A 57,671-nucleotide genomic window follows, 5' to 3' on the forward strand; every position below is an offset into this window, starting at 1 on the left:
TTGCCAAAGCATCTGTTGATGCCATCGCTGTACCTCCGGTTGGAACATTATACCATTGTACTCCCGTTCCTGTTGCTACCAATTGTGATACTGTTGCACTGTTACAGAATGTTTGTGCTGCTGCTACAGGTTCTGCAGTTGTATTTACGGTTACCTGAGCAACAGTAGAATAGTTTGCCTGTCCGTTTGCCACACAGGTTACCGCTAAACGATAGTATGTTGTTTGCGTAATTGTTGCTGTAGTCAAATCAGCATAAGTTGCTGTTGCTGTTCCCACATTTACCGGTGTTGTAAATGCCATATCTGTAGCAGATTGCCACTGATATGATGTGGTTTCACCAGTAGAGTAACCTGCTGCCTGAATTGTTGACGTTCCGGAAGTACAAATTGTAGTTACCGTAGCGGTAGCGGTACCGCCAACTGCTGCTGTACAAACCGGAGACGTAAATTCATCGGCTCCCATATCCGGTGTTGTAACATTTCTTGTATCGCCATCAATATCGGTAGTAATACCTGCAATTGGTGTTCCAAGGTTGTCTAAATAAACATTACTTGCCGGTACTAAATGTAAGTCTGTTAAAGAGGTATACACCGGTAAAACATTTTTAGCGTTTGTGTTGCCTCCGAAACCTGTTTGTAACGCTGCAAGATCTGCTCTGTCTGATACAATATACCCCAGATTCGTTCCTGTTGTATAATAGTTGTTATAATCTATTGCTGCAAAAACCGTATTGGCTGCTTCCGAATAAATCGCATAGCGTGCTCCGGTTTGTGTTTGCGTATTGCTAAAGATATTGTTTCGCAAGTTAATGGCTCCGGCTGCTGTAACCGTTGCTGTAACATTGATCGCTGCCGGTCTTCCTCCAATAGTCTGGTTAGTATTCATTGCCACTGTATTGTGGTAAACATTATAACCAGCTCCCTGGTTGATGATGATTCCGTATCCGTTATCGGCTACGCCACCACCCGCTGAATAGCCATAACTTGCCACATCACTGATGAAGTTATTATATACCGTAATGTTTGCCGCAGCGTTGTTGGAATTCAAATAGATTCCGTTACATCCATAACCAGTGGTATTGGTATTTTTAATATCGGATATTTTGTTGTTAAACACGGTTCCGTTAATTGCGTTTCCGCCAACAAGTATACCCGATGCTGTACTGGTTGTAGTTGTTGTTACTCCAAAAATCTGGTTTCCGGAAATCACAAATCCCTGTGCGTTTTGCACCGCTACTCCTCTAAAACCAAGTTTATCAACAGCAGTTGCAGATCCTATAACATTACCCGTAATCACAAATCCCTGATCCGGAGTCGTTGCATTTCCGATAGCGAAAATAGCATTCTGCATTTTGTTGAAGGTGTTATTAATAGATGCAAAACCGGTATTGGATGCTTCTGCAGCACCTCCTAAAGCAGTACCACTCACCACAATCCCTGCCACGGTTGTTGCCGGTGTGTTTCCGATGATTTTAAGGTTTTTGAATGTCGCATTCAATGCTCCGTTTGTAGCATCGGCACTCGCTACCCAAAGTACAACCCCTGCTGCATTGGTATTGGTGATTGTTAAATCACGGGTAGTTGTTCCGTTATTACTTCCGTCGATAGTTACATAATCTGCTCCTGCTATTTTAAGAATAGCCGTTGCATTAGATCCTGAAAATGCTGCTGTAACACCAGTTGCCGGTTTAATGGTCAACGTGTTTGTTGCACTGGCATCTGGATTGGAATTAATCGTAATCGGATAGGTTTCTCCCGTATAGGTTGCATCTGTTAATGAGAAGGTAACCGGACCGGATAAACATTTTGAGTTATAGTCTGCTACAGCCGCTGTTAACGTTGCATAGTTTCCAGAAGCTCCAACAGTATAAACACCACTTAAAGGGCTGTAAATATTGTATGTAAACGGTGTGGTTGGCGGCGTTGCTGCTGCCGGCGGATTAATTGTAAATCCTGCTGCACCTGCTGCCGGTAATACGGCCACATTTGGAGTTCCAGCATTATCCTGAGCCACAATATAATAGAAAACGGCATCTCCTAATACTGCTCCAGCACCAATTGTAAATTCATATTGTCCAGATCCTAGACTGGTCGCTACAGCTGCCGTATAGGTTCCTGCATTGATTTTCCAGTAGGCAACCGGTAAACCGGCACCTGTTGTTGGCACTCCGCTTCCGTCTGTAATTGTTGCTGTAATTACTTTACTACCCGGTACGCAAGAACCTGCTACTACCGTATGTACTATTGCCGGAGCTGTTATATCTGTTGGGATACCGGCAAATTCATCTGCTCCGATATCCGGAGTTGTTACATTTCTTACATCTCCGTCAAAATCATCCGTGATACCCGCTACCGGTGTACCACCATTTTCGATTTGTGTCGGTATTGTAGTATCGATGTGTAAGAAAGTAGCATTTGCGCCTGTTACGGAAACCCAGTTCGGATTTTCTGTTACAGATGAAGCATCTCTTGGTGCCACTCTGGCTTTAAAAGCTGCCAGGGTTGCATCGGTATTTGTTCCGTCTGTAAAAATTGTCGTTCCAAAATACAGGTTATTATTGGATACGGCATCATACGTTGTTAACGTTGTTGAAGATCTTCTGTAGGCTGCTGCAAGTCCCGCTCCGGTTGTTGCAGACTGGTTTACAAAAATATTGTTTCTGAAAGCTACTGTAGGCGTTGTTGAAACAGATACAGCGCTTGATCCGAATAATGCTCCGGTACTTGTTCCGTTTAAACGAACGGTGTTGAAGTTAACATTTACCGTTGTTCCTCCTGTAATGTTGATCCCGATCAAAGGGTTGGCTGCATTTGCAATCGGAGTTCTCAAGTCGCCTACAATATTGTTGTATAGTGACGTTGTTGTTCCACCAGACACTAAGATACCATTTACGGTTCCGGAAGCATTGTTTGCCTCAATATTGAAGATCTTGTTTTTATAAAGATTCTGTATGGTTCCTCCCGTTATGGAAATAGCAGAAACGGTTGCCGCTCCTGTTGTTGTTAAACCGCTGATGGTATTGTTAAAAAAGTTCTGGTTACCGGCAGCAGAAGTGATTCCTACGATACTGCCCGCAGTAGTAACATTTGTAATTGTATTTCCAGACACATTGTTTGTACCGCCAACCAAGCTGTACCCCGCATTCAATACGGTTGAAGCACCAGTTCCGTTGGTAATATTGTTAAATGTGTTGTTCGTTATTGTTTTTGCCGGATATCCCGCAGTTCCTCCATCGGCCGATCTGAAACCGCCTAATGTTGTTGCTCCGGTTAATGTAACATTTGAGAAATTATTTCCGGTATTGGTTTCTGAACCACTTGTAGTACTTCCGAAAGAGTCATAGAAGTACACGGTTCCACCCGCTCCGGTTTTACTAAAACCAGTAACAATGGCATTGTTGTTTACGATGGTTACCGCATCTGTAGGGTGGGTTACATTATTACTGATAAACGTAAATCCAGCGGTTGTGTTTACCGATAAGTTCGTAAAAGTATTGTTGTTGATGTTTGTATTTAATGTAGTAGCGGCATTAATAATCAAAGTTATTGCTGCCGTTCCTGCTACTGTGTGTCCAAATGTATTGAAGTCGTTGTTATTGATATTCAATGTTGTGGTAGCACTTACCGTAGTTGCCTCATTGGATATCCCAAACATCGTTCCGCCGGCAGCAGCGCTGCGTAAGGATACTGTATTGTTATTGATTGTATTCACAATAACACCGGTTGGTGCGTTATTGAAAGCTGGTACAAAGATTCCTCTTAGGGTTCCTGCCGTAACGCCTCCGTTTGAACTGGCTACATTGTTATAAGAAATATTAAAATTCTTGGTATTTCTTACCAGGATACCGTTAACCGATCCGGAAACATTCGAATAACCGGAAAAGGTTCCCGTTGTTCCAAAGTTTGTTATCGTGTTCCCTGTTGCCAGTGCTGTTCCTCCAATATCCAATCCGGTATTGTGATCAGCCGCCGCTGTTGGTCCCACATATACGATTCCGATGTTTACATCAGTTATCGTATTGCCATAGATTTTCAGGTTGTGATTTCCTCCGTTAGCTCCCGTTGCTGTAGCTGCTGTTGTAACGGTAGTACCCGAGTGGACAGAGTTACTGTAAATACCGAAGGTATTTTGATAAGTACGGTTTAAATCGATAGTATTGTTCAGGATGGTGTTATTCTGCGCACCATTTGTAGTAGAGGCATACAGCAACGCAACACCCCATTCGGTCATGTTGTTCGTTCCTGCTGCCGCTGTTGAATTGGCTGCATTTTCCTGCATTGTAAAGCCCTGGATCGTAACCCAGTCTGCTCCTACTAATTTAAAAATAGCATCATTTAAAGCTCCCGACGTTTGAGGTGTTGGTGCTGTAATTGTGCTGGTACTTCCTACTATTGTAATTGTATTTACCGCTGTTCCTTCAGCTGTAATGACATAACCGCCCGCAGGTGCCGTTTCATTTCCGGAGAGTGTTATCACGACCGGTCCCGAAATAGTTGCTGCGTTCAATGCCGTAATAGCCGAAGCCAGGTTCGGATATGTGGCACTTAAACCCGATCCGCCGTTTGTAGCTACCTGTGCGTTGGCTACAAAGACCGATACAAATAAAAAGAACATTAAACATATATGTTTAATGTTCTTCGACCATGCAAATTGATGGGCATCGCTGTTTTTAAGCAACGCTTTACTTTCGCTGCCTAATGAATAGTAATTTTTATTCATATGAAATTATTTAGTCGGTTAAATTACTAAATTTTTCATCATACAATAAAAAAACTATAAAAATTTTAAAGATTTAACAATTTAATATTTTGGCGGTTAAAATATTCACAAATAAAAAAAGCCTCTCATAATGAGAGGCTTTTTATTAAGCTTGACCTGTTGGTCCGAAATTTAAAGGTATCGAAGGCAATTCTGCCTCTTTGATTTCACCATGAGCTGCTTCAAACCGTGTTATGTTTTCTGCTAAAGCTCCTAATAAACGTTTTGCATGCTGCGGAGTAAGTATAATTCTGGATTTTACTTTTGCTTTTGGCACTCCCGGCATAATGTTCACAAAATCAATTACGAATTCTGTGTTGGAATGATTGATGATTGCCAGATTGGAGTAAATCCCGTCGGCTACCTGCTCATCCAATTCAATATTGATTTGTCCTTGCTGTTTATTATCACTCATGATTCTTAGTAATTAAATTCTTCTTTTGCAGCCATTAATTCGTTGAATTCTTCTTTAGAACCTACAATAATATTATCGTAATCTCTCATACCTGTACCAGCAGGGATTCTGTGACCCACAATAACATTTTCTTTCAATCCTTCTAATCCGTCAACTTTACCAGCTACAGCTGCTTCATTCAATACTTTCGTTGTTTCCTGGAACGATGCTGCCGAGATAAACGATTTCGTTTGTAATGACGCTCTTGTAATACCCTGAAGAATCGGAGTAGCCGTTGCCGGAACCACATCTCTTGCAACTACAAGGTTTCTGTCATTTCTCTTCAGTAAAGAGTTTTCATCTCTTAATTCTCTTGGCGATATGATCTGACCTGCTTTCAGGTTATCAGAATCACCCGCATCTTCCACAACTTTCATTCCGTATAATTTATCATTTTCAACGATAAAGTCACTTGTATGAGCCAACTGATCTTCTAAGAATAGTGTATCACCCGGATCCTGGATTTGAACTTTACGCATCATCTGACGAATTACAACTTCAAAGTGCTTGTCATTAATTTTTACCCCTTGTAAACGGTACACTTCCTGAATTTCATTTACCAAGTACTGTTGTACAGCAGATGGTCCCTGGATTCTTAAGATATCATCCGGAGTAATTGCTCCGTCAGATAGTGGCATACCTGCTCTTACGTAGTCATTTTCCTGAACTAAGATCTGGTTTGAAAGTTTAACTAAGTATTTCTTAATCTCACCAAATTTAGATTCTACAACGATCTCACGGTTACCTCTTTTGATTTTTCCAAAAGATACTACACCGTCAATCTCAGATACTACAGCCGGGTTTGAAGGATTACGAGCTTCTAACAACTCGGTAATTCTTGGTAAACCTCCTGTAATATCCCCTGCTTTTGAAGAACGACGAGGGATTTTTACTAAAATCTTACCTGCTTTAATTTTCTCTCCGTCATCAACCATAAGGTGGGCACCCACCGGTAAGTTGTAAGAACGGATTAATTCTCCGTCTTTTCCGTAGATTAATAAAGTAGGAATTAATTTTTTATTTCTGGCTTCAGAGATTACTTTTTCCTGGAATCCGGTTTGCTCATCGATTTCAACCATGAACGATTGTCCCTGTTCGATATCTTCGTAAGCCACCTTACCTGTAAATTCTGAAATAATTACACCATTATACGGGTCCCATTTACAGATTGTAGTTCCTTTATCTACTACTTCACCATCTTTAACAAAGATGCTTGATCCGTAAGGGATATTATGTGTATTTAATACAATTCCTGTTGTTTCGTCTACTAATTTTAATTCTGTTGAACGGGAAATTACAATATCGATAGCATTACCTTCATTGTCTTCTCCTTTAACAGTTTTTAAATCTTCGATTTCAAGTCTTCCTTTGAATTTCGTAATGATACTTGATTCTTCAGAAATGTTACCTGCTGTACCCCCAACGTGGAATGTACGTAGTGTTAACTGTGTACCCGGCTCACCAATAGACTGTGCTGCAATAACTCCTACTGCTTCACCTCTCTGGGTCATTTTACCTGTTGCCAGGTTACGTCCGTAACATTTTGCACAGATACCTTTTCCAGCTTCACAAGTTAACGGAGAACGAACGTCTACTCTTTCAATTGGAGAAGCGTCAATAGCTTTAACGATAGCTTCTGTAATTTCATCACCTGCGTGAACTAAAATTTCGCTGGTTAAAGGATTGATTACATCTTGTAACGCAACACGTCCTAAGATTCTTTCTCCTAAAGTTTCAACAACTTCCTCATTCTTTTTCAATGCTGATACTTCAACACCTCTTAAAGTACCACAATCTACAGAGTTTACAATAACATCCTGAGAAACGTCATGTAATCTTCTGGTTAAGTACCCGGCATCTGCCGTTTTAAGAGCCGTATCCGCAAGACCTTTACGAGCACCGTGAGTAGAAATAAAGTATTCTAAAATTGAAAGTCCTTCTTTAAAGTTCGATAAAATCGGGTTTTCAATAATTTCACCACCACCAGCGGTTGATTTTTTAGGCTTAGCCATCAAACCACGCATACCGGTTAACTGACGAATCTGTTCTTTAGATCCCCTCGCTCCAGAGTCAAGCATCATATACACCGAGTTGAATCCTTGCTGGTCTTCTCTAATGTTTTTCATCGCTAATTCTGTAAGCAATGCATTGGTTGAAGTCCAAACGTCAATAACCTGGTTGTAACGCTCATTATTAGTAATAAGACCCATGTTATAGTTCATCGAAATCGCTTCAACCTGACCGTTTGCATCCGCAATAAGGTCTTGTTTCTGATCTGGAATTTTGATATCCCCTAAAGAGAAAGAAAGTCCTCCTCTGAAAGCGAAACGGTATCCCATATCTTTCATATTATCCAAGAAGGCAGCAGTAGTAGGTACATTGGTAACACTTAAAATTTTACCAATAATATCTCTTAAGGACTTCTTCGTTAATACTTCATTTATATAACCAGCTGCTTCCGGTACTACTTCGTTAAATAATACTCTACCTGCAGTAGTCTGGATAATTTTATATACTAATTCTCCGTTTTCATTAAAGTCTTTTGCTCTGATTTTAACACGGGCATTCAACTCTAATTTCCCTTCATTCAAAGCAATATTTACTTCTTCTGCCGAGTAAAAAGTCAGGCCTTCACCTAAAATTTTATGATCCGGAGTAGACAAACGTTCTTTGGTCATGTAATACAGACCCAAAACCATGTCCTGAGAAGGTACCGTGATTGGCGCACCATTTGCAGGGTTCAAGATATTGTGTGAAGCCAACATTAATAATTGTGCTTCCAAAATAGCTTCCGGTCCTAATGGTAAGTGAACCGCCATCTGGTCACCATCGAAATCGGCATTAAACGCCGTACACACTAACGGGTGTAACTGGATCGCTTTACCTTCAATCAATTTTGGCTGGAATGCCTGGATACCTAATCTGTGCAAAGTAGGAGCACGGTTTAGCAGTACCGGGTGTCCTTTAATTACGTTTTCAAGGATATCCCAAACTACCGGCTCTTTTTTGTCGATAATTTTCTTAGCCGACTTCACTGTTTTAACAATTCCTCTTTCGATTAATTTACGAATAACGAATGGTTTGTACAGTTCCGCAGCCATATCTTTAGGCAGACCACATTCGAACAATTTCATTTCCGGTCCAACAACAATTACCGAACGGGCAGAATAATCCACACGTTTACCTAATAAGTTCTGACGGAAACGACCTTGCTTACCTTTTAAGGAATCCGAAAGGGATTTTAATGGTCTGTTTGATTCTGTTTTAACAGCAGAAGCTTTTCTTGTGTTATCGAATAACGAGTCTACAGATTCCTGTAACATACGTTTTTCGTTTCTTAAGATTACTTCCGGAGCTTTAATTTCCATTAATCGTTTTAAACGGTTGTTACGGATGATTACTCTTCGGTACAAATCATTTAAATCCGATGTTGCGAAACGACCTCCATCAAGCGGCACTAACGGACGTAATTCCGGCGGAATAACCGGGATTACTTTTAAAATCATCCATTCCGGACGGTTTTCTCTGTTATTGTTTGCTTCACGGAACGATTCTACAACCTGAAGTCTTTTTAAAGCTTCTGTTTTACGTTGTTTTGATGTTTCATTATTAGCAGCGTGACGCAGGTCGTAAGACAAAGCATCTAAATCTGTACGTGCCAATAAATCCATAATACATTCCGCACCCATCTTAGCGATGAATTTATTCGGATCTGTATCATCTAAATATTGATTCTCCATCGGAAGGGTATCTAAAATATTCAAATACTCTTCTTCAGTTAAGAAGTCTAATCGGTTTAAAGTTTCTCCTTCTGGATTTTTAGCAATACCCGGTTGAATTACTACATATCTTTCGTAGTAAATAATCATGTCTAATTTCTTAGACGGCAAGCCTAGAATGTAACCAATTTTGTTTGGAAGGGAACGGAAATACCAGATATGAGCGATAGGCACCACCAAATTGATGTGTCCAACTCTGTCTCTACGTACTTTTTTCTCCGTAACTTCAACTCCACAACGGTCACAAACGATTCCTTTATAACGGATTCTTTTGTATTTACCACAAGCACATTCGAAATCTTTTACTGGACCGAAAATTCTTTCGCAGAAAAGACCGTCACGCTCTGGTTTGTGTGTACGATAGTTGATGGTTTCCGGTTTTAAAACCTCACCTCTTGATTCTGCCAGAATGGATTCCGGGGAAGCAAGTCCTATCGAAATTTTGTTAAATCTTTTAACGGTATTTTTATCTTTTAATCTCGTCATGATATGAATACTATCGATTTATTAAAAACGCTATAAAAGGGAGCAATCAAAGATTACTCCCGTGTGAATTTATTCTTCTAATCTGATGTCTAATCCAAGACCTTTCAATTCATGCATTAATACATTGAATGATTCCGGTAATCCTGGTTCCGGCATAGTTTCTCCCTTAACGATAGCTTCGTAAGTTTTCGCTCTACCAATAACGTCATCCGATTTAACAGTCAAGATTTCTCTTAGTGTACTTGATGCTCCATAAGCCTCAAGAGCCCAAACCTCCATCTCTCCAAAACGCTGACCACCGAATTGTGCTTTACCTCCTAATGGCTGTTGCGTAATTAATGAGTATGGACCGATAGAACGTGCGTGCATTTTATCATCAACCATGTGTCCTAATTTCAACATGTAGATGATACCTACAGTCGCCGGCTGGTGGAAACGGTCTCCTGTTCCTCCGTCATACAGGTAAGTATGACCGAATCTAGGAATACCTGCTTCGTCTGTTAAAGCATTGATTTGCTCTAAAGAAGCTCCATCAAAAATTGGCGTTGCAAATTTCTTACCTAGTTTCTGACCTGCCCATCCAAGAACAGTTTCATAAATCTGCCCGATGTTCATACGCGATGGTACACCAAGTGGATTCAATACGATATCTACAGGAGTTCCGTCTTCTAAGAAAGGCATGTCTTCGTGACGAACAATTTTCGCAACGATACCTTTATTTCCGTGACGTCCCGCCATTTTATCCCCAACTTTCAGTTTACGTTTCTTAGCGATATAAACTTTAGCCAGTTTTAAAATTCCTGATGGTAATTCATCTCCAACAGTGATTGTAAATTTCTCTCTTCTCAATGCTCCCTGAAGGTCATTCAACTTAATTTTATAGTTGTGGATCAGGTCGTTCACCATTGCATTGGTTTCATCGTCTGTAGTCCACTGTCCTTTTGTTAAGTGTGCGAAATCTTCAACAGCATACAACATTTTTTGAGAGTATTTTTTACCTTTTGGCAATACTTCTTCTCCCAAATCATTCATAACACCCTGAGATGTTTTTCCATTCACGATATCAAACAATTTCTCTACCAATCTGTCTTTCAATTCATTGAATTTCACTTCAAATTGTGTTTCTAAAACTGCTAAATCATCTTTATCTTTAGAACGTTTACGTTTATCTTTAACCGCTCTTGCGAATAATTTTTTATCTAAAACCACACCGTGTAATGAAGGAGACGCTTTTAATGAAGCATCTTTAACATCACCTGCTTTATCCCCGAAGATCGCTCTTAATAATTTCTCTTCCGGAGTAGGATCTGATTCTCCTTTTGGTGTAATTTTTCCGATTAGAATGTCGCCAGGTTTTACCTCTGCACCAATTCTAATCATACCGTTTTCATCTAAATCTTTAGTTGCCTCTTCACTTACGTTAGGGATATCATTCGTTAACTCTTCGTTACCTAATTTTGTATCTCTTACTTCCAGTGAATAGTCATCCACGTGAATGGATGTAAAGATGTCATCACGAACAACTTTTTCAGAAATTACAATCGCATCCTCGAAGTTATACCCTTTCCAAGGCATGAAGGCAACTTTAAGGTTTCTACCTAAAGCCAGCTCTCCGTTTTGCGTTGCATAACCTTCACAAAGTACCTGTCCTTTTGCAACTCTGTCTCCTCTTCTTACGATTGGTTTCAGGTTGATAGAAGTACTCTGGTTGGTTTTTCTGAATTTGATTAACTGGTATGTTTTTTCATCCGGATCGAAACTAACTGCTCTTTCCGCATCGGTTCTGTCGTATTTGATGGTAATCATGTTCGCATCAACATATTCAACAGTTCCGCTACCTTCAGCATTGATCAGTACTCTGGAATCAGACGCCACCTGACGCTCTAATCCTGTACCAACAATTGGTGCTTCCGGACGCAATAATGGAACTGCCTGACGCATCATGTTTGATCCCATCAATGCACGGTTCGCATCATCGTGCTCCAAGAACGGAATTAATGAAGCCGAAATGGATGCAATCTGGTTTGGCGCAACGTCTGTATAATCTACAACTCCTGGCTCAACCACAGGGAAATCTCCTTCTTCACGAGCAATAACTCTGTCAGCGGTGATGGTTCCGTTTTCATCCATATCAATGTTTGCCTGAGCAATCATTTTTCCTTCTTCTTCTTCTGCACTTAAATAGATCGGAGTAGAAACCAAATCCACTTTACCTTCCGTTACTTTACGGTAAGGAGTTTCAATGAATCCCATTCCATTCACTTTTGCATATACTCCAAGAGATGAAATCAAACCAATGTTTGGTCCCTCCGGTGTTTCAATAGGACATAAACGTCCGTAGTGTGTATAGTGAACGTCACGTACCTCGAATCCGGCTCTTTCTCTGGAAAGACCTCCTGGTCCAAGGGCAGACAATCTTCTTTTGTGTGTAATCTCGGCCAGTGGATTCGTTTGGTCCATGAACTGAGATAACTGGTTGGTTCCAAAGAAAGAGTTGATTACTGATGACAATGTTTTGGCATTGATCAAATCAATTGGTGTAAACACCTCGTTATCTCTAACGTTCATTCTTTCTCTGATTGTTCTTGCCATACGGGCAAGTCCTACACCAAATTGTGCCGACAATTGTTCTCCAACTGTTCTAACACGACGGTTTGATAAGTGATCGATATCATCAATCTCTGCTTTAGAGTTGATCAATTCGATTAAATATTTTACGATTGTAATGATATCCTCTTTGGTCAAAACCTGTTTTTCCATTGGGATATCCAAACCTAATTTTTTATTCATTCTGTAACGACCAACTTCACCTAAGTTGTAACGTTGATCGGAGAAGAATAATTTATCGATAATACCACGAGCCGTTTCCTCATCAGGCGGTTCTGCGTTACGCAACTGACGGTAAATGTGCTCTACAGCTTCTTTTTCTGAGTTTGTCGGGTCTTTTTGTAATGTATTGTGGATAATAGCGTAATCAGCCTGATTGTTATCTTCTTTGTGTAACAAAATAGCTTTAACGTTCGCATCAATAATTTCCTCTACATTGTCTTTATCTAAAATCGTATCACGATCCAAGATAATTTCATTACGTTCAATTGATACTACTTCTCCAGTATCCTCATCAACGAAATCTTCATGCCAGGTGTTCAGAACACGCGCAGCAAGTCTTCTTCCGATGTACTTTTTAAGACCTGTTTTAGAAACTTTGATTTCTTCTGCAAGGTCAAAAATCTCTAGAATATCTTTATCTCTTTCAAATCCGATAGCACGGAAAAGAGTTGTTACCGGTAATTTTTTCTTTCTATCGATATAAGCATACATAACGCTATTGATATCGGTAGCAAATTCAATCCAAGATCCTTTAAAAGGAATTACTCTGGCAGAGTATAATTTTGTACCATTCGCATGGAAAGATTGTCCGAAGAATACACCCGGTGAACGGTGTAACTGAGATACTACAACACGCTCGGCACCGTTGATAACGAAAGTACCGCTTGGTGTCATGTATGGTATTGTACCTAAATATACATCCTGAACAATTGTTTCAAAATCTTCATGTTCCGGGTCTGTACAATACAGTTTTAAACGTGCTTTTAAAGGCACACTGTACGTCAACCCTCTGTCAATACATTCTTCAATTGTATAACGTGGTGGATCAACAAAGTAATCAAGGAATTCCAATACAAACTGATTTCTTGTATCTGTAATTGGGAAGTTTTCCATGAAGGTATTATAAAGACCTTCGTTGCCTCTTTCGTCAGATTTAGTTTCCAATTGGAAGAAATCTTTAAAAGATTTTACCTGAATATCTAAAAAATCCGGGTAATCAGGGATGTTTTTCGTCGAGGCGAAATTTAATCTTTCAGTCTGATTTGTTAACATCAATGGACAAAATTTTGATTAAAAAAAAGTAATTTTGTGTAAATACACAGTCGAATTGTACTTTCTTTTTATAAGCGATACATCTCTGAAAATGAACAGAAAGTTATATTTCATTTTCTTTCTTCGTAGCGATTAAAAAGGGTCGTATTTCGAACTATTGCAGGTTTGAACATACAATAAATTCATTATACGCAAAATGGTTTAGGCCTTTGAGAGATCTTCTCAAGGCCTAAACCTAGCTTTTTATACTAAAGCTTAGCTTATTTAAGCTCAACTACAGCTCCAGCTTCTTCTAAAGATTTTTTAAGACCTTCAGCCTCATCTTTAGAAACACCTTCTTTAACGTTAGAAGGAGCACCGTCTACTAAGTCTTTAGCTTCTTTAAGACCTAAACCAGTTAATTCTTTAACAGCTTTAACTACAGCTAATTTAGAAGCACCAGCATCTTTCAATACTACTGTGAATTCAGTTTGCTCTTCAACAGCAGCAGCTTCTCCACCACCTGATATAACTACAGCAGCAGCTGCAGGCTCAATTCCGTAATCGTCTTTTAATATAGTTGCTAATTCGTTAACTTCTTTAACTGTTAAGTTAACTAATTGTTCTGCGAATTGTTTCAAATCTGCCATTTTTTCTATCTTTTAAAATGATTTGTAAAATTATAATTTATTATGTGCGTTCGTATTGAAATACTACTCCGCTCCTTCTTCGTCCTTAAATTGGTTTTGAAGAGCAGAGATAACTCTCTGTGCCGGAGACTGAAGTAATCCGATGATTTCTCCGATAACTTCTTCTTTAGATTTAAGAGATGCTAATGAATCAAGTAAGTTATCTCCAATGTAGATCTCTTCGTTGATATAAGCACCTTTTAATAAAGGCTTATCAGATTTTTTACGGAATTCTTTGATAATTTTTGCAGGTGCGTTAGCGATGTCTGCAATTAAAATAGAAGTGTTTCCTTTTAAAACTGTTGGTAATTCACCATAGTTGTTATCAGAAGCTTCCATAGCTTTTTCAAGCAAGGTGTTCTTAACAACTTCTAATTTAATACCAGCTTTAAAACAAGCTCTTCTTAAGTTTGAAGTAGTTTCTGCATTTAATCCAGAAATATCTGCTACATAAACAATATTAGTACCAGCTAACTGTGCAGTTAAATCTTCAATCGCGATTGATTTTTCTTCTCTAGTCATACTAAAAATTTTTAACTACCAATTATACTGCTTTAGGATCTAAAGCAATAGCAGGACTCATTGTAGATGAGATGTGGATACTCTTAATATAAGTACCTTTCGCTGCAGTTGGTTTTAATTTGATTAACGTTTGAATAATTTCGTGAGCATTCTCCGTAATTTTCTCAGCTTCGAAAGAAACTTTTCCAATTCCAGCGTGAACGATACCAGTTTTGTCAACTTTAAAGTCAATTTTACCAGCTTTCACTTCTTGAACAGCTTTAGCAACATCCATAGTTACAGTTCCTGTTTTAGGGTTTGGCATTAAACCTCTAGGTCCTAAAATACGACCTAACGGACCTAATTTACCCATAACAGCAGGCATCGTGATGATTACATCAACATCTGTCCAACCGTCTTTTATTTTTTGTAAATAGTCATCTAATCCTACGTGATCAGCACCAGCAGCTTTCGCTTCTGCTTCTTTATCCGGAGTAACTAATGCTAAAACTCGAACATCCTTACCTGTACCGTGTGGTAAAGTAACAACACCTCTTACCATTTGATTCGCTTTTCTTGGATCTACACCCAAACGAACTGCGATATCAACAGACTCATCAAATTTTGCAGAAGATACGGTTTTGATTAAAGCAGATGCTTCTTTCAAGCTGTACAATTTGTTCTTCTCAATTTTTGAAGCAGCCTCTTTTTGCTTTTTTGTTAATTTTGCCATGTCTTTTTCTTTTTACGATTAAAAAGGAGCATTCCCAGTTACAGTTATACCCATAGATCTAGCTGTTCCAGCTACCATACTCATTGCTTTTTCAATTGTAAAAGCATTAAGATCCGGCATTTTGTCTTCAGCAATAGTTCTAATTTGATCCCAAGTAACGTTTGCTACTTTCTTACGGTTAGGTTCACCTGAACCAGACTTTAATTTTGCTGCCTCTAATAATTGAATTGCAGCAGGTGGCGTTTTAACAACAAAGTCAAAAGACTTGTCTTTATACACAGTAATTTGTACTGGTAAAACTTTGCCAGGTTTATCTTGTGTTCTAGCATTGAACTGCTTACAGAACTCCATGATGTTAACCCCAGCAGCCCCCAAAGCAGGTCCAACCGGTGGCGACGGATTCGCAGCACCTCCCTTAACTTGTAGTTTAACTACTTTACTAATTTCTTTTGCCATTTTTAAAAAATTTAGCACATCTTCATTGGAAGCGAATGATGTGGTTTATGTATGTAACAAAAATTATACTTTTTCAACTTGCATAAAACTCAATTCCAAAGGTGTTTTTCTTCCGAAAATTTTCACCATTACTTCAAGTTTACGCTTTTCTTCATTTACCTTCTCAACAGTTCCATTGAAACCATTGAAAGGTCCGTCAATAACTTTAACCGTTTCACCAACTGCATACGGAATAGCTGCATTATCTGTTTTAACAGACAATTCATCTACTTTACCTAACATTCGGTTTACTTCCGATTGTCTTAACGGAACTGCGTCACCTCCTTTAGTTTCCCCTAAGAAACCAATAACACCGGTTATTGATTTAATGATATGAGGAATCTCTCCTGTAAGGTTTGCTTCAACCATTACATATCCAGGAAAGTACACACGATCTTTACTGATTTTTTTCCCGTCACGAACCTGTACCACCTTTTCAGTCGGAACAAGTACCTGCGAGATATAATCACCCATACCGAGACGATTGATCTCAGTCTCAATATAGTTTTTAACTTTATTTTCCTGACCGCTAACCGCTCTAACTACATACCACTTTTTGACACTATTATCAGTCATATCAAAAAAATTAAGCCTTTTTTAATAAATTAAAGAATCCACCAAGAATCTTAGCGAAGACTACATCAACTCCCCATGTTGCCAATGCGAATAAAATCGAAAAAATAGCAACAACAATAGTTAAACGTTGTACCTCAGACCATTGTGGCCAAGTCACATTTGATTTTAGTTCTTCAAATGCTTCTGATATGTAATTAACAACTTTTGTCATCATATTCTGTTTTTGCACGGGCGGAGGGATTCGAACCCCCATCAACGGTTTTGGAGACCGCTATTCTACCCTTGAACTACGCCCGTTTGTTTAAAAAACCAGCAGCAAAACTGCTGGTTTTTATATAGTTTTATAGAAATTAATCTAAAATTTCAGTTACCTGACCAGCACCTACTGTTCTACCACCTTCACGGATAGCGAAACGTAAACCTACGCTTAATGCGATTGGGCTTAATAATTGTACTTCAATAGTCAAGTTATCCCCAGGCATAACCATTTCTACACCAGCTGGTAAAGAGATAGTACCTGTTACGTCAGTTGTACGTACGTAGAACTGTGGACGGTAGTTATTGTGGAATGGAGTGTGACGTCCACCTTCTTCTTTTTTCAAGATATAAACCTCAGCTTTGAATTTAGCGTGTGGCTTAACAGATCCTGGCTTAACAATAACCATACCTCTACGGATATCAGCTTTATCAATACCTCTCAATAATAAACCTACGTTATCTCCAGCTTCACCTCTGTCAAGGATTTTACGGAACATCTCAACTCCTGTAATAGTAGAAGTTAATTTATCAGCACCCATACCGATGATTTCAACAGCATCTCCAGTATTAGCAACTCCAGTTTCGATACGACCTGTAGCAACAGTTCCACGTCCTGTAATTGTAAATACGTCCTCAACTGGCATCAAGAATGGTTTCTCAACGTCACGTACTGGTAATTCAATCCAGTTATCAACAGCTTCCATTAATTCTAAAACTGTAGCAACCCATTGTGGCTCACCGTTTAATGCACCAAGAGCAGATCCTTTAACAACAGGACCATTATCACCATCATACTGATAGAAAGATAATAAATCTCTGATTTCCATTTCAACAAGCTCTAATAATTCAGCATCATCAACCATATCCACTTTGTTCATGAAAACAACCATTCTAGGCACACCAACCTGACGACCTAAAAGGATGTGCTCACGAGTTTGTGGCATTGGACCATCAGTAGCAGCAACCACCAAGATAGCACCATCCATCTGAGCAGCACCAGTAACCATGTTTTTCACGTAATCCGCGTGACCTGGACAGTCAACGTGAGCATAGTGACGGTTAGCTGTAGCATACTCTACGTGTGAAGTATTAATAGTAATACCTCTTTCTTTTTCTTCAGGAGCGTTATCAATTTGATCAAATGATTTTGCTTCAGAATAACCTGCATCAGACAATACTTTAGTAATAGCTGCTGTCAATGTTGTTTTTCCGTGATCTACGTGTCCAATAGTACCAATATTCAAGTGGGGTTTGGAACGATCAAAAGTTTCCTTTGCCATGATTTAATAATTTAATCTTAGTTATATAATTAGTGTTCAAATTTTTCAAAACAATGAGCCAATGACGGGATTTGAACCCGTGACCTCTTCCTTACCAAGGAAGCACTCTACCCCTGAGCTACACCGGCTTTTGCGGAATCCGAAATTAAAATCCGGAAAACCGAATTCCTCTTTCCAAATTCTTCTTTTGTGGGGAGAGCAGGATTCGAACCTGCGAAGACTTAGTCAGCAGATTTACAGTCTGCCCTCGTTGGCCGCTTGAGTATCTCCCCTACTATTTTATTATCAGTTACTTACAACTTAGAGCCGATGGAGGGACTCGAACCCACGACCTGCTGATTACAAATCAGCTGCTCTAGCCAGCTGAGCTACACCGGCAACTGCAATAAAAAAGTCCGCTATTTCTAACGGACTGCAAATGTAGAGAATTTATTTTTTAATCAAAACATTTTTCATATTTTTTTTATAGCAATCATCATTTATACCAAATCTACCCTAAAAAGAGCATCATAAAGACAACTGTTTTCCAAAAATATTAAATATGCGTTCTGATTCTACCCTTTCTTTTTAGCAACAAGCGCTCCAAAGAGTCAACAGACAAGTCTAACGCCTCTTCAAATGTTTTACTTTGCTTTTTAACCACGAACTCATCCCCAGGAACACTGATCTTCACCTCCACTATCTTATTTTCTTTATCACTCGTATTTTCTACTTTCAAAAATACATTGGAAGAAACTACCCTGTCGTAGTATTTTTCCAGTTTCTCTAATCTCTCTTGAACAAAACCAACTAATTTCTTGTCAATATTAAAATTGACAGCCTGAACATTTACTTTCATAATTAAAACATTTATTGGGTTTAACTTTCAGAATCGTTTCGGTTTCTAGGATGTGCTTCCTGATAAACTTTTTTAAGTTCAGAAAGACTACTATGTGTGTAAATCTGGGTAGAAGACAAACTAGCGTGACCTAACAATTCCTTAACTGAATTTATATCGGCACCATTGTTCAGCAGATGCGTCGCAAAGGTATGCCTAAGAACGTGTGGACTCTTTTTTACCTTCTCAGAGACAGTACTAAAGTAATCATTTATTAATCTATAAACAAACGATTCACTGACTTTATTACCCTTTTTACTCAATATTAACAAATCATTAGGAAGCCCCTCATTTAACATTCCCCTTTCCTTAAGATAATCTTTCAGTAACCGATCCGTACAATCTAAAACGGGCAGTAAACGCTCCTTATTGCGTTTCCCCAAAACCTTTAACGTTTTGGCATGCGGATTATAATCCCGGACTTTTAAACCTATCAATTCCGAGCGGCGTATTCCCGAAGTATAAAACAACTCCACGATTAGCCTGTTCCGGATCCCTTCAAAGTCTTCCGCATAATCCACCGCTTCGGCAACCGCCTGCAATTCCTTTTCCGAAAAAGGAATCTGCACTTTCCGCGCCACTTTTAACGATTTATGCTTCAGAAGCGGATTTACCGCTATCTGCTTCGCTTTTAGCAGGAATTTATAAAATGATTTTAAAGATGATATTTTCCGGTTAACAGAAGTATTTGAAATTCCGGATTCAACTAACGAGACCAGCCAGGCTCTGACATGACCGTAATTGATCTTTTCGAGCGCCACGTCGAACTTACCTTCTTCAAGAAAAGTCTCAAAAGAGAGAACATCATTCAGATAAGCAGTTTGGGTGTGGCGAGAATAATTTTTCTCTTTTTGCAGATAATCCTGGTAGGCTTGCAAAGAAGTATGCATAAAAAAAACCGTTAGTAACAAAGTTATAAAAACTTTTATTACTAACGGCTATAATAAAATCCAAAACCGATTAATTCTCTAAAGAATCTCTCAATGTCTGAATATAAGCTGCTTTTTGAACCTGAGCTCTTCTTGTTACTGACGGTTTCGTGAATGCCTGACGACTTCTTAGCTGTCTTACAACTCCAGTTTTGTCAAACTTTCTTTTGTAACGTTTTAACGCTCTATCAATATTTTCTCCGTCTTTAATTGGTATAATCAACATAATATAACACCTCCTCTCGTTAATGGGTGCAAAATTAGACTATTATTTGGAATTCCAAAATAAAAAACAAGAAATAAATCTTCTTTCTATTTTACAATACCCAAATAGATGGCTTTTTTAATGAGTCCTGCTATGTTTTTTACCTGTAACTTAAAAAAGATATTTTTGCGATGGGTCTCAATGGTTCCCCTGCTCAGAAAGAGCTTGTCTGCTATTTCTTCAGAAGTGTATTCTTGCGCAATCAACCGGATAATTTCTTTTTCCCGGTGGGATAATATGGTTCTTTTGAACGCAAAAGCATCCAGAGTGTTTCCCGGTACTGTCAGGTATTTTTCATTTTTTAAAACAATAGCATGAATTGCTTTGACCAGCTCTTCCTTACTGGTTTCCTTCAACAAATATCCGTCAATATCCGCTATTGTTTCCATACTTTCAAACATACTCAAAACCAATATTTTCACATTGGGATAGGTTGCCTTTATGATTTTTATAAATTCAACACCGTTCATCTCCGGCATCGAAATATCCGATATGAGAATATCCGGCTGCATTTCTCTCATTTTTATCAATGCCGCCTGTGCTCTATTTTCGACAAACAAAATTTCAAAGTTACTCTGGCCGGACAAAACAGCTATCATACCGTCCAGAAACATTTGATGATCATCTACAACTGCAATAGTTATCATATTATATTGTATGTGCTAAATTGGAATATCAATAATTACCGTTGTACCTCTTCCCAACTGACTTTCTATAATCATACTGCCATTTATAGCCGAAAGTCTTTCTTCAACATTCTTTAAACCGATTCCTTTTGATATCGTATTATCAAATCCCCTACCATTATCCTCCACAATTATATTCAACAGGTCATTATGCCTTGTAACATTCAACATAACATCGGTAGCTGCGGCATGTTTCGAAATATTAGCAACCAGCTCCTGTACAATCCGATAGGTCTGATGTTTGACCGATTCAGAAAAGGAATTTAAAGCTCCCTCCGGATAAACAACTGCTTCTATCTGAAACTCCTCCCGGTATTGATACTCTTCTTTAAGCTCGTTTAACAATACTTCAAGATCCTTATCTTTTAAATAATTCAGGCTTAAATTATGAGAAATGCTTCTCAGGTTCCTGCAAACAAGTGTCATCTGCTCAATGATAATATCAATTCCTTTATTCTTCATTATAGTATTCGCCTGAGACAGCTGTAGCTTTACTCCGGCCAGTGTTCCGCCTATTCCGTCATGGATTTCTTTGGCAATCCTGTTTCTTTCCTGATCCTGCCCCTGTACAACACCGGTAATTCTTTTTAACTCTTTTTCCTGTTCCAGCCTCACAATTTCCTTTTTATGGATTTCACTTTCTTTTTCATTGATGATTTTTTGTGTCCTGATCCGATTTTTATAAACCCACAACGCGATCAGTAATGCAACCACCAGTATAAGCCCAACGATTAATATCAGCTCCTTCCGGTTTTGCTGAATGATCTTCTCTTTTGTCAGCAGCTGTATCCTTAAATTCTTTTTATCAACTTCATATTTTGTTTGTATCTCGTGAAATGCTTTATTTTTTTCAATCGTAAAAACACTATCCTTCAACCTATTACATGCCTCCTTATAAAAATAGGCCTGTTTAAAATTTCCCGATTCGCTATAAACCTGTTCGATGGCCTGTAACAAACTCCATTTTTGGTCCTGGGAAATTCCTTTTTCGGAAAATTGCAGTGCTGTATGGTAATTTTTAATTGCCTCATCATACGTTTTTAATGTCCGGTGATATCCCCCTAAATTAAAATACAAATAGAAAAGCAAGTTCTGATCTTTTAATTCTTCCGCGATTTTTTTCGCCTGCATCAGATACCGGAAACCGGTTTGCCTTCCGGCAACAGTAGCGGCATAACTGTCACTTAAATTGATCAGTATATTAAACTGTTCGTATTTATCATTTAATGCAACCGCTATCGCATAAGCTTTTTTATAATTATCGATTGCTTTTTTAGCATTCCTCTTTTTTTCAAGAATCGCGATGTTATTATATGTTGCCAACAGCTCAAACTTTAAGTTATTTCCGTAGGCAATTTGCTGACTTTCCGTATAGGCTTTTAATGCCTTAACAGTATCATTTTGCAAATCATACAGGTAACCTAAATTATTTAGGGCCACACTCTGGTTTCGCATCAACCCGTGCTTTTCGGCGATATCTAATGATTTTAGGAAATTTTGCAATGCGCTGCTATAATTGCCCTGATCCCTGTCTATTAATCCCAATTGATTATACCCAAGTGCGGTAATGGTATAGTTTCGGGCTTTCCCTGCATACGGAAAAGATTTACAGGTATATGCTTTTGATTTTTCCAGTTGTTTTTGAAGGTAATAGTAGTATCCCAGATTATAATAACACCTGGACAGTAAAAACGGATCGTTGTTTTTCTCACTTTCAGCAGTAGCCATTCTTATATAATAAAAGGCGGAATCCGGCTGGGACGAGAGTGTCCTTGCATAATTATCAATATGCTTTATCACCAATCTATCATCATGCTGACCACACAAAACACCAGAATTAAATACTGCCAGAAATGAGATGGTTAACAAAAATATTCTGCTCTTCATATATTTTTTCGTATAGCATATAAGAAAATTCAAACTGTTTGAAATATACAAAAAATACCCTTTTTATGGTATTTTTTGTATCCTAAATACCAAATAGATTTGAAATATAAACTTTAGCAATCATGAAAAAAAGCCTCTTGTTTTTACTCTCAGCACTTCTACATTTTACGATTGTGAACGGACAGGTAGCAGCCGAAAAAAAAAACAATATATACTTAACTATTTCTTCCGATTATGAAAATGCGAATGTCTATGAAATTTCGGCTTTAATAATTTCCAATACCCAAAACATTAAAATGAGCGGGGAATACGTTTCCGAAACAAGCGTCAACATCACCCCTATCCCAGACACCACCATTCACATTTGCCCAGTCACGGCATCAGCTCCAAAAAACCAGCATAACGGCGGTACTACGGTGATACGTACCAGTACCGGCGGTCCGGGAAAAACATATTATCCTGAAATCATTCTGTATCCCAACCCTGCCAGTGATTTTTTAACGGTAAAATCCCCTGCTTTTCCCATAACCAGTTACAGCATCTATGATACCAGCAGCATTCTCCATACCTCTAAGATAACAAAATCAGCACATGAAATCAATATGGATTTAACGAATTTACTTCCCGGCCATTACCTTTTAATTCTGGAAATGGAGTATGAAAAACCAGTATCTGTTCAATTTATTAAAAAATAAGCGGAACCCGAAAAGCTTACAGAGTAGGGAACATTAAATTACAATTAATCATGAAAAAAAACATTACTTTTTTAGCCGTAGTATTTAGTTTAGGTATTACATCCGGTGTTTATGCACAGGTAAATGACAATGGTACAAACGTTGGTATCGGTATTGCAGCCCCTCCGGTTGCCTTTGGAACGGATACCAATATAAAATTAGATATTGACGGTGGAGTCCGAAACGGGAATAAAGGCGATATCATTGCACAGCGATTCAGTTCCGGTTCCATTTACAGCACTACAAATTCACTGACTACCGGAATCATCGGTTACAACTCCAACTGGTCTGCTCAAAGTACAACTCTGGGAATAAGCTGCAACGTTGATGTAACCCAGGCAAGATCGCCATTTGGCACCTCACAAACACTTGGTGGAAAATTCACTACAAAAATAGATGGGATCTCCGGAAGTAATCCTTTTAATATCGGCGGTGTTTTCGGAAACTTAAAAGGTGCCTGGAACGGTACTTTAAGCAGTGGTTATGCCGGTGCTGTCATCGGTATCGATGAAATCAACGGTTCCTCAACCTATGGCGGATATTTTGAAGGCAAAGGGTATTTCAGTAATAAAACAGGAATAGGAACCAAAAATTTCCCGACAACCATAGGCGGCGCAAACATAAGCAGCTATAATTTATTTGTAAAAGGCGGTATTCTTACGGATGAAGTAAGAGTAAGAACCGGCTGGGCCGATTATGTATTTGCCGATGATTATACTCTAAAACCATTGGCCGAAGTAGCTGCCTTTATTGCTAAAAACAAACACCTTCCGAATGTTCCATCCGAAAAACAAGTAGCCGAAGAAGGACTTAGTCTTGGTGAAATCTCAAAAATACAACAGGAAAAAATTGAAGAGCTAGTATTGTATCTGATTAATCAGGAAAAACGAATTGAGGCTTTAGAAGCTAAAATCAACCAGAAGTAATTGTCATAGTTTAATCTTTAAAAATATTAAATTATGAAAAATATAAAATTAATACTCGGTATCCTGACACTCCTTATTTCCGGTGGAAGTTATGGGCAGTCAAACTATTTCTACTATTATAACGGTGAAAAGTTTTTTTTGGAATTAGATACGCAAAATATGGCAATCAACACAAAAGAAAACACTACCGCGTTTATAGAACCTTATTTAAGTGACAATGCTTCCTTAGGCACACTTACCGAAGACTATACCAGAGGAAGTGTTATTGCTGTTGATGAATTGGCAAAAATGAATCAAAACATCAAGACCTATTATTTTGAGATACAATACCCTCAAGGCCTTGAAACCAGCAATTATTTTGCCTTACTCAACAACTTTAACACGATCAATGCAATTGTAAAAGCCTCGCCAAGTTTCAAAACCAGCGATGGTAAAAAAATTGGCCTTTCCAATAACTTCTATGTCAAACTAAGAAGTGAGGCAGACGTCAATTTATTATATGATACTGCAAAAAATTACAATCTGGAAATTTTGGGTCATGATCAATATATGCCGCTTTGGTTTATTGTAAGCTGTGCCAGAACAAACGACAAAAATGCTTTGGAATTTGCTAACATTTTCCAGGAATCCGGTTTGTTTGAAAGTACGGAACCTGCCTTTATCTATCATAATTTAGAAGCTTCGGCAGATCCCTATTTCAACAATCAATGGGGGCTAAAAAACACCGGTCAATACGGCGCTGCTTATGCCGGAATAGACATTAAAGCAGAGCAGGCCTGGGGAATTGCGACCGGAACAGGCATAAAAACAGCCATCTATGATCATGGTTTTGAAATGAATCATCCGGATTTAGCAGCCAATGTTTTCGGTACCGGTTATGATGCAAAAACCGGAACATCACCTGCACAGGTAAGAGGTCCTCACGGAACGCCATGTGCCGGTATAACCGGAGCCGTGCAAAATAATAATTTAGGCATCAGCGGCGTTGCGCCGAACACCCAACTGGTCTCTATCAGTATCAACTTACTATCTTCCGACACTCCTATAGAGTTAGCACGTGGTTTTAACTGGGCAAGAACCAATGGTATTGATGTAATCAGTAATTCATGGGGAGGTTATGCTCCGTCAAACATTATAACAGATGCGATCAATAATGCCCTGACATTGGGACGTGGCGGAAAAGGATGTGTTGTTGTTTTTGCAGCGGGTAATGAAAACAATACCAATATTCGTTATCCCGGCAATTATTTCCCCAACATTCTTGTTGTTGGTGCCATGAGTCCGTGCGGGCAACGAAAAAGCCTTTCATCCTGTGACGGGGAAACCACCTGGGGCAGTTGTTATGGTTCCCAGTTGGACATTATGGCTCCCGGTGTGAAAATGCCGACTACCGATCGCCAGGGATCTGCCGGGTATGATGTTTCAAATTACATGCAGGCTTTTAACGGAACTTCTTCCGCATGTCCGGTTGTTGCCGGTGTAGCCGCTCTGATTTTATCCAAAAACCCGAACTTAACTGCCGTACAGGTAAATACTATTATCGAACAATCTGCTCAGAAAGTAAGACCAGACCTGTATAGCTATTCCACTATTGGAGGAAGACCTAATGGAACCTGGCATAGTGAAATGGGATACGGACTTGTAAATGCCTATCAGGCTTTATTGATAACGCCAAGTCCATGTGTTACGAATCTAACACTAACGACCAATGTAACTGCTCCTGCAACAGACACCAGACAAGCTTCTTCGTCCATTACTGTAAGCAATACAATTGGCAGTGGGGCTACCGGAATATACCATGCAGGAGAGACTGTAATACTTACTAATGGTTTTACCGCTGTTAACGGTGCTGTTTTCCGATCCTATATTGAGGGTTGCTCCGGCAATTATGTAGCCAAACAAGGAGATGAAACCGTAATCAGTTACGAGACTATTCATAATCTTCCTGAAAAGAAGGCCGTTTTATCTGACGACAAAATCCAGATTGTTCCCAATCCGAACAACGGTATTTTCTATATCAACATTAAAGATATGGCGGAAGGTACTATCCAAATTACCAATCTGATCGGGGCAACGGTATACAGCAACCGCTTTAAGAAAGAGTCCGAAGACCTGAAAATAGACATTCAGGATAAAGCTGACGGGATTTATATTGTCCGGATCGTTTCCGGAGAACAAACCCTTACAACAAAAATCATTAAAAATTAAAACCGGCTACCCATTATTGGATTTGCGGTAAATAAAAAAACCTGTTCAGCAAGCTGAACAGGTTTTTGATATTTAAAAGTAATTACTTTTTATCCTTTTAGTATATTTCTTGAAATTACTAATTTCTGAATTTCAGTAGTTCCTTCACCAATTGTACACAATTTAGAATCTCTGTAGAATTTCTCAACAGGGAAATCTTTTGTATATCCATAACCTCCGTGAATTTGTACCGCTTCATTGGCAACTTTCACACAAACTTCCGAACTATACATTTTTGCCATAGCACCAAGTGTCGTTACCGGTCTGTGATTGTTCTTTAAGAACGCTGCTTTGTGTAATAACAATTCTGAAGCTTCAATCTCTGTAGCCATATCTGCTAATTTGAAAGAAATTCCCTGGAAATCACTGATTGGTTTTCCAAACTGGTGACGTTCTTTTGAATATTTTAAAGCAGCTTCATAAGCACCTTTTGCAATTCCTAATGATAAAGCACCAATGGAAATACGTCCTCCGTCCAGAATTTTCATGGCCTGGATAAATCCTTCCCCTACTTCACCCAAACGGTTTGCATCGGAAATACGGCAATTGTCGAAAATTAATTCTGCTGTTTCACTTGCGCGCATTCCTAATTTATTTTCTTTTCTTCCGCTTGTAAAACCAGGTGTTCCGTGTTCTACAACAAAAGCTGTCATTCCTCTGGAATCTCCTTTTTCTCCGGTACGAACAATTACTACTGCAACGTTCCCCGATTTAGCATGTGTGATAAAATTTTTAGCACCATTCAGTACCCATTCCTCACCATCTTTAACCGCTGTGGTGTTCATTCCTCCGGCATCAGAACCGGTATTGTGCTCCGTTAGTCCCCATGCTCCGATCCACTCTGCAGTAGCTAATTTTGGAATCCATCTCTTTTTTTGCTCCTCATTTCCAAATGTCAGGATATGATTTGTACAAAGAGAATTATGAGCCGCTACCGAAAGCCCGATAGAAGGGTCTACTTTTGAAATTTCTTCAACAATCGTAATATATTCATGATATCCAAGACCTGAACCTCCTAATTCTTCAGGAACTAAAACTCCCATGAATCCCATTTCACCTAATTTCTTAAATAAATCAACAGGAAATGTTTGTGCTTCATCCCATTCCATAATATTAGGACGAATGTGTTGTTCTGCAAAGTCTCTGATTGATTGGGCAATCATCGCCTGCGTTTCATTATAATCAAAATTCATTTTGTTGTTTGTTTGTTTAAAAATCCAAATATAAGGCAATTATATCAACTTTTTCTACTGGAAAATCTTTAATTTTTGTTAAGTCTTCTTTTGATTTAATCCCGCCATTCATACTCCGGTAAGTAACAATCTCTTTGGCCAGCGCAAACCGGAAGTAGGGAAATTGTGCCAGATCTTTTAAAGAACTATTGTTGATGTCAATTTTTTGAAGCGGCGGTTGCTGCAAAACCGGAAAATGCACGATGAGCTGTTGTACAACTTCCGGAGACAATCCCCAGATGTATTGAAATTGTTGTGTACTGACAAAAGCACCCAGTTTTTCTTTTTCGGCCAGTATGCGTTCCGATAAGGCAGGACCGATACCGTAAACCTTCATCAGGTCTTCTTTTGTTGCCTTATTAATGTCTATAATGAAGTCTTTTTCTTTTGACCGGGCATGTTCTTTAAAAGTACTCCCATAATTCCGGGCTGGTCCCGGGCTGTTTACCCATTCCGGGAATTTAAAATAGGGTGCGATTTCGGCTAACTTTTCATCCGAAACTTTTGTGATGTCCTGGAATTCTTTTGGAGAGTTTACAAATTTATGCTGCTTCCGGAAGGCGTGCAACCGGTCAATTTCTTCCGTTGTCATCCCCAGGGTATATCCTTTATAATCGGAAATAAAATTGGGGTTAAAAGGATAGATCTTTAGTGTTTCGTTATCCTTTATGGCTTTCAGACTGTCTATCCTGGACTGCAATGCCAGCCATTTTTCTTCTTCCGGATCTGGAGGATCCGAAACATAATCCTTTGACAACACAACATAATACAGTATCTGAATCAATACAATCAGGAACAACAACACAAAAATTCCACTACGCTGTTCCCGGGTAAACTTTAAGTAGAATTTATTGCTGTTCATGGCTATATCCTTTATAGGTCAAATACAGAACTTCGTTTCGTATATACCATGTCTTTCAATTTCAGCCAGAAAGCCAGTGTAAGATAAACTCCGAACCACAAACCCACTGTAAAAAAAGAAAGGTAGATAAAAAAAAGCCGGACGCTGGTCGCTCTCATTCCCAACCTGTCTGCCAGCCGTGAAGACACTTCAAATCCATGTTTCTCGAAAAAATGACGAATGTTCGTTATTAATCCCATAATACGTAGTTTTAATTTCGTTCCAAAAATAATCCAAAAATAATCCATAAATATTCATTACAATAATAACTGCTGCCCTATTTCACAATTAAGGCATCTTTTAGCATCACAATATTCTTTTTTGAGATGCAGCAGAGCCTGACTATCAAAAGCATTTTCCGCCATTATTCCGAAATGTCTGAATTTTTCAATTACAGTATTTTTTTCGGGCGGTATTTCCCGCAATACATCCATTAGTTTTTCTACGATATCCTGCCCCGAATGCTGTGCATATAAAAATTGTAACGGCAAAATGGTATTGATAAATACCAAATCAATAAAAGATTTGCTTATCCTTTTTGGTTTCATCGCACTTTCTTTATCAAAAAGATAGTGTGTCTGCCAATATCCGGAAACTTTCAGGTTAAACATTTTGTAAAAGGTTTTTATCGTATCTCCTTTTATTACAACATCAAACAAATTAGCCTGTTCATAGTATAGCTGTGCTAATTGCACCAACCTGATGGTCGGAAAATTACCGGGTCTTAACTTGTAAAACTGTAATGGCTGAACAAACCGTCTGGGTAACGGGTATTTATCCTGTAAATAAAGCCATCTTTTTTTCAGCTGTTTATAATAGGAATCCTCTTTGGGTACCGTTAACAATCCGCCTCTTCCCAGAAATAATGCTTCAAGATTTTCATATTCATACTGTTCTTTCCGGATTACCGTGAAAGGAATTGATTTTGCAATCTGAAAAAAAGCCTCTCCGTTTACATTCAATCCAAAATTTCTGGCAATAGCACAAAACAATGTGGTTTCCCAGTCATTTTTATTTTCTTTCAGCAATTGTGCAATTGGTAAAATCTTCTTTTCGAGTCTTTCAAAAAAAAGACGCTCTTTCCATTTGAGCAGGACAATCTGATTGACTTCTTTTAATTGTTTCTCACAATATATCCAGCTTTTATCGGCTATCAGGTCATAATAACCGGAAAGCAGCGTTTCAGGAACATATTTCTTCAGGACCAATACCGGAATTTCCGTATTGTCTTTCCGGAACACTTCCATATCGTGTTCCCAGACCACGTGCAGTATGACGTTATCGTATTGCTCATTTGTTTCATGGCGGTGTAAATACCAGTCTGACGAGCGGATGTGTATTTCAACATTCCCGACCCATTTCTGATTGTCGATAATAATCTGGGCATTGAAAAAATCCGGACCTTCATGTTGCAGATACTGGCCGGAATGAAGTATTTGAAGTGCCGTTCCTTCTTCCGTTTTCAGTTCGGATATGGCAAATTTCTTGTATTGCCAGATATGGTGTAAAAAAAATTTCCTGCATGGCGTATAAAATATAACACTAATATAAGAAAAATTTATCTTTGTTATTCTATACACTAACAATGAGAAAACGTTACACAGCACTACTCCTTTTTTTCTTTAGTCTTACTTTCGGCCAGGTTGCCGTAATCCCTTCAAAAGGATTAAAAATAACCTACCTGAAAAGCTCCAACGGGAAACGCATTGAAAATCAGGATCCGATACTGGTTTTTGCAACCGGTAAAGAAACACTACTCACCACCGAAAACATTCTGATTCATAAAGCTCCGCTTCCTTACGAGCAGACTTTTATTGATCATCCGGCAAACAGCTACACGCAATTTTCCAGGCTAAGCACCAACGATTGGATCAGTACAAAAGACAGTGTGGCTTTAGCAAAACAGCAGTTTGAGATTACAGGCGATACCAAAACCATTTTGGGCTATCCCTGTAAAAAAGCAAAAACGATCATTAATTCGAACACTATTGAACTTTGGTTTACCAATGCTGTCCAGGAAAAGGGCGCTCCCACTGTTTTGGGGCAGAATCTCGGACTGGTTTTGGAAATGAACCGTAATAATAATTTTGTAATCACGGCTACTAAGGTTGAAAAGCTGCAAAAAATAGCCCCAAGAGGGATGGCTTTTAATTCGTTTAAAGGCAAAAATGTTGATTTGCTCAGCTACCGCGACCTACTCTGGAAAAGCCGTTTTACAACTATAAAAGTTTTTGAAAACGAGCTGATTAATTTCTCCGGCGAATCGAAGTCCAATGACAGCATTATCCGGTTTGCAAACGGTACCATCGTTCTAAAGAAAGTACGTTTCCCGAAAATTATACCGGGCAGCCAGGTTTTTGTTGATTTACTGGAACAATCCAATGGTGATGCCTACGACCGGACGGGATCGGTTTTTGTTATTCCGACGGATCAGAAAACGTCTTTTCTTGACGGTTTAAAAAACGGCGCCAAAACACTTCCGCTTTATGACAACGGAAATGGAAAACAGTATCAGGGGGTTGTCCGCACCAATGATTATGCACCGTTATTGGAATTAATGCGTTTCTTCACCCCTTTTGGGATCAAGCAATACAATCATATTGAGTTAAAGGATAAAAAATGGCATGATGCCGTTCCGTATCGCCAGGATATTTCAGAATTACAAACGGCATTGAGCGATCAGGAAATCTGGATTGGTACGTTTATCGGAAATTATGATAAAGGCGGCCATCAGATAAGCCTGAATATTACCATTCATAACGAGGAAAAGCAATCTCCAAAAAATACGTTTGTTTTACCGCTGTTCAATACGACCAATGTAATGGAAATGGCGGAACAGGAATATGCTACGATGTTCAATTCCGAAAAAGGGCTGGAAGTTTCCTTTACCCTGCCAAAAGACGTTCACAATGCCAAACTGCGTTATATCACAACCGGTCATGGCGGCTGGGAAAACGGTGATGAATTTGTCCCTAAAAAGAACAGCATCTTTTTGGATCAAAAAGAAATTTTTGCTTTTACTCCGTGGCGACAGGATTGCGGTTCCTACCGGTTGTTTAATCCTGCCTCCGGAAATTTTAATAACGGCCTGTCTTCATCTGACTACAGTCGTTCCAACTGGTGCCCGGGAACGGTTACCAATCCTATCCTGATTGATCTTGGTAATCTAAAAGCCGGAAATCATACTATCCGCATCCGTATTCCGCAGGGTGCTCCCGAAGGAGGAAGTTTTAGTTCCTGGAATGTTTCCGGAATTTTAATTGGTGAATAAAAAAAGCCCCTTTCGTGCGAAAGGGGCTTTTTTATGTATTCTAAAACTATTTAATCGAGTTGATAATATCGTGTTTCGTGATAATATGGTGTTTCCCATTTCCTAAGTCAACCAAAACTGCCTGATTGTCTTTATTGATCAATTTGGAAACTTCATCAATTGGTGTTCCTAATTTTACAACCGGGAAAGCCGCTCCCATTACTTCGCGGATAGGTTTGTCGGCAACATTTTTATCGGCAACGTAACTCTGGAATAAATCGGTTTCATCAACAGAGCCTACAAATCCGGTTACATCAATTACCGGGATTTGTGATATTTTGTGTTTGCGCATACGCTCAATAGCATGGGAAACCAATTCTTCTGTTCTTACTACCACCAACGGTTTGTCGATATGTTCTTTGATCAGATCTTCTGCTTTGGTTATTTCTTCTTCCAGGAATCCTCTTTCACGCATCCAGTCGTCATTAAACATTTTTCCCACATAACGGCTACCACTGTCATGGAATAAAACCACCACTACGTCTTCCGGTTTGAAATGTTCTTTTAACTGAATCAGTCCTTTTACAGCTGCTCCGGCTGAATTACCTACAAAGATCCCTTCTTCCAAAGCAATTCTTCGCGTGTAAACTGCCGCATCCTTATCGGTAACTTTTGTAAAACCGTCAATTAATGAAAAGTCCACATTTTTAGGTAAGATGTCTTCTCCGATTCCTTCTGTAATATAGGAGTAAATTTCATTTTCATCGAAAATACCGGTTTCGTGGTATTTTTTAAATACCGAACCATACGTATCGATTCCCCAGATTTTGATATTCGGGTTTTTCTCTTTCAGGTATTTTGCCACACCCGAAATCGTTCCTCCTGTTCCCACTCCAACAACAAAGTGTGTAATTTTACCATCTGTCTGTTCCCAGATTTCCGGTCCGGTCTGCTCATAATGTGCAATCGCATTGGAAGGATTATCATATTGGTTTACATACCAGGCATTCGGTGTTTCCTCTGCCAGACGTTTGGAAACGGAATAATAGGAACGTGGATCGGTAGGTTCAACATCTGTCGGACAAACCACAACTTTCGCGCCTACAGCACGCAGGATATCCATCTTTTCTTTGGATTGTTTATCTGAGATCACACAGATTAGTTTGTAACCTTTCACAATAGCTGCTAAGGCTAAGCCCATACCGGTATTTCCGGATGTCCCTTCAATAATCGTTCCGCCCGGTTTTAATCGCCCATCTGCTTCTGCATCTTCAATCATTTTTACCGCCATACGGTCTTTAACCGAGTTTCCGGGATTGAATGTTTCCACTTTAGCCAGCACTAAGGCATTTACTTCCTGGGTAACTTTATTTAATTGCACTAAAGGAGTATTTCCAATAGTTTCCAATATGTTTTTTGCGTATTTCATTATTTTATTGTTTCTAAAAAAGTCGTTTATATACTATAAACTAAATTATTATAAAGATATTGATATTTAAGAGTGTCTTGTCTTAACTGAAGAAATTCCAAACCAGACCGAAACGAATCATAAAATCATGATACGGATTATTCGTGTCCGAATAGAAGTTATAACCGGTAAAGCTGGAATTGAAATGTTCTGCTTTCAGGTAAATTCTGGTTTGTCTGATTTTGGCATTGATAAAGAAGTCCAATAGTGGAAAGTTCCCGATTTGTTTTTTCTCCTGAATATAAAATTCGCCCAATAGCGGATGGTAATCATTCGCATAGTATTTTGAAAAATAGTTCAGGGTAACACCCATTTGCAGGTATAATGCTTTTGAAAAGTAATAGTCGTTAAAATACAGCGTATTTCTTGCTACCAGTTCCGGAACGTTTAATATCCGATCCGATTGTTCCACCTTCTGGTATAAAAAGGTATTGTCCAATCCGAATTTACCAACCTTAAATTCTCTTCCGATTCTGGCGGAAAAATAATTGATCGTGTTGTTATACTGCGTTGGGGTAACCAGGATCTGGGTTTCATTCTGACTGTTATTTACAAAATACAGATGATCATCTAAAATTGTGTATTTCGCAGCAGCATCAAACCATTTGGTTTTGGCTTCAAACTCGAAATTTTTAATTTTTTCGTTTTTAAAATTGTTTTTCCAGTTATAGGCAATATAACCGCTCTGATATAAATTATAGTTCAGGTCCGGTAATTTATTCATGGTCTGGAAACGGAATGAGAAAATATTTTTTTCATCCAGCGTATAACGAACCGTCCCGTCAACTTTTGCCAGTGACTGATCGGTTATCGAGTTAGACAGCAATAAGGTTCCTTTCCATTTTCCTTTGTAGTATGAGTATTGTGCCCCGTATGAATCTATCATATCATTCTGGGCATTCGGAACAGCAATTGTTCCATCACTGTTCAGTACAGTATTATTATAGAAATAATTATACTTATACTCTTCTAAGTAAAATTGAAAATCACCGAATAACTGGTTCGAATAGGCTACTCCTATTTTATTATAAATACTGTTGAATCTTGTTTTATTGTTGACACTGCTGGAATAGGCAGAACCGAATCGTTCATTTGCCGTTGGCTGGGCATAATTAAAAAACTTATACTCATAATTTAGCTGATGCAGGAAAACAAGACTATTCGGATTGTCCTTATTTAACCGGAAACTGTGGTCAATAAAAATTCTTTTTCCTTCCAGAGAGGATTTTGTGTCATCCGAAAAATAGACATCCAAACGTGCCCTGTCGTCATAAGGCGGGATGCTGTTCTCAAAATCCGATAGGTTCTTAACACCGCCATTTTCATGATTTAAGATATCCTGTACGGCGAAGTGCATTTTTAGATTATAACGGTTATCAGTGGTATGATAGCTGGTAATAAATCTGAAATTTCCGGTACTGGAAAGCTGGTTAACATATTTACCTAAAGAACGAAGTCCTTTATAACCAACCGACATATTGAAATTTTTAGATGTATTCAGGGAAAGAAAGGCATCCAGATTTTGTCCTTGCTCCATCACCGATTTATAATACAGTTCGGTCATTGGCGTCGGCATCGAATAATACTTAATATCCTCAGCTCTCATATAGGCAAAATGCTTTGCTTTGAAACCAAATTCCGGATAGGCATTATAGGAAGTCAATCCGTAATCCAGCGTGTTATACGTTTGTCCTTCATTAGCAAAAGGCATTAATCCAAAAATATCTTTTCGCAGATAATTAAGTGCGTATTCTTTTTTTATGGTTAGTGAAGTGTCTACATAGGTAGTATCTTTTTCCAGAGAGATAATTTTATATTGATTAATCGGGGCAACATGTTTTTTCTCATCTGATACTCTCAATGATTTTCTTGGCTTAATCGTATCCAATTGTTCCTGGCCTAACATTGACAAAGAGCAGAAAAAAAATACCGTCAAAAAAAGATGCTTCATAATTCTATATTAGAAAGGCAAAGGTATTAGAATTTTATAAATAATAAGGTCATTCTAAAAAATGAGCGTAATTTTTATACTATCCTTTTATTTTTTTAACCCGGTATTCTTACAAATAAAAAAGCGCCCCGATTGGGGCGCTTTAAAAATATATCGTTAAATATTATTTTTTATGTTTTAATGCTTTTCTTACTTTGAAAGCATCGATCATTTTAGCAGCACTCTTACCTTGAGCAAGAACAGTGCTACCATTTAAAATAGTGAATACACCATTTTGAACTTTAACTCTAACAATAACTGTTAAGTCACCATCTCCGTTACCTCCGGAAGGAGCTCCGGAATCACCTTGAGAGTTAGATGTTAACATTCCTGTTGATTGTGTAAATGATCCAGACAATGTGCTAGAACCACCTCTAAGATAATCAACTGTGATTGGAATATTGAACTCAGGTAATCCTAAAGAAGGAAGACCGATATCGTTATAAAGGTAACCAGCAATGATATACTCACCATCAGGGTACTCGCTTAATGGCATGTTTAAATGCTCAGGGCAATCTCCTGTTTGAGCACCGTTTCCAAAAGGATTAAGTGTAGCAGCATCGAAAACTAAGATATCAATATCATACTCTTCTTCACAAAGAGAATATGTCTCACCTCCGAATGAGAAAGTTTTATCCCAAGATAAAGTTAAATCTAATTCGTCTTTAACAACGTTTTTGATTGTTACATTTACAACCTGATCAATAGTCGCATTTAAGTTAAATGTTCCGCTTAATCTTACTGCAAAAGTTTCGTTATCATCAACTGCATCATCAATAACTGTAGGAATTTTAACAGTGTAGCTTGATGCATTTGCAGGGATAGTAACCATAAATCCGTCAGCACCTAAACCTTCATCAATTCCGATTGGTGTTCCAGGTAATGAGAAATCGTCATCGATAGTAGCTGTACCACCTGGCAACAATTCAAGTTTCACCTGAATCGGAGCGTTGATAGTTCTGCTTGGTGTTAGTACGATTGACACAACTTCACCTTCATTAACGGTATAAGAAGTCTGTGCTACTGATACAGTAGGCTTTTGGTTGTAAACAAAATCAACCTCATTATCATTACAAGATACTAAAGCGAATCCCGACAACAATAATGCAAAAGCTGAATTTAAATATCTTTTATTATTTTTTTTCATATTGAAATTTTATTATCGTGTTAGATTACTTTTTTAACAAGCCAGCTTAGATTAGTATAACCAGCTACACCAACAATAGTAACATTAGTAAATCTTAAATCACCATTAGACTGAACCTGACCAACTCCAGAAATTGCATTTGTAGCGTTGTGAGTCCAATCTGTAATTTTCAATGTACCACACACATCACTAAAGTACATATCATACTGAGTGAATCCTGGTGTAATATTTGACTTGTACTCACCGATACCTACAGCTGTAATTAAAACAGGTTGAGGACCAGATGTATAATTAAGAACATAGTTACCTGCTAAGTTAGAGAAACATTGTCCTACTAAAGTAATTCTTACTTTACTAAAGTTTGATCCAACAACAGTTGCGCTAGCAGAAGAAGCTCCTGTAATTTTCAAAACGATGTTTTTATTATTACCTACAGTAATAGCACCACTGTGAACAGTAATTGGAACTAAAACCGTTTTACTTCCTGCAGGAATGATAGCAGTACGGCTAGCTGTAGGGAAATTAAATTGCACCCCTTCAGTTGCAGTACTAGCTGCATCTACTTCATAAGTAACAGCAACATCCTGATCTACTGGTAAACCATTATTACCACCGATTAATTCAATAGCAGCGTTAATCGTTTTATCAGTACCATCGGTTACGATTGAAGCACTTTGAGTAGTTCTAGGAAAACCTACAATAGCTCTAGAATCACCATAAGAAGGTGCTTCATCACCTAAATCACACGATACTGTCGCTGCAGTAGCCGTGATTAATAAAAATAATAATTTAATTTTTTTCATAAACTTAATTTTTTTTATGGAAGATTCCAGAAAATCTTGTTAGTAAATGCATCATTTTGAGATTGACTTGGAACGTTGTTACCATTAGCAGTATACTCAGATCCAGGATACATCAATCTTACCGGTTTAGCTGGTCTGGTAGCAGTAAGTGCTAGGTCTGTCTGAGGGTAACTAGTTCTTGTATATTCAATCCAAGACTCAAGACCATTGATGCTCATTAAAGCAATCCATTTTTGAGTCATGATAGCCTCAATTTTGCTACTAGAACCATCCCAACCTAATTTATCAATACCGTTAGTATTAGTAATATAAGTTGCTCCACCTGTAGCTCCTAATAAATCAAAAGATTTTTGGATACCCGTTTGGAATAAAGCTTTAGCATCACCAGTTAAATACCCGTTATGAACAGCCTCTGCTTGTAAGAAATAACTTTCGGCAGCTGTGAATAAATAACCATCCTGAGCAGAATTTTTAACAATACCAGGTCCGAAGTTTGCTAAGTTATCAGTAGCCTCGATACCTGTTTGTCCTTGAATAACTCCTTCATAAGCACTACCATTTTGTTTCCATAATCTAGGTAAACGATTATCAAATGCAAGAGAAGGATTACTAGGACTGTATTTAACACCATTTAAAGATTCAATAGCATTTTTAGTAGCTACAGTTGAAAGGTAACCAGCTCTAGCCGTTGTTTCATTAATGTTAAATCCATAAGTATTGTAGAATGGATTTTGTTTATCATTATTAGCATTAGAATAACCTGGATTAACTTTAGCATCAGCTGTTAAGAACTGAGCACCAGAAGCCGTTAATTCATTCATTTCAGCTGTAATGTAAGCCTGACTGGAAGCAACTCCGGATTCTCTTATTAACAATCTTAATTTAAGTGTGTTAGCAAATTTCTCCCAGTTAACCATGTTTCCTTTGAAAATAGCATCCTCATTACCAACAGCTGTAGTGTTAGCAGGAGCATTATGAATCATAGCAACAGCTGTTTCCAACTCAACAACTAAAGATCTGTAAATATCTTTAGCATTATCATAAGCAGGAGTAGTGTTCAATGGATTATGTGCCTGAGAATATGGCATATTTCCATATAAATCTACTAAATACTGAAAGTAAAATGTTTTTACAATCTTAGCAATAGCTTTATGGTTATCATAATTATCAGCAGGATAATTTTGAATGTTTGTTAAACCTAAGGTTGTTAGGAATAAATTCTCCCAGGTTCTTGAATAGAATGAGTTATCAATATTCAAATCGAACTCAACAGTGTAAATACCTGTGTAAGAATTTACGTTACCACCCCAGCTGTTCATAAACAAGTTACCTAACCTGTTTTGATCAACTGCAAATGTTCTATATGGCTGTGTAATAGCCCCACCTAATGCCAAGTTTGGAGTTACACTCTCATATATTGGGTTAGTCGGTGAGTTATTAATATCCAAATAATCATCACATGACGACAAACCAAGTGCCGCAACTAATGAGAATATATGTACTTTATACTTTTTCATACTTCTTTAAAATTAAAATGTTAAGTTAAGACTGAAACCGATAGTTCTAGTGTTTGGATACTGATTAGTACCATTAGCACCACTACTACTTGTACCTGAAGCCAATCCAACCGCATTACCATTATTTATTGATCCTTCTGGATCATCATATCCTCTGTTTTCTCTTGCAAGAACTGTAAATGGATTTCTAGCATTTACACCTACTCTTAAACTAGTCAATCCTGTTCTTTCTAACATTTTAGAAGGGATTGCATAACTTAAAGCCAACTCACGAACTTTGAATGCTGTAGCATCTAAAATGTAGTTCTCATCAATGTTAGAGTAAGTATTAGCATAATATTGTTGAATTCCTGTTGAAGATCCTCCTCCAGTTACAACTGAATTATTAGCAACGTAAGTACCAGTAGCTGTATCTAAATAAGAAGAGTTTGGCATAATAAATCCGTTTCTTCCGTTTTCAGCTGAATCCACTAAATATCCAAAAGAACTTAATGTATTTTTAGTACCTGAATAATACTGGTGACCAGTTCTGTAATCCATTACTGCGGCTAAACGTAATCCTTTGAAATCAATTGAAGTATTTAATCCTAAGATATAATCTGGAGTAGTTTTACCTAACTTCATTAATTCAGTAGATTTTAATGGGTTTCCTGTGTTAGCATCAACAATGATACGTCCTTCACCATCTCTTTGGTATCCAAAACCTTTGATGATAGGATATTCTTCACCTTCTTCAGCAAAAATACCGTAAGTCCCGTAAGGAGAGTAAATTGCAACAGAGTTAGTGTTATCAGAAACTTTTTCAACAGTAGTTTTAGTTTTAGAGAAACTGAATTTTGCTTCCCATGTAAAATCTTTAGTTTTGATAGGTGTAATACCTAAGTCAATCTCGATACCTTTTGCTTTAGTAGCACCAATGTTAGTAACATAGTTAGGGTTACCAGAAGCATAAGAAGAACTCACACTAGTGATCAAGTCAGTGTTATCACTGATATAACCAGAAGCTTCTAAAGTAATTCTGTCATTTAAGAAACCTAAGTTAATTGTAGCCTCTTTAGACACGTAGAACTCTGGTTTGATATAAGGGTTTGTTCTTGAATTGTATGCAATTGTAGGTTGAACGTTTGGAACGTAAGAGTTAACTCCGTTGAACGGATAACCTGTAGATTGTCTGTATAAGTTATTGATCTCGTAAGCACCGATATCGGCATTACCAACTTTTACAACACTGAACATTACTTTAGCATACGATAATACTTTGTTATCTTTTAAACTTTCGAAAGCTTTAGTAGGCACGAAAGAGATACCAGCACTTGGGTAGAAATAACTGTTGTTATCTTTATCTAAGAAAGATACCCACTCGTTTCTTCCTGTTAAGTTCAAGAATAAATAATCTTTATACGCTAAATCAACGTTTGCGAAATAAGCATATTTTCTAACTCTGCTTTCTGCATTAGAAGCATTTGGCACACTTGAAACGTTACCAATATTGTATAATCCAGGAAGCGCTAACTGTGTTCCGGAAACTGAAGTTTGAGTAACAAATCTATCTTGGATATTGTTACCAATATTCGCTTTGAAGTTGATATCTTTAGTTAAATCATAGTCAAAGTTAACTAATAAATCACCATAGATATTTCTTCTTGCCAAGTTAGAAGTACTGAAGTTAGAAATAATTGATCCGTCAGAAATCTGGTAAGGATCTTTATAGTCATTAGTATAACCTAAAGCTCTGTTTTGTTGGAAACTAACATTCGCTGTATAAACTACATTGATGTTTTTGTTAATTTCATAAGACACTTTACCAATACCGTTGAAAACATCAGCTAAAGCCTGGTTTCTTACGTTATCAACAACCCAGTAAGGATTTCTTCCATAGTAAGAATATCCGTGCTCGTTACTAGCATTATCAAACATTTTGATTGGAATGTTAGTAGGTGTCTGTAGTAAGTTGTAGTATAAACTTGAACTTGTAGTATTCGAAACTTGTGTAGTGTAAGCAACGTTACCTTCTACATTGAATTTACCAACTTTTTTACCAGCTCTGAATTGGAAGTTTGTTCTATCTAAAACGTCTCTGTTTACAATGAACTCATTTCTGAATTTGTTAGCTGAGAAGAAAAGGTAACCATCTTCATTACCAGAAGATAAAGTAACTCCGTTTTGAGTTAAAATTCCTGTTTTAAAGAATTTTTTGATATTATCACTTCCTTGAGACTCATAAGGCAACATATAATAGTTACCATCAGCTTGAGGTAAACCTGTAGGCTGGATAGATCCGTCAAACTCAGGACCCCAAGCACCATTCTCATAAGAATAATGTTGTCCATCCCATCCTTGACCATATCTTGTTTGTCTTTCCGGAAGGTAAGCTACATTAGAAAAGTCAATTGAAGAGTTAATACTAACTGTCATTTTTTGACCTTGAGCAGAACCTTTTTTAGTTGTAACAATTAAAGCACCGTTAACACCATCAGATCCGTACAAAGCAGCACCTTGAGAACCTTTAATAGTATTTACTGACTCAATTGTTTCAGGTGGCAACTGTTGTAAAACAGCAGCTGATGAAATAACACCATCAATTACAACCAAAGCTTGGTTATTTTGAGTAAGTGATTTTGCAGCACGGATAACGATTCTGGTTGTAGCATCAACAGCACTGTTTGTCTGGTTGATTTGTAAACCTGAAACTTTACCTGTTAAAGCCTGAACAACACTTGGGCTGGAAGCCTGGTTCAATTCTTTCGCTTTAACAACCTGGTTAGCGGAAGTTATCGCATCCACTCTCTTTTTAATACCTAAAGCACCAACAACAACTTCATTTAATTGTCTTGCTTCGGCTTGCAGTGCAACATTTACTTTGTTACTAGCACCAACAGTAACTGATGATGATTGCATTCCAACAAATGTAAAAACCAACACTTGTCCTTGTGATGCTTTGATGGAATAATTACCATCCATATCAGTTTGCGTGCCTTGTGTTGTTCCTTTGATCACAACACTAACACCAGGTAATGGTAAACCTCCCTCGGTCACAGTACCTGTAACAGTTTTCTCCTGTGCGAACGAAAACTGCATTGAAAACGCTAGTAAAAGCGTAAAAATCCATTTAAACTTCGATCTCATATTAAATTTATTTGAGTTAGTTATTCCGCAAACTTCTTAATAATTTCTTAAATAAACAAATATAATATAGGAATTGTAGCATTTTATTTGTGTTAAAAAAACACCCTAAGAAATACAGTATGCAAAAAAAAGTCCTAATATCCACAGCAGATTACTCAGAAAATTTGTTGTTTTTTTATATTTTTACCAAAAACAAAAATGCTTTTATCGAATTACTCAAAGTTAACATTAGAAGCCGGAACCGATGAAGCCGGAAGAGGCTGTCTTGCCGGTCCCGTTACCGCCGCAGCCGTTATTTTACCGGAAAACTGCCTGATAGAAAAACTCAACGATTCCAAAAAATTATCCGAATTAACCCGCGATCGCCTCAAACCGATAATAGAAGAACTGGCATTATCCTACAAAGTCATCCATCTTGAACCGGAAATAATCGACGAGATCAATATCCTGAACGCATCCATAAAAGCCATGCAGCACTGCATTACCAGGCTCAGCCCTGTTCCCGAATACATTATCGTAGACGGAAACCGCTTCAAACCGGTTAACGACATTCCCTACAGCTGTATCGTTAAAGGCGACAGCAAATACCTGAGTATCGCCGCCGCTTCCGTTTTAGCCAAAACATACCGCGACGAATACATGAACCGAATACACGAAGAATTCCCCATGTACAACTGGAAACAAAACAAAGGATATCCAACAGTGGAACACCGGGAAGCAATTCAGAAATACGGCATCACCAAATACCACAGAAAATCATTCCGGCTGCTTCCGGAACAGTTAAAACTGGATCTATAAACACAAAAAAATCCTGACAAAATTTTGTCAGGATTTTTCTTTCTAAATTGTCTTAAAATTCTCAAACCATTTCCGCCTCAAAAAGAGCCGCAAAATGTTTGGTGATTTTTGCTTTCACTTCTGCCTCATCCACATGATCCACTCCCAATTCAACATTTAAAGAAGTAACTGCCTTATCTTTTATCCCGCACGGAATAATATTATCAAAGTAACCCAGGTTCGAATTTACATTCAATGCAAATCCATGCATCGTAACCCAGCGGGAAGCCCGAACTCCCATCGCACAGATTTTTCTTGCAAAAGGTGTTCCCACACCTAACCACACTCCTGTTTCCCCTTCGCTTCTTTCACAGGACAATCCGTATTCTGCCAAAGTCAGAATAATTGCCTCTTCCAGCAGACGCAAATATTTATGAATATCCGAAAAGAAATTTTCCAGATCCAGGATAGGATACCCTACAATCTGACCGGGACCGTGATACGTAATATCTCCGCCTCTGTTAATTTTATAAAATGTCGCTCCTTTTTCCTCCAGCTGCTTTTCATTGAGCAGCAGATTCGAAAAATCACCGCTTTTACCCAAAGTGTACACATGCGGATGTTCTACAAATAAAAAATAATTCGGAGTTGCCTCTTCCTTATCTTCTCTTCGATTGCTTATTTTAATATCTAATATTCCCTGAAATAATGATTCCTGATAATCCCAGGTGTCTTTATAATCTTTAAGGCCAAGATCCCTTAGCGCTACTTTTTTATTCATTTTGTTGTAATTATTTATTTTCCAGAAAAACATCAAAACTCATCGATTCCGGTTTTTCCACATAATCCAAAAACGGGAATTGTATCGTAACTGTTTTTCTGTCTTCACTAAAAAGCGCATTTTTCGCACTAACCGATTTTATTTTTTTCGGGAAATGGTATTTCACCGTATAATTAAATGCCGCCAGCATCGGCCGGATCGAACCCAGACTGTCCACTATTTGTTTTTGCAGCACGGCATCTTTTACTTTTACCGTTCTGGAGAATTTTTTTCCGTTAAACGAAAACTTCAGTTCCGTGTTGCCATCTTCCATTTTTGAAATCGGACTCTGACTTCCCTTCCCTTTCGATTTCAATTCATCAATCGATTTCATCACCGTCATCATATCCACCAGATCCATGGTACTTTTAAAATCACTGAAAAGTGAGAAAAAGAAAGTCTTTTCACTTTCATTGATTTTCATGTTCACGGCAAAATTTTCCATCTTCTTCAGTTTTGCCTGTTCTGCCGCCGGCAATTTTGCAATACTGTCCTTTTTCTGCGCCAGCAATTCCTTAAATGTAAAAGTAGAATCGATCACTTCCGACTTCCCTTTCCCGATCATCTCTTCACCGCCCATTTCCATTATTGCCGAAGCATCAACATCAAAAGAAATCTTTCCGCTTCCGTCGCTGTTCAAATTAATATTCTCTGTAAAATTACAACTGGTTGCGATTACCGAAACGCATAAAACCAAAAACATCCGAACCTTTTCAATCATAATAGTATCAATTAAAAATGTGATTCAAAGATACTGCTTTCCGCATTTATAACCATCATAATCATTTTCAAAATTTGAAATTGACTCATTCTCAAATTATACCTATCTTTGCACGCTTAAAATAAATCACAATTATGCAACTTTCAGAACAAGAAATCATCAGAAGAGAAAAATTGGGCAGGTTGAAAGAACTTGGAATAAACCCATATCCCGCAAATTTGTTTCCCGTAGATCATACGTCGAAGCAGGTCAAGGAAACTTTTGAAGAAGGAAAGAAGGTAATTGTGGCCGGACGTTTAATGTCATCCCGTATACAGGGAAAAGCTTCCTTTGCCGAAATTCAGGACAGCGAAGGACGTATTCAGGTTTATATTAACCGTGATGAAATTTGCCCGGACGACGACAAAACATTATACAACGAAGTTTTCAAAAAACTAATTGACTTAGGTGACTTTATCGGTATTGAAGGAGAACTTTTCACCACACAGGTTGGCGAAAAAACCCTGCGTGCTAAAAAAATCTCATTACTAAGCAAAACATTACGTCCGCTTCCGCTTCCAAAAGTAGATGCCGACGGTAATATTTTTGATGCTTTTACCGATCCGGAATTACGCTACCGTATGCGTTATGTGGATTTAGTAGTAAATCCGCAGGTAAAAGACGTTTTCATTAAGAGAACCAAGCTTTTCAACGCAATGCGTACGTTCTTTAACGACAAAGGTTATTTTGAAGTAGAAACACCAATATTACAATCCATTCCCGGTGGTGCAGCAGCAAGACCATTTATCACACACCACAACTCTTTAGACATTCCGCTATACATGCGTATTGCTAACGAATTGTACCTGAAAAGACTGATTGTAGGTGGTTTTGACGGTGTCTATGAATTCTCCAAAAACTTCCGTAACGAAGGTATGGACAGAACCCACAATCCGGAATTTACCGCAATGGAAATCTACGTAGCCTACAAAGACTACAACTGGATGATGGAATTCACCGAAAATCTTCTGGAATATTGCGCCCTTCAGGTAAACAGTACGACAAGCGCAACTTTTGGCGAACATACTGTTGACTTCAAAGCACCTTATGCCCGCGTGACCATGACGGATGCCATCAAACAGTTCACCGGATTTGATATCTCCGGAAAAACGGAAGAAGAATTAAGAGAGGCAGCCAAATCAATGGGAATTGCCGTAGACGAAACAATGGGGAAAGGAAAACTGATCGACGAAATTTTCGGAGAGAAATGTGAAGGAAACTTCATCCAGCCTACTTTCATCACGGATTATCCGAAAGAAATGAGTCCGCTTACTAAAGTACACCGTGACAATCCGGATCTGACGGAGCGTTTCGAACTAATGGTTTGCGGTAAAGAGATCGCTAACGCATATTCTGAGTTAAACGACCCGATCGATCAGCGAGAGCGTTTTGAAGCACAGTTAGCCTTATCCGAAAGAGGTGACGACGAAGCCATGTTTATTGACAATGACTTTTTACGCGCTTTGGAATATGGTATGCCACCTACATCCGGTTTGGGAATCGGAATGGATCGTTTAATCATGTTCCTGACCAACAATCCATCCATCCAGGAAGTTTTATTCTTCCCTCAGATGCGTCCGGAGAAAAAAGCCATCCAGATTGAATTGGAAGCAGAAGAAAAAGCCATCATTGCTATTCTTGAAAAAAGCAACAACGCTTTAGAATTAGCCGAATTGAAAAATCAGGCAGGACTAAGCGGTAAAAAATGGGATAAAGCCATGAAAGCCTTATCACAGCACGGACTGACCAAAGTTGTTGTTAACGGCGAAAGCAAAGTAGTGGAATTACAATCGTAATTACCCTCAATCATATTTACAAAAAAGGAGTTCTTCACGGAGCTCCTTTTTTTATTTAACCGCTAACAACCAGCATTTACCGTATTTAATCGACAAAAAATACACTTAAAAGAAAATAACATCCGCTCCCCGCTTTAATCGCTAATTTTAAGCAAAACTTCACGGAATCAACAACTTAAAACCAATAAGATTATGAAAAAGCTCTTTATTTTAATCTTAGGTATTGTATCCTTAACCTGCAACGCACAGCAGCAACCCGTTTTGACCGCCGAGCAAAAAGCCAAAATGGAAGTAAAAAGAATGGCAACCGATCTGGATTTAACAACAGTCCAGCAGCAACAGCTGGAAAAGATCTTACTTGAAAACAATCGGAAAACCGGCGACATCAAGCAGCGTCTTCAATCTGCCAAACCGGAAGAAAACCAGACGTTAAAAGAAGAATATATCGAAAGCCTGAAAACACTAAAAGCAAACCTGAAAGCCGTCTTAACAACCGAACAACAGGACAAATGGGATGCTATTTACAAAAAACGTTTCCAGGGACAGCATCAGCCACAAAATCCGGCCAGTGCACAAAAAGCACCATAAAAAAAGGACTCAACGGAGTCCTTTTCTTTTTTTTACAGCGTATAATTCAAATTGACACTCCACCGGTATTGGGCTTCCACCCTTCCTCCGGTTAAATTCTGATTGATCGGCAGCATGGTATTCAACCCTAACGAAAATTTACCTTTACCCACTTCAATACCGAATTTTCCAAAAAGGATATCACCGGCCGTATTGCGAAGTTGCTGCTTGTATTGATAATTATTGCCATACACCTCACCGGCTATTCCGATTTGCGGTACCAGGGCAAACGTTTTAACCGCCATCATATAGAACAATGTTGAAGCATAGTTAAATTGATTTCCAAAACGATAATTTTTCTGATTTTCCGTTTTCAGCGTATAACTCGCCATAGTATTCAAACCAAAATCGCCCTGCTTTAAAACATATTCAGAAGCAAAAATATAATCCCAGCTTCCGGTTCCTACCTGGAAACTCGGATTCACACTACCGCTGTTAAACTCCTTATATTTTCCCGTTGGCGCCTTAACACCACCACCCAATTGCAGCGTGTGCCGGAACAGTGCACTGTCCTTTGTGGTTTCATAAACCGTGTACATTCCCAAAACCGTAATATCACCCAATCCGGATATCTGCTGGTTTCCCGTAACCGTTTCCCTATTGTGAAAATGATAGGGTGCCAGCACCGAAAGCTGTACTTTTTTCACTATCGGAATACGCGCCCAGACCTGAATGGTATTGAAATTTTCTTCATACCAGGGAGAATCCGAAAACAAACCGTCATTACTTTTATAATGCTGATTAAAATAGCGGATTCCAACAAAATTACTGTTCAGCATCGACGAAAATCCCAGACTCCCGCCGCTCGCCGAACACCCGCAGGCATCGCAGTCATCATAATATTCCAGAGGCTGAAAATATCGTTTAAAAGGGTTTGCCCAATTGAGACTGTCTTTTTCTGCCGCCTGTGTTAAAGCTGCAAAAAAAAGCAATAGTACTATACTATATTTTTTCATTTTTATTTCTTTTTTACGGACCTGCAACAGTCCACTTTTTTACTGAAAAAATGCTTTTATCACAATGCGATACCGTTATAAAAGCATTTTGAAATTAGAATACTTTCTAACCAAAAACACACTCCAAACCGGCGCTGTTTTCCATTAATATTCCGAAAACCGTTTATCGGTTAAATATTGCATATCGGTTAACGTTTTCAAAAACGCCACTAATTTTGTTTTTTCATTTCCGCTCAGTGGAATCCCTAAAGAACCACTACTCTTTAAAGCCGGATCCAGCGTTGGCGAATCCACCACACCCTGCGCATAGTGGTTCAAGACCGCTTCCAGTGTAAAAAACCGGCCATCATGCATATATGGTGCTGTTTTTTCAATATTCCGAAGGCTTGGCACTTTAAACTTATAGTAATCTTCCGGCAATTCGGTAACACGGTAACGCCCGATATCGTTGATAAGCGGATTCACGGCTAAGCCATTGTTACGGTACGAATTGTCCGTAAACAAATCTGTCGCATGGCAGGAAGCACATTTTTGATTAAAAATCGTATAACCGTCAAGTTCTTCCTGGGTTAAATTGCCACCCGGTTCATTTCGTCTGAACTTATCAAATCGCGAATTGGAAGAGGTTACCATAACCATAAACTGTCCCAGGGCTTTCAGCATGTTTTCAGAATTGATCGCCCCATCGGAAAATGCCTGTTTAAACAGTTTCTGATAGGCCTTATCACTTTTCATCATACTCACAATTTCTGCAAGGTTACCATTCATTTCAATCTCACTGGTTAGCGGGATCAAAGGCTGTAAATCCAGATGCGTTGTAGCGCCATCCCACATATAAGCCGTCTGAAAGGCAAGGTTCTGGATAGGTGGTGTATTCCGGGTCCCAATATTATCGCCAACACCATGGCTAAAGGTGTGCCCATGATGTGTAAAAGCATCCTCCTGTATATGGCAGAATCCGCAGGAAACCAATCCGTCTGAGGATAAGCGGCCGTCATAAAACAGTTTTTTACCAAGCTCAAATCCTTTTTCCGTAAGGGGATTGTTTTGCAGATTATAAGCCAAAGGCGGAAAATTGGAAGGCACTTTAAAGGCAATCGGAATATTTTGATATTCGTCGGAATCACCATCGTTCGAACAGCTCCACAACAAAGGGAGCATGAGCAATACTAAGATTTTCACTTTCATAATTTTCGTATTTCAAAAAGCTGCCAATCCAAAAAAAAACCGGCAGCTTTTTAAATTGCTTAATCGTTATGAACGTGATCTACAGCAAACATGGACTGTACATTAGCCGTGATAGAAGCCAAAATCGCTCCACCCATAATATTGGGTTGTTGTGAAAGCCCTATTTTATTTGCTCCGTCAAGGATCTTAGACAAATCCGCCATGATGTGCACCTGTGGCGTGATCGTTGGCCGCACCAAAGCTTTATCCGGGAAGTTAAGTGATACTTCCGTATAGTTATAATTCGTTCCGGTTTGTCCTGTATGTACCTTAAATAATGTTGACTGTGCAACTGTTGCAGAAGTGAAGTTTCCTTCGAAAGCTAAAAACTTATACCCGGCACTCCAGGACCACATCATCCCTTCTGCCTGAGCCTGAGCCAGGAAGTCACCCTGTCCGGCAGCTCCTAAATTAAACTGTTCCTGGTCTACTCCTATTCCGAATTTAACCGATTTGTAATTTCCGGCCGGAATATCGGCAAGCTCAACGGTAAACAAAACCGGACTTTGCTCTTTTATAATGAAATAGCTTTTACTTTTCGGATACGTATAGGTAGATCCGTCATCTTTTGTCAATACAATATTGCTGACAATATATTTAATGTTGTCCACCTTAATGGCTTCACCCTGCGATGTGGTATAGGTCGCCCCCATAATAAAATCGGTTTCCCCATAACGGTGATCGAATTTTAATTTTAAACTTCCGTTACCTTCTGTTGAATTTATTACGTCATCATTACTACATGACCCTAAAGCAATAGCACATGCAATTGCCAATACTTTTTTATAGAATTGAAATTTCATTTTTTATTTTTTAAAATATACGACATGTCATTCCCCTGATGGAAAATACCATCAAAAGAGTGTTGTTTTGCTCCGATGGAGCGTCCGTTAAATTTTAAGAAATAAAAGCCGGCGGATGAAAAACGGCATTGGTACCCAAATGGGTATACAAATTAGAATAACTGAAGTTTTTTTGTGTTTTTCCGACAGATGGCAGTACTGCTAATTCGAAGTTTTTCTGAATTTCCAGAAACAATACTTCTACTTCTGCTCTTACATTTTTCTTATCGGTCGATAACGGCTTTTCCGTTTCGGAAGATTTTGCCAATTCTTTCATTAAATGACACTTTCCGTTACAGGCCATTTCGGGTTTTGCCTTGTTTTCACAAAGTACGGTAGTGATGTAGTCATAATTAATAACATATTCAAAAACCGGAAGTATCGGTTTGAAGAGTACAAAGAAAATGATTATGACTATTCCTGATTTCACGCGGCAAAGGTAGCCTTCAAAAGCGGTAACTCCAAAAAATATGGTTATATCTTTTTACAGAAACAATATAAATGTTATATTTTTTTAACTTTTTTTTATTACACCCGATTTTAAACCTTTTATTCCAACGGCTGTCAAAGGAACATAACAACTTACAAAAGAAAGTATTATGAAAAAACTAATTTTAGCAATCTGCCTAACAGCAACAATGTTTGGATTTGCACAGGAAAAAGCAACAAGAGGAGAACGCGAACGCATGACTCCGGAGCAACAGGTACAATTACAGGTTAAAAGAATGACCCTTGATCTTGATTTAACTGCAAAACAGCAAAAAGATGTAGAAAAGCTTTTAACAGAACAAAGCCAGAAACGCGAGGCAGTAAAAGCGGCTCAGGGTGATGTAAAGAAAAACTACAAAGAAATGACCAGCGACGAACGTTTTGCCATGCAAAACAAACGTATGGATGAGAAAATTGCCTTTAAAGGCGAAATGAAAAAAATCCTGAATGCCGGCCAGATGGAAAAATGGGAAAAACGCGACAATATGCGCCAGGAAAGAATGGAAAAAAGAGTGCAAAACTTTAAAAATAAAGAACGTCAATAATTTTTCGGCAGTTTTTTTAGTAAAATATCATAAAATAAGTTAGTTTTGGCTTCCAAACACTGATAATTTATTACCAAATGAAAAAATTAGCGGCCCTATTTTTTATGATTATTGCTTTTTCTGTCAGCGCTTCTGCACAGGAGCTAAGCAAGGAATTAGCCAGTAAGGTTCAGAATGACATGACTGTTTTAACAGCACAGATCAAGCTTACGGAAGCTCAGAAGGCAGAAGTAACAAAAGCTTTTGTGATGAAACATCAGAATTTAGCAGTTAAAGATTTATCAGATGGTCGTAAAAAAGAATTGGCCAGAGTAGTTGAACATTATTTAAAAGCGCCGTTAACGCCTTCGCAATTAGAGCAGTTAAATGCTCAGCCGGACTTAGTTAACCGTCTTACACATTAATAAAAAAAGCGCACTATATAGTGCGCTTTTTTCTTTTTATACTTTTCTGTTATAATTCCTGAGCCACTTTCCCAACGGCAGCAATTGTAAAATCCAGGTCTTCATACGTCAGTGCATCCGTTATAAACCAGGTTTCATAAGCCGAAGGTGCGATATAAACCCCTTCTCTTAACAAGCCGTGGAAGAATTTTTTAAACGAATCGTTATCACCGTTTTTCGCCGTATCGAAATCCACAACCGGACTTCCGTCAAAATGAACGGAAATCATCGAGCCCACTCTGTTGATCGTGTAGACAATACCGGCAGCATCCAGTTCTTTACGGATTCCCGCTTCCAGATAAGCCGTTTTTTGCTCCAAACGCTCAAAAAGACCTGCATTGGTATTGATTTCTTTCAGCATGGCTAATCCGGCCGCCATTGCCAGTGGATTTCCGGACAGTGTTCCTGCCTGATATACCGGCCCTAACGGTGCCAAATAGTTCATGATCTCATTTCTGGCAGCAAAAGCACCAACAGGCAATCCGCCTCCGATCACTTTACCGAACGTTACGATATCGGCTGTAATGTTGAACAATTCCTGCGCACCACCTTTTACCAGACGAAATCCGGTCATTACTTCATCAAAAATAAGCAAGGCGCCGTTTGCTGTACAAAGTGCCCGTAATCCTTCTAAAAAGCCTTGTTGCGGCGGCACACACCCCATGTTTCCGGCTACCGGCTCCACAATGATGGCTGCAATTTCATTTTTGTTCGCTTCAAACAATGAACGCACGTTATCCAGATCGTTATAACGGGCTAACAAGGTATCCTTTGCTGTTCCCTGTGTTACTCCAGGGCTATTTGGCGAACCAAAGGTTATCGCTCCGCTTCCTGCCTGGATCAGGAAAGAATCGGAATGACCGTGGTAACAACCTGAAAATTTTATGATCTTATCCCTGTTTGTAAAACCTCTTGCCAGACGGATAGCACTCATACAGGCTTCCGTACCGGAGTTTACAAAGCGTATTTTTTCTATTCCGGGCACCATCGAAATGGCCAATGCCGCTATTTCTGTTTCCAAAGCTGTCGGCATCCCGAATGAGGTTCCCAGCCTGGCTTTTTCAATTACCGCTTCCACAACCGGAGCGTGTGCATGTCCCAGCAGCATAGGTCCCCATGAGTTTATATAATCTACCAGACGGTTTCCGTCTTCATCATAAAGATAGGCTCCTTTAGCTTCTTTAACAAAAATTGGCGTTCCGCCAACTGATTTAAATGCACGAACCGGTGAGTTCACACCACCCGGCAAAACTGCTGATGCTGCAGCAAACAGCTCGCTGCTTCTTTTATATAACATTATGATTTTACTTTTAGTATTTGGCCAATTGATATTGCATTTGAGGTAAGGTTGTTTATTTTGATCAACTCGTCAACCGTTACATTAAATTTCTTAGAAATGGAGTATAAGGTATCTCCCTGCGACACCCGGTAAGTAGTGCCGTCTTCAGCAACTTTATTTGTTACTATCGGTGTTTCTTTTTTGATTACCGGTTTATTGTAACCAGCTCCGATAACTTCCGAATCGTATTTGTACAATTCATAACGCTCGATAAGTCCGATTAATTTATCCGGATATTTCGGATCGGTAGCATAGCCGGCATTTTTAAGTCCTTTTGCCCAGGCAGTATAATCTCCTTTAGGTAATTTGAACAAAGCGGCATAGCGGCTTCTGGTTGTCAGGAACAGGGAGTGGTCGCGAAAAGACTCCGCAGGATCACTGTATTTCCGGAAACATTCCTGTTCGGCATCATCATCATGACGAACACTTTCTCCCGTCCATCCGGCATGACACTTGATCCCGAAATGGTTATTTGCTTTGATACACAGCGTTCCTACACCCGCACCGGATTCCAGGATTCCCTGCGCCAGCGTGATACTCGCCGGAATACCATGATTTCGCATGTTATCCTTAGCCGTTTCTTTAAATTTGGAAATATATTCATTAACTATTTCAGTCGTTACTTTCAATTTTGAAGTAGCTTCTAAAACTTCTGTAGGTTTTGCATTTTCACCCGCATTTCCTGATTTTGTTCCTCCCGTATGTGTTTTTACGGTCGTGTGTTTTTTAGTAGTGCTATTTTTTGACGATGCCGTCCGGACCTTCGAAGAAGACCCGCAGCTGTAAACAAAAATGACAGTCAGCAGAATACAAAACTTCTTAATCATTATTTTTATTTTTAAAAGAATTCAATTGCTATTCGTTTATTATCAGTGGCATTTTTTTCTGTGCCAGTATTTTATTCATTCCTTCGATTCCCTGTAATCCTCCGGTATGGATCACCAAAATCTGTGCCTTTTCAGGAAAATAGCCCTTCGCTATCATGTCCATGACACCAAACATCATTTTACCGGTATAAACCGGATCCAGAGGTACGCCCGTTTCGGCATAGAACGCATTAATAAAACGGATCAGTGCTTCATTTATTTTCGCATATCCTCCAAAATGATAGTCATTAATAAGCTCCCAACGGCTATTATTCACAAACTTACAAATATCCTCAGATAAAAACGAACCTTTTAACGCCGGAAATCCGAGAACTTTTTGGGTACTGCCACTGGTATTGATCAATCCGGATATGGTTCCTCCCGTTCCGACAGCGCAACAAATATGGGTATATTTTATTTTATCGTCTTCCTCTAAAATCTCTTCACATCCTTTAACGGCCAGCTCGTTGGTTCCGCCTTCCGGCAGCAGGTAAAAAGCGCCGTATTTTGCCTGTAATGCTTCCACAAATGCTGCTTCCGCTTTTAACCGGTAGGCCTCACGGGATATGAAATCAAATTTCATGCCTTGCTGTTCGGCAAACCGCAAAGTCGGGTTTTCCTGAATCTTGTCCCTCAGTTCTTCTCCTCTGATAATCCCGATCGTTTCAAATCCGAAATGAAATCCGGCAGCCGCAGCCGCAGCTATATGGTTTGAAAAAGCACCGCCAAAAGTCAACAGCCTTGTAAATCCTTCTTTTTTGGCTTTTTCAAGATTGTAATACAGTTTACGATATTTATTACCGGAAAGAAAAGGATGAATTAAATCTTCTCTTTTAACCATTACAGAGATTCCATCGGGAAGGATTAACGGCAATTGCTGACTACTGCTTTTCATACTTTACAAAAGTATCATTTTAAACAAAAACAGCTCCCAAATGGAAGCTGTTTTTAAATATTTTAAATAAAATTTAATTTTTAATTATGATTTTCTTACTTATTTCCAGATTGTCAGCGGTAGCCATTTTTACAATATAGATACCATCACTCAAATTAGAGGTCGGAAATTCATAAGAGGCACTGCTTCCCAGTTTTGATTTGGTAAAGATGGTTTTTCCAACGACATCATACAAAACCAGTGTATTGATATCCAACAGCATCGGGTTGTTAATGGTAAGGTTATGCGAAGCATTATTCTGGTAAACTACCAGGCTGTTTTTGATATCTTCACCAACGCCCAATATATTATCATCTTTAAATGTAATCTCATAATCCGTTTTATTGGTACCTGCCGGCAGGTTCAATTCGTAAACACCATTTTTAATATCATGGTATACATTATTTACTTTATCATGCAGGTAAACATTGGAAACATCTTCAAAATTGATAATTTCCTTTACGGTGATTTTATAATTGGCAGGCAGATCATTTTTAAAACCTACCGGAATACGTTTGTCTTCATCAAAGGCAATAGCGCTGATAATACATTCTTTATTGTCTATCACAAAAAAGGAATCAGAAGGCAAGGCATCATCCGATGACAAGGCATCCATACCTCTATCGTAACTGTCGGTCGCTTCCGGATGAAAAACAATCACACCCTGGCGAACGCCCTGATTATCAATTAAAGTATTGATACGGATCTGCGGCATTGGCAATTTACTGCCATTGGTATAGTCAATACCGGATACCGCTTGTATAGGCGGGAAATTCTCATCCGTACTGTCGCTGTTATTCACAAAAGCTGTTGAATTTGCGCTTTTTTCAAAATCAGAATTGGTAACCGTTCCTTCTTTTACAAATACGCGGTATTTATTTTTCATTGTAACGGTACCGGCACCCACGCCCATAACCATAAATCCTTGTCCAACCGGAGAAAAACGTCTCTCAAAATGCTGACCCGGTATCGAAACCACCGGTCCCTGATTACCGGAACCGTCATAAGAGTAAAAAATTGCCGGTGTATAAACCCCCGGACCTGCTGTTCCGGCAAGTACCTGTGCTAAAGTTGCCGCCGGCGTAAACGTGCCGTATCCACCCTGGTAGTTTGCCAGATAATGCGAATTTACCGTTTTATCCTGCTCCCAAAACTGAGCTGTTCCGTCACAAGCCGGATTATCCAGCAGAAAATAGCTCAAATCAATTGCTGAAGGGTACGGATTTCCGGTTAACGTTTGCTGTCCCGCAAGTGTCGGGATAACAATATCACCGTCGTTTGGACGTCCTCTAAAGTCGATACGCTGTTTGGCTCCCGGATTGTTGGCAACCGTACCATCCACATTATTGGAATCGGTACCGGCTGTTCCTTTCATAGTAAATCCTTCGCCGGCAGCTAAAGGCTGACCGTTTCCAATATGTGCCCAGCCGGTATAAGCCGTTGAACTGATAAATTTCCATAACCATCGGGAAGAAATCGACAACGGACTGGCTTGTCCGTCCCAGGATCCCCATGGCAGTATCGTTGCAGCAGTACTACTCGTAATGCTTACCGGTCTGTAAAACAAACTGTTTACATTGCCGTTTAAATTTCCTAAAACACCTTCCTGACCGGATGCTACCGTTCCCACCGGTGAACACCAGTAGTTATAATCATAATTATCCGAAGTACCTTCCTGGTAAACGGTCATCTTACCGCCTCCGCTATTCTGGGTATTGCCTGCAACACCCTGCATAAGCTGGCCTCCTCTTCTAAGATATACATATCCGTCGTTACCGGTTAAACTGGCTAAAACGACATCCTGTTTGACAAACAATAATTCATTATTGACAAAAACATAACTGTTTGGGCTCACATACATCTGGGCCTGGCTTAAAAAAGCGGCACCAAATAAAAAAATTACTAAAAGGCTTTTCTTCATCATCATTAAATTCTGTTTTTTAAGTAGTTACAAAAATACACATTTTATTTTTAAAAAAACATCAAGGGATATAAAGCCTTTAAAACGGGACAACAAAACCGGGGAACGATTCCCTTTTAGCACTTCATATATGTTTCATTCATTTGTAATTCATAACAAATTACACAGTTAAATTTACTCATTTTTTTTAACAAAAAAATCAATTTCAGGGTCAAATTTTACACTCCGTAAAAAAAATATATTCATTTTTAACACATAATTACGGTTTTACCATAAAATCGGTTCCGGAATTTTAATTATTGTTTTCAAAAAATGCACTTTATCGATTAAAGGGAATCCTTCATCGAAATTCAGTCAAAACGCACCTCACGTGTGATTCTTAGTACATACTTTCGTACTGTAAAATTAACCCCTAAAGATTTTATAGTATGTTAACCAGCCCCCAAAACAACAGAAAATCTGATGACTTTTTTAAAGTTATCAACGTTTTTAATTTTAATCCGTTTAATCTTAAAAACCTTTCCTTTTTAAATGTGATAGCCTTTTTATCATTGTTCATTTACAATACCGGTTATACACAGGTTAGCAATTATACTTTTTCCGAATCAACTTCAACTTATACCGCAATTACCGGAGCTTCAATTGTTTTCAATAATGGTTGGGACAATAACACAACACCAAATAATATTGCGATTGGGTTTACTTTCAACTATAACGGTACAAACTATACTACTTGTTCGGTAAATAGTAACGGGTTTATAACTTTCGGAACCACATTATCCAACACTAATGAATACAATCCGATTTCTTCATCAACTGCCTATAGCGGAGCGATCAGTGCATTGGGAGTAGATCTAAAAAGTAACGGTTCTGCCATAACCTATAAAACAATAGGAAGTGCTCCTAACCGTGTTTTTGTGGTACAATGGACTAATGCCGAGAGAGATGCTGAAGACGGAGATTTCAACTTTCAGATTCGTTTAAATGAAACTTCCAATACCGTTAACATTTCATACGGTAGCTGTCAGCCATCAGACAATAGTGTTGTATATGTTCAGGTAGGCCTTAGAGGTAGTTCAAACAGTGACTTCAACAACAGATCACAACCTTCTAACGGAAAATGGATGGGAAATACTAATGCTGGTACAAATAACAACGATGCCAACAGAACAAGATCAGGAAATTCCAATGGTTCATATCCAAATACAAACTTATTATACACCTGGACACCATCTTCAACACCATCTGGAGTTTGTACACCTTCATCTTCATCAAGTACCTTTTATATCTCCAGTTATAAAACAACCGGAGCTGTAGTAGATGCTCCTACAAACACAACAGGATACAGTACTTCCGGATATGGCGATTATACTGCTCTAACACCGGCACAGCAAATTCCGGGTGGCGGAATCAATGTTAGCCTTGTTTTGTCCGGAGGACTACAAACTGCAAGAGTTTGGGTAGACTGGAATA

The 57,671-nt window shown here is 38.6% G+C and carries 46 protein-coding genes and 4 tRNA genes (1 of these 50 running past the window's edge); 10 read left to right on the forward strand and 40 right to left on the reverse strand.

The window, feature by feature from the left end:
* The 20 genes from BGO42_RS10035 to BGO42_RS10130 all read right to left on the reverse strand — a co-directional run.
* Nucleotides 1-4,720, reverse strand: a 4,720-nt coding sequence (locus BGO42_RS10035) for a beta strand repeat-containing protein (RefSeq protein WP_286749164.1), incomplete at its 3' end; no start/stop codon positions are given.
* A gap of 145 nt (nucleotides 4,721-4,865) precedes the next feature.
* The gene (locus tag BGO42_RS10040; RefSeq protein WP_177729852.1) at nucleotides 4,866-5,174 is read right to left on the reverse strand and encodes a DUF3467 domain-containing protein; all 309 of its coding nucleotides are present in this window, start codon (nucleotides 5,172-5,174) and stop codon (nucleotides 4,866-4,868) included.
* Nucleotides 5,175-5,179: 5 nt separating this feature from the next.
* Entirely contained in the window at nucleotides 5,180-9,478 is a 4,299-nt protein-coding gene (rpoC, locus tag BGO42_RS10045) for a DNA-directed RNA polymerase subunit beta' (protein ID WP_177729854.1), read from the reverse strand.
* Between the two features lie 69 nt (nucleotides 9,479-9,547).
* On the reverse strand, nucleotides 9,548-13,360 hold the full coding sequence (gene rpoB, locus BGO42_RS10050; protein ID WP_177729856.1) for a DNA-directed RNA polymerase subunit beta: 3,813 nt from the start codon (nucleotides 13,358-13,360) through the stop codon (nucleotides 9,548-9,550).
* Between the two features lie 260 nt (nucleotides 13,361-13,620).
* A complete protein-coding gene (gene rplL / locus BGO42_RS10055) occupies nucleotides 13,621-13,989 on the reverse strand; it encodes a 50S ribosomal protein L7/L12 (protein WP_177729858.1) in 369 nt (122 codons plus the stop codon).
* A gap of 63 nt (nucleotides 13,990-14,052) precedes the next feature.
* Nucleotides 14,053-14,550, reverse strand: coding sequence for a 50S ribosomal protein L10 (rplJ, locus tag BGO42_RS10060; RefSeq protein WP_177729860.1), 498 nt, complete (start codon nucleotides 14,548-14,550; stop codon nucleotides 14,053-14,055).
* A gap of 22 nt (nucleotides 14,551-14,572) precedes the next feature.
* The gene (rplA, locus tag BGO42_RS10065; RefSeq protein ID WP_177729863.1) at nucleotides 14,573-15,262 is read right to left on the reverse strand and encodes a 50S ribosomal protein L1; all 690 of its coding nucleotides are present in this window, start codon (nucleotides 15,260-15,262) and stop codon (nucleotides 14,573-14,575) included.
* 18 nt (nucleotides 15,263-15,280) lie between these two features.
* A complete protein-coding gene (rplK, locus tag BGO42_RS10070; protein WP_177729865.1) occupies nucleotides 15,281-15,718 on the reverse strand; it encodes a 50S ribosomal protein L11 in 438 nt (145 codons plus the stop codon).
* Between the two features lie 63 nt (nucleotides 15,719-15,781).
* A complete protein-coding gene (gene nusG, locus BGO42_RS10075) occupies nucleotides 15,782-16,333 on the reverse strand; it encodes a transcription termination/antitermination protein NusG (protein WP_177729867.1) in 552 nt (183 codons plus the stop codon).
* Nucleotides 16,334-16,343: 10 nt separating this feature from the next.
* On the reverse strand, nucleotides 16,344-16,544 hold the full coding sequence (gene secE / locus BGO42_RS10080) for a preprotein translocase subunit SecE (protein WP_177736087.1): 201 nt from the start codon (nucleotides 16,542-16,544) through the stop codon (nucleotides 16,344-16,346).
* 15 nt (nucleotides 16,545-16,559) lie between these two features.
* A tRNA-Trp gene (locus BGO42_RS10085) sits at nucleotides 16,560-16,630 on the reverse strand.
* Between the two features lie 53 nt (nucleotides 16,631-16,683).
* On the reverse strand, nucleotides 16,684-17,871 hold the full coding sequence (gene tuf, locus BGO42_RS10090; protein ID WP_177729869.1) for an elongation factor Tu: 1,188 nt from the start codon (nucleotides 17,869-17,871) through the stop codon (nucleotides 16,684-16,686).
* 56 nt (nucleotides 17,872-17,927) lie between these two features.
* Nucleotides 17,928-17,999, reverse strand: a tRNA-Thr gene (locus BGO42_RS10095).
* Nucleotides 18,000-18,061: 62 nt separating this feature from the next.
* A tRNA-Tyr gene (locus BGO42_RS10100) sits at nucleotides 18,062-18,143 on the reverse strand.
* Between the two features lie 32 nt (nucleotides 18,144-18,175).
* A tRNA-Thr gene (locus tag BGO42_RS10105) sits at nucleotides 18,176-18,249 on the reverse strand.
* A 157-nt stretch (nucleotides 18,250-18,406) separates the two neighbouring features.
* The gene (hpf, locus tag BGO42_RS10110) at nucleotides 18,407-18,709 is read right to left on the reverse strand and encodes a ribosome hibernation-promoting factor, HPF/YfiA family (protein WP_177729871.1); all 303 of its coding nucleotides are present in this window, start codon (nucleotides 18,707-18,709) and stop codon (nucleotides 18,407-18,409) included.
* A 20-nt stretch (nucleotides 18,710-18,729) separates the two neighbouring features.
* Entirely contained in the window at nucleotides 18,730-19,638 is a 909-nt protein-coding gene (locus BGO42_RS10115) for a tyrosine-type recombinase/integrase (RefSeq protein WP_273244047.1), read from the reverse strand.
* A gap of 70 nt (nucleotides 19,639-19,708) precedes the next feature.
* Nucleotides 19,709-19,903, reverse strand: a complete 195-nt coding sequence (gene rpsU / locus BGO42_RS10120) for a 30S ribosomal protein S21 (protein WP_177729875.1) — start codon at nucleotides 19,901-19,903, stop codon at nucleotides 19,709-19,711.
* Nucleotides 19,904-19,989: 86 nt separating this feature from the next.
* Entirely contained in the window at nucleotides 19,990-20,589 is a 600-nt protein-coding gene (locus tag BGO42_RS10125; protein ID WP_273244049.1) for a response regulator transcription factor, read from the reverse strand.
* Nucleotides 20,590-20,604: 15 nt separating this feature from the next.
* Entirely contained in the window at nucleotides 20,605-22,515 is a 1,911-nt protein-coding gene (locus BGO42_RS10130) for a tetratricopeptide repeat-containing sensor histidine kinase (RefSeq protein ID WP_273244051.1), read from the reverse strand.
* Nucleotides 22,516-22,637: 122 nt separating this feature from the next.
* Here BGO42_RS10130 and BGO42_RS10135 point away from each other — a divergent pair, with 122 nt between their 5' ends.
* The 3 genes from BGO42_RS10135 to BGO42_RS10145 are packed head-to-tail and all read left to right on the forward strand — an operon-like array spanning nucleotide 22,638 to nucleotide 26,383.
* Nucleotides 22,638-23,210 (forward strand): T9SS type A sorting domain-containing protein, encoded by a 573-nt coding sequence (locus BGO42_RS10135; protein WP_273244052.1) that lies wholly within the window; start codon nucleotides 22,638-22,640, stop codon nucleotides 23,208-23,210.
* A 50-nt stretch (nucleotides 23,211-23,260) separates the two neighbouring features.
* Nucleotides 23,261-24,175, forward strand: coding sequence for a hypothetical protein (locus BGO42_RS10140; protein ID WP_273244054.1), 915 nt, complete (start codon nucleotides 23,261-23,263; stop codon nucleotides 24,173-24,175).
* A 33-nt stretch (nucleotides 24,176-24,208) separates the two neighbouring features.
* Entirely contained in the window at nucleotides 24,209-26,383 is a 2,175-nt protein-coding gene (locus BGO42_RS10145; RefSeq protein ID WP_273244056.1) for a S8 family serine peptidase, read from the forward strand.
* Between the two features lie 89 nt (nucleotides 26,384-26,472).
* On the opposite strand, the gene BGO42_RS10150 is transcribed toward BGO42_RS10145, so the two are convergent.
* Genes BGO42_RS10150 through BGO42_RS10165 form a run of 4 tightly spaced genes read right to left on the reverse strand, consistent with a single transcriptional unit; the run spans nucleotide 26,473 to nucleotide 30,135 of the window.
* Nucleotides 26,473-27,615 (reverse strand): acyl-CoA dehydrogenase family protein, encoded by a 1,143-nt coding sequence (locus tag BGO42_RS10150; protein ID WP_177729887.1) that lies wholly within the window; start codon nucleotides 27,613-27,615, stop codon nucleotides 26,473-26,475.
* A gap of 16 nt (nucleotides 27,616-27,631) precedes the next feature.
* Entirely contained in the window at nucleotides 27,632-28,516 is an 885-nt protein-coding gene (locus BGO42_RS10155) for a ComEA family DNA-binding protein (protein ID WP_273244058.1), read from the reverse strand.
* A gap of 11 nt (nucleotides 28,517-28,527) precedes the next feature.
* A complete protein-coding gene (locus tag BGO42_RS10160) occupies nucleotides 28,528-28,755 on the reverse strand; it encodes a PspC domain-containing protein (protein WP_177729891.1) in 228 nt (75 codons plus the stop codon).
* A 57-nt stretch (nucleotides 28,756-28,812) separates the two neighbouring features.
* Complete coding sequence (locus tag BGO42_RS10165) at nucleotides 28,813-30,135, reverse strand: DUF2851 family protein (RefSeq protein WP_273244060.1); 1,323 nt, start codon at nucleotides 30,133-30,135, stop codon at nucleotides 28,813-28,815.
* A 5-nt stretch (nucleotides 30,136-30,140) separates the two neighbouring features.
* Here BGO42_RS10165 and BGO42_RS10170 point away from each other — a divergent pair, with 5 nt between their 5' ends.
* The gene (locus BGO42_RS10170) at nucleotides 30,141-31,826 is read left to right on the forward strand and encodes a GLPGLI family protein (RefSeq protein WP_273244062.1); all 1,686 of its coding nucleotides are present in this window, start codon (nucleotides 30,141-30,143) and stop codon (nucleotides 31,824-31,826) included.
* A 46-nt stretch (nucleotides 31,827-31,872) separates the two neighbouring features.
* Here the strand turns inward: BGO42_RS10170 and BGO42_RS10175 are convergent, their stop codons facing one another.
* The 6 genes from BGO42_RS10175 to BGO42_RS10200 all read right to left on the reverse strand — a co-directional run bounded on the left by BGO42_RS10175 (nucleotide 31,873) and on the right by BGO42_RS10200 (nucleotide 41,856).
* Entirely contained in the window at nucleotides 31,873-33,234 is a 1,362-nt protein-coding gene (locus BGO42_RS10175; RefSeq protein ID WP_273244064.1) for a pyridoxal-phosphate dependent enzyme, read from the reverse strand.
* An 82-nt stretch (nucleotides 33,235-33,316) separates the two neighbouring features.
* Nucleotides 33,317-35,224 (reverse strand): putative porin, encoded by a 1,908-nt coding sequence (locus tag BGO42_RS10180; protein WP_273244066.1) that lies wholly within the window; start codon nucleotides 35,222-35,224, stop codon nucleotides 33,317-33,319.
* A 163-nt stretch (nucleotides 35,225-35,387) separates the two neighbouring features.
* The gene (locus BGO42_RS10185) at nucleotides 35,388-36,410 is read right to left on the reverse strand and encodes a hypothetical protein (RefSeq protein ID WP_273244068.1); all 1,023 of its coding nucleotides are present in this window, start codon (nucleotides 36,408-36,410) and stop codon (nucleotides 35,388-35,390) included.
* Between the two features lie 20 nt (nucleotides 36,411-36,430).
* Nucleotides 36,431-37,213 (reverse strand): hypothetical protein, encoded by a 783-nt coding sequence (locus BGO42_RS10190; RefSeq protein ID WP_273244070.1) that lies wholly within the window; start codon nucleotides 37,211-37,213, stop codon nucleotides 36,431-36,433.
* A 14-nt stretch (nucleotides 37,214-37,227) separates the two neighbouring features.
* A complete protein-coding gene (locus BGO42_RS10195; protein ID WP_273244072.1) occupies nucleotides 37,228-38,730 on the reverse strand; it encodes a SusD/RagB family nutrient-binding outer membrane lipoprotein in 1,503 nt (500 codons plus the stop codon).
* A 12-nt stretch (nucleotides 38,731-38,742) separates the two neighbouring features.
* Nucleotides 38,743-41,856, reverse strand: coding sequence for a SusC/RagA family TonB-linked outer membrane protein (locus BGO42_RS10200; protein WP_273244073.1), 3,114 nt, complete (start codon nucleotides 41,854-41,856; stop codon nucleotides 38,743-38,745).
* 198 nt (nucleotides 41,857-42,054) lie between these two features.
* Here BGO42_RS10200 and rnhB point away from each other — a divergent pair, with 198 nt between their 5' ends.
* Complete coding sequence (gene rnhB / locus BGO42_RS10205) at nucleotides 42,055-42,654, forward strand: ribonuclease HII (protein ID WP_273244075.1); 600 nt, start codon at nucleotides 42,055-42,057, stop codon at nucleotides 42,652-42,654.
* 61 nt (nucleotides 42,655-42,715) lie between these two features.
* Here the strand turns inward: rnhB and lipB are convergent, their stop codons facing one another.
* Both lipB and BGO42_RS10215 read right to left on the reverse strand, forming a co-directional pair.
* Nucleotides 42,716-43,414, reverse strand: a complete 699-nt coding sequence (lipB, locus tag BGO42_RS10210; protein WP_177729910.1) for a lipoyl(octanoyl) transferase LipB — start codon at nucleotides 43,412-43,414, stop codon at nucleotides 42,716-42,718.
* A 10-nt stretch (nucleotides 43,415-43,424) separates the two neighbouring features.
* Nucleotides 43,425-44,174, reverse strand: coding sequence for a hypothetical protein (locus BGO42_RS10215; protein ID WP_273244078.1), 750 nt, complete (start codon nucleotides 44,172-44,174; stop codon nucleotides 43,425-43,427).
* Between the two features lie 134 nt (nucleotides 44,175-44,308).
* Between BGO42_RS10215 and lysS the strand changes: the two genes are divergently transcribed.
* Together lysS and BGO42_RS10225 are read left to right on the forward strand one after the other, a co-directional pair.
* Nucleotides 44,309-46,009 carry a lysine--tRNA ligase gene (gene lysS / locus BGO42_RS10220; RefSeq protein WP_273244080.1) on the forward strand — a complete coding sequence of 567 codons (1,701 nt, stop codon included), beginning with the start codon at nucleotides 44,309-44,311 and terminating at the stop codon, nucleotides 46,007-46,009.
* A 192-nt stretch (nucleotides 46,010-46,201) separates the two neighbouring features.
* Complete coding sequence (locus tag BGO42_RS10225) at nucleotides 46,202-46,597, forward strand: DUF4890 domain-containing protein (RefSeq protein WP_273244082.1); 396 nt, start codon at nucleotides 46,202-46,204, stop codon at nucleotides 46,595-46,597.
* A gap of 32 nt (nucleotides 46,598-46,629) precedes the next feature.
* Here BGO42_RS10225 and BGO42_RS10230 read toward each other — a convergent pair whose 3' ends face one another.
* From BGO42_RS10230 to BGO42_RS10245, 4 genes are all read right to left on the reverse strand, one after another.
* Complete coding sequence (locus BGO42_RS10230; RefSeq protein ID WP_273244084.1) at nucleotides 46,630-47,592, reverse strand: transporter family protein; 963 nt, start codon at nucleotides 47,590-47,592, stop codon at nucleotides 46,630-46,632.
* 144 nt (nucleotides 47,593-47,736) lie between these two features.
* Nucleotides 47,737-48,780 (reverse strand): cytochrome-c peroxidase, encoded by a 1,044-nt coding sequence (locus tag BGO42_RS10235; RefSeq protein ID WP_273244085.1) that lies wholly within the window; start codon nucleotides 48,778-48,780, stop codon nucleotides 47,737-47,739.
* A gap of 59 nt (nucleotides 48,781-48,839) precedes the next feature.
* Nucleotides 48,840-49,622, reverse strand: a complete 783-nt coding sequence (locus BGO42_RS10240; RefSeq protein WP_177729916.1) for an MbnP family protein — start codon at nucleotides 49,620-49,622, stop codon at nucleotides 48,840-48,842.
* A gap of 94 nt (nucleotides 49,623-49,716) precedes the next feature.
* Nucleotides 49,717-50,091 (reverse strand): hypothetical protein, encoded by a 375-nt coding sequence (locus BGO42_RS10245; RefSeq protein WP_246297015.1) that lies wholly within the window; start codon nucleotides 50,089-50,091, stop codon nucleotides 49,717-49,719.
* A gap of 169 nt (nucleotides 50,092-50,260) precedes the next feature.
* Between BGO42_RS10245 and BGO42_RS10250 the strand changes: the two genes are divergently transcribed.
* Nucleotides 50,261-50,695: a DUF4890 domain-containing protein gene (locus BGO42_RS10250; RefSeq protein WP_177729917.1), complete on the forward strand. Its 435-nt coding sequence runs from the start codon at nucleotides 50,261-50,263 to the stop codon at nucleotides 50,693-50,695.
* Nucleotides 50,696-50,772: 77 nt separating this feature from the next.
* Nucleotides 50,773-51,099 (forward strand): hypothetical protein, encoded by a 327-nt coding sequence (locus BGO42_RS10255; protein ID WP_273244089.1) that lies wholly within the window; start codon nucleotides 50,773-50,775, stop codon nucleotides 51,097-51,099.
* A gap of 49 nt (nucleotides 51,100-51,148) precedes the next feature.
* On the opposite strand, the gene hemL is transcribed toward BGO42_RS10255, so the two are convergent.
* The 4 genes from hemL to BGO42_RS10275 all read right to left on the reverse strand — a co-directional run bounded on the left by hemL (nucleotide 51,149) and on the right by BGO42_RS10275 (nucleotide 56,204).
* A complete protein-coding gene (hemL, locus tag BGO42_RS10260; protein WP_273244091.1) occupies nucleotides 51,149-52,435 on the reverse strand; it encodes a glutamate-1-semialdehyde 2,1-aminomutase in 1,287 nt (428 codons plus the stop codon).
* Nucleotides 52,435-53,304 carry a glucosaminidase domain-containing protein gene (locus BGO42_RS10265; RefSeq protein ID WP_177729920.1) on the reverse strand — a complete coding sequence of 290 codons (870 nt, stop codon included), beginning with the start codon at nucleotides 53,302-53,304 and terminating at the stop codon, nucleotides 52,435-52,437. Before BGO42_RS10265 ends, hemL begins: the two co-directional genes overlap by 1 nt.
* Before the next feature lie 28 nt (nucleotides 53,305-53,332).
* Nucleotides 53,333-54,238 carry a 1-aminocyclopropane-1-carboxylate deaminase/D-cysteine desulfhydrase gene (locus BGO42_RS10270; protein ID WP_273244094.1) on the reverse strand — a complete coding sequence of 302 codons (906 nt, stop codon included), beginning with the start codon at nucleotides 54,236-54,238 and terminating at the stop codon, nucleotides 53,333-53,335.
* A gap of 73 nt (nucleotides 54,239-54,311) precedes the next feature.
* Nucleotides 54,312-56,204 carry a T9SS type A sorting domain-containing protein gene (locus BGO42_RS10275; protein ID WP_273244096.1) on the reverse strand — a complete coding sequence of 631 codons (1,893 nt, stop codon included), beginning with the start codon at nucleotides 56,202-56,204 and terminating at the stop codon, nucleotides 54,312-54,314.
* A 422-nt stretch (nucleotides 56,205-56,626) separates the two neighbouring features.
* On the opposite strand from BGO42_RS10275, the gene BGO42_RS10280 reads away from it, so the two are divergent.
* A protein-coding gene (locus tag BGO42_RS10280) for a RemA C-terminal-like gliding motility protein (protein ID WP_286749199.1) crosses the window boundary here: on the forward strand, nucleotides 56,627-57,671 show its beginning. The gene runs 3,029 nt beyond the window's last position; the window shows 1,045 of its 4,074 coding nt (coding positions 1-1,045); it begins with the start codon at nucleotides 56,627-56,629; its stop codon lies off the right edge, out of view.

The sequence above is a fragment of the Flavobacterium sp. 40-81 genome (assembly GCF_001898245.1).
Taxonomy (GTDB): domain Bacteria; phylum Bacteroidota; class Bacteroidia; order Flavobacteriales; family Flavobacteriaceae; genus Flavobacterium; species Flavobacterium inviolabile.

Coding starts and splice junctions, on each gene's coding strand:
- BGO42_RS10040 (WP_177729852.1), bottom strand. CDS start 5,174: ATGAGTGATAATAAACAGCAAGGACAAATCAATATTGAATTGGATGAG.
- rpoC (WP_177729854.1), bottom strand. CDS start 9,478: ATGACGAGATTAAAAGATAAAAATACCGTTAAAAGATTTAACAAAATT.
- rpoB (WP_177729856.1), bottom strand. CDS start 13,360: ATGTTAACAAATCAGACTGAAAGATTAAATTTCGCCTCGACGAAAAAC.
- rplL (WP_177729858.1), bottom strand. CDS start 13,989: ATGGCAGATTTGAAACAATTCGCAGAACAATTAGTTAACTTAACAGTT.
- rplJ (WP_177729860.1), bottom strand. CDS start 14,550: ATGACTAGAGAAGAAAAATCAATCGCGATTGAAGATTTAACTGCACAG.
- rplA (WP_177729863.1), bottom strand. CDS start 15,262: ATGGCAAAATTAACAAAAAAGCAAAAAGAGGCTGCTTCAAAAATTGAG.
- rplK (WP_177729865.1), bottom strand. CDS start 15,718: ATGGCAAAAGAAATTAGTAAAGTAGTTAAACTACAAGTTAAGGGAGGT.
- nusG (WP_177729867.1), bottom strand. CDS start 16,333: ATGACTGATAATAGTGTCAAAAAGTGGTATGTAGTTAGAGCGGTTAGC.
- secE (WP_177736087.1), bottom strand. CDS start 16,544: ATGACAAAAGTTGTTAATTACATATCAGAAGCATTTGAAGAACTAAAA.
- tuf (WP_177729869.1), bottom strand. CDS start 17,871: ATGGCAAAGGAAACTTTTGATCGTTCCAAACCCCACTTGAATATTGGT.
- hpf (WP_177729871.1), bottom strand. CDS start 18,709: ATGAAAGTAAATGTTCAGGCTGTCAATTTTAATATTGACAAGAAATTA.
- BGO42_RS10115 (WP_273244047.1), bottom strand. CDS start 19,638: ATGCATACTTCTTTGCAAGCCTACCAGGATTATCTGCAAAAAGAGAAA.
- rpsU (WP_177729875.1), bottom strand. CDS start 19,903: ATGTTGATTATACCAATTAAAGACGGAGAAAATATTGATAGAGCGTTA.
- BGO42_RS10125 (WP_273244049.1), bottom strand. CDS start 20,589: ATGATAACTATTGCAGTTGTAGATGATCATCAAATGTTTCTGGACGGT.
- BGO42_RS10130 (WP_273244051.1), bottom strand. CDS start 22,515: ATGAAGAGCAGAATATTTTTGTTAACCATCTCATTTCTGGCAGTATTT.
- BGO42_RS10135 (WP_273244052.1), top strand. CDS start 22,638: ATGAAAAAAAGCCTCTTGTTTTTACTCTCAGCACTTCTACATTTTACG.
- BGO42_RS10140 (WP_273244054.1), top strand. CDS start 23,261: ATGAAAAAAAACATTACTTTTTTAGCCGTAGTATTTAGTTTAGGTATT.
- BGO42_RS10145 (WP_273244056.1), top strand. CDS start 24,209: ATGAAAAATATAAAATTAATACTCGGTATCCTGACACTCCTTATTTCC.
- BGO42_RS10150 (WP_177729887.1), bottom strand. CDS start 27,615: ATGAATTTTGATTATAATGAAACGCAGGCGATGATTGCCCAATCAATC.
- BGO42_RS10155 (WP_273244058.1), bottom strand. CDS start 28,516: ATGAACAGCAATAAATTCTACTTAAAGTTTACCCGGGAACAGCGTAGT.
- BGO42_RS10160 (WP_177729891.1), bottom strand. CDS start 28,755: ATGGGATTAATAACGAACATTCGTCATTTTTTCGAGAAACATGGATTT.
- BGO42_RS10170 (WP_273244062.1), top strand. CDS start 30,141: ATGAGAAAACGTTACACAGCACTACTCCTTTTTTTCTTTAGTCTTACT.
- BGO42_RS10175 (WP_273244064.1), bottom strand. CDS start 33,234: ATGAAATACGCAAAAAACATATTGGAAACTATTGGAAATACTCCTTTA.
- BGO42_RS10180 (WP_273244066.1), bottom strand. CDS start 35,224: ATGAAGCATCTTTTTTTGACGGTATTTTTTTTCTGCTCTTTGTCAATG.
- BGO42_RS10185 (WP_273244068.1), bottom strand. CDS start 36,410: ATGAAAAAAAATAATAAAAGATATTTAAATTCAGCTTTTGCATTATTG.
- BGO42_RS10190 (WP_273244070.1), bottom strand. CDS start 37,213: ATGAAAAAAATTAAATTATTATTTTTATTAATCACGGCTACTGCAGCG.
- BGO42_RS10195 (WP_273244072.1), bottom strand. CDS start 38,730: ATGAAAAAGTATAAAGTACATATATTCTCATTAGTTGCGGCACTTGGT.
- BGO42_RS10200 (WP_273244073.1), bottom strand. CDS start 41,856: ATGAGATCGAAGTTTAAATGGATTTTTACGCTTTTACTAGCGTTTTCA.
- rnhB (WP_273244075.1), top strand. CDS start 42,055: ATGCTTTTATCGAATTACTCAAAGTTAACATTAGAAGCCGGAACCGAT.
- lipB (WP_177729910.1), bottom strand. CDS start 43,414: ATGAATAAAAAAGTAGCGCTAAGGGATCTTGGCCTTAAAGATTATAAA.
- BGO42_RS10215 (WP_273244078.1), bottom strand. CDS start 44,174: ATGATTGAAAAGGTTCGGATGTTTTTGGTTTTATGCGTTTCGGTAATC.
- lysS (WP_273244080.1), top strand. CDS start 44,309: ATGCAACTTTCAGAACAAGAAATCATCAGAAGAGAAAAATTGGGCAGG.
- BGO42_RS10225 (WP_273244082.1), top strand. CDS start 46,202: ATGAAAAAGCTCTTTATTTTAATCTTAGGTATTGTATCCTTAACCTGC.
- BGO42_RS10230 (WP_273244084.1), bottom strand. CDS start 47,592: ATGAAAAAATATAGTATAGTACTATTGCTTTTTTTTGCAGCTTTAACA.
- BGO42_RS10235 (WP_273244085.1), bottom strand. CDS start 48,780: ATGAAAGTGAAAATCTTAGTATTGCTCATGCTCCCTTTGTTGTGGAGC.
- BGO42_RS10240 (WP_177729916.1), bottom strand. CDS start 49,622: ATGAAATTTCAATTCTATAAAAAAGTATTGGCAATTGCATGTGCTATT.
- BGO42_RS10250 (WP_177729917.1), top strand. CDS start 50,261: ATGAAAAAACTAATTTTAGCAATCTGCCTAACAGCAACAATGTTTGGA.
- BGO42_RS10255 (WP_273244089.1), top strand. CDS start 50,773: ATGAAAAAATTAGCGGCCCTATTTTTTATGATTATTGCTTTTTCTGTC.
- hemL (WP_273244091.1), bottom strand. CDS start 52,435: ATGTTATATAAAAGAAGCAGCGAGCTGTTTGCTGCAGCATCAGCAGTT.
- BGO42_RS10265 (WP_177729920.1), bottom strand. CDS start 53,304: ATGATTAAGAAGTTTTGTATTCTGCTGACTGTCATTTTTGTTTACAGC.
- BGO42_RS10270 (WP_273244094.1), bottom strand. CDS start 54,238: ATGAAAAGCAGTAGTCAGCAATTGCCGTTAATCCTTCCCGATGGAATC.
- BGO42_RS10275 (WP_273244096.1), bottom strand. CDS start 56,204: ATGATGATGAAGAAAAGCCTTTTAGTAATTTTTTTATTTGGTGCCGCT.